The organism is Stenotrophomonas beteli (genome assembly GCF_001431665.1).
GTDB lineage: Bacteria > Pseudomonadota > Gammaproteobacteria > Xanthomonadales > Xanthomonadaceae > Stenotrophomonas > Stenotrophomonas beteli.
Window position 1 is genome coordinate 1 of sequence record NZ_LLXV01000047.1, and the last position, 50676, is coordinate 50676.

Annotated in this window: 60 protein-coding genes, 4 tRNA genes and 1 pseudogene; 24 read left to right on the forward strand and 41 right to left on the reverse strand. The window is 65.4% G+C overall.

What is annotated here, in order from left to right:
* Together ARC23_RS21095 and ARC23_RS12235 are read right to left on the reverse strand one after the other, a co-directional pair.
* On the reverse strand, positions 1 to 508 hold a 508-nt coding region (locus ARC23_RS21095), incomplete at its 3' end, for a hypothetical protein (protein WP_203226359.1).
* Between the two features lie 79 nt (positions 509 to 587).
* Positions 588 to 953 (reverse strand): hypothetical protein, encoded by a 366-nt coding sequence (locus ARC23_RS12235; protein WP_057497466.1) that lies wholly within the window; start codon positions 951 to 953, stop codon positions 588 to 590.
* Between the two features lie 365 nt (positions 954 to 1318).
* On the opposite strand from ARC23_RS12235, the gene ARC23_RS12245 reads away from it, so the two are divergent.
* Positions 1319 to 1534 carry a hypothetical protein gene (locus ARC23_RS12245; protein ID WP_057497468.1) on the forward strand — a complete coding sequence of 72 codons (216 nt, stop codon included), beginning with the start codon at positions 1319 to 1321 and terminating at the stop codon, positions 1532 to 1534.
* Between the two features lie 17 nt (positions 1535 to 1551).
* Here ARC23_RS12245 and ARC23_RS12250 read toward each other — a convergent pair whose 3' ends face one another.
* Positions 1552 to 1785 carry a transcriptional regulator gene (locus tag ARC23_RS12250; RefSeq protein WP_088611191.1) on the reverse strand — a complete coding sequence of 78 codons (234 nt, stop codon included), beginning with the start codon at positions 1783 to 1785 and terminating at the stop codon, positions 1552 to 1554.
* A gap of 85 nt (positions 1786 to 1870) precedes the next feature.
* Between ARC23_RS12250 and ARC23_RS20500 the strand changes: the two genes are divergently transcribed.
* The 20 genes from ARC23_RS20500 (at position 1871) to ARC23_RS20505 (ending at position 11650) form a co-directional block, all read left to right on the forward strand.
* Positions 1871 to 2596 (forward strand): LexA family transcriptional regulator, encoded by a 726-nt coding sequence (locus ARC23_RS20500; RefSeq protein WP_080393078.1) that lies wholly within the window; start codon positions 1871 to 1873, stop codon positions 2594 to 2596.
* Entirely contained in the window at positions 2593 to 3024 is a 432-nt protein-coding gene (locus ARC23_RS12260; protein WP_057497470.1) for a hypothetical protein, read from the forward strand. The genes ARC23_RS20500 and ARC23_RS12260 overlap by 4 nt, the downstream gene beginning before the upstream one ends.
* Before the next feature lie 2 nt (positions 3025 to 3026).
* Positions 3027 to 3377 carry a hypothetical protein gene (locus ARC23_RS12265; protein ID WP_057497471.1) on the forward strand — a complete coding sequence of 117 codons (351 nt, stop codon included), beginning with the start codon at positions 3027 to 3029 and terminating at the stop codon, positions 3375 to 3377.
* Between the two features lie 115 nt (positions 3378 to 3492).
* Positions 3493 to 3843, forward strand: coding sequence for a hypothetical protein (locus tag ARC23_RS12270; protein WP_057497472.1), 351 nt, complete (start codon positions 3493 to 3495; stop codon positions 3841 to 3843).
* Complete coding sequence (locus ARC23_RS12275; RefSeq protein WP_057497473.1) at positions 3840 to 4169, forward strand: hypothetical protein; 330 nt, start codon at positions 3840 to 3842, stop codon at positions 4167 to 4169. Before ARC23_RS12270 ends, ARC23_RS12275 begins: the two co-directional genes overlap by 4 nt.
* 109 nt (positions 4170 to 4278) lie before the next feature.
* Positions 4279 to 4569 (forward strand): hypothetical protein, encoded by a 291-nt coding sequence (locus ARC23_RS12280; protein WP_057497474.1) that lies wholly within the window; start codon positions 4279 to 4281, stop codon positions 4567 to 4569.
* Positions 4562 to 4717, forward strand: a complete 156-nt coding sequence (locus tag ARC23_RS21005; protein WP_160321661.1) for a hypothetical protein — start codon at positions 4562 to 4564, stop codon at positions 4715 to 4717. Before ARC23_RS12280 ends, ARC23_RS21005 begins: the two co-directional genes overlap by 8 nt.
* A 160-nt stretch (positions 4718 to 4877) precedes the next feature.
* Positions 4878 to 5396, forward strand: a complete 519-nt coding sequence (locus tag ARC23_RS12285) for a hypothetical protein (RefSeq protein ID WP_057497475.1) — start codon at positions 4878 to 4880, stop codon at positions 5394 to 5396.
* Between the two features lie 87 nt (positions 5397 to 5483).
* Entirely contained in the window at positions 5484 to 6377 is an 894-nt protein-coding gene (locus tag ARC23_RS12290) for an ATP-binding protein (RefSeq protein WP_057497476.1), read from the forward strand.
* Positions 6378 to 6379: 2 nt separating this feature from the next.
* Complete coding sequence (locus tag ARC23_RS12295) at positions 6380 to 6970, forward strand: hypothetical protein (RefSeq protein ID WP_057497477.1); 591 nt, start codon at positions 6380 to 6382, stop codon at positions 6968 to 6970.
* Positions 6970 to 7185 carry a hypothetical protein gene (locus ARC23_RS12300; protein WP_057497478.1) on the forward strand — a complete coding sequence of 72 codons (216 nt, stop codon included), beginning with the start codon at positions 6970 to 6972 and terminating at the stop codon, positions 7183 to 7185. Before ARC23_RS12295 ends, ARC23_RS12300 begins: the two co-directional genes overlap by 1 nt.
* Positions 7182 to 7403, forward strand: coding sequence for a hypothetical protein (locus tag ARC23_RS12305; RefSeq protein WP_032962321.1), 222 nt, complete (start codon positions 7182 to 7184; stop codon positions 7401 to 7403). Before ARC23_RS12300 ends, ARC23_RS12305 begins: the two co-directional genes overlap by 4 nt.
* Positions 7400 to 7798, forward strand: a complete 399-nt coding sequence (locus tag ARC23_RS12310; RefSeq protein ID WP_057497479.1) for a DUF551 domain-containing protein — start codon at positions 7400 to 7402, stop codon at positions 7796 to 7798. Before ARC23_RS12305 ends, ARC23_RS12310 begins: the two co-directional genes overlap by 4 nt.
* Entirely contained in the window at positions 7795 to 8085 is a 291-nt protein-coding gene (locus tag ARC23_RS12315) for a hypothetical protein (RefSeq protein WP_057497480.1), read from the forward strand. The genes ARC23_RS12310 and ARC23_RS12315 overlap by 4 nt, the downstream gene beginning before the upstream one ends.
* Positions 8082 to 8960: a hypothetical protein gene (locus tag ARC23_RS12320; protein ID WP_057497481.1), complete on the forward strand. Its 879-nt coding sequence runs from the start codon at positions 8082 to 8084 to the stop codon at positions 8958 to 8960. The genes ARC23_RS12315 and ARC23_RS12320 overlap by 4 nt, the downstream gene beginning before the upstream one ends.
* Positions 8957 to 9160, forward strand: coding sequence for a hypothetical protein (locus tag ARC23_RS12325; RefSeq protein ID WP_057497482.1), 204 nt, complete (start codon positions 8957 to 8959; stop codon positions 9158 to 9160). Before ARC23_RS12320 ends, ARC23_RS12325 begins: the two co-directional genes overlap by 4 nt.
* The gene (locus ARC23_RS21100; RefSeq protein WP_203226360.1) at positions 9153 to 9302 is read left to right on the forward strand and encodes a hypothetical protein; all 150 of its coding nucleotides are present in this window, start codon (positions 9153 to 9155) and stop codon (positions 9300 to 9302) included. The genes ARC23_RS12325 and ARC23_RS21100 overlap by 8 nt, the downstream gene beginning before the upstream one ends.
* Positions 9299 to 10294 (forward strand): DNA-methyltransferase, encoded by a 996-nt coding sequence (locus ARC23_RS12330; protein ID WP_080393079.1) that lies wholly within the window; start codon positions 9299 to 9301, stop codon positions 10292 to 10294. The genes ARC23_RS21100 and ARC23_RS12330 overlap by 4 nt, the downstream gene beginning before the upstream one ends.
* Positions 10295 to 10349: 55 nt before the next feature.
* Positions 10350 to 10550, forward strand: coding sequence for a MerR family transcriptional regulator (locus ARC23_RS12335; protein WP_049441206.1), 201 nt, complete (start codon positions 10350 to 10352; stop codon positions 10548 to 10550).
* Between the two features lie 2 nt (positions 10551 to 10552).
* Positions 10553 to 11650, forward strand: a complete 1098-nt coding sequence (locus tag ARC23_RS20505; RefSeq protein WP_080393080.1) for a tyrosine-type recombinase/integrase — start codon at positions 10553 to 10555, stop codon at positions 11648 to 11650.
* Here the strand turns inward: ARC23_RS20505 and ARC23_RS20815 are convergent.
* From ARC23_RS20815 to thrS, 10 genes are all read right to left on the reverse strand, one after another.
* Positions 11634 to 12092 carry a hypothetical protein gene (locus ARC23_RS20815; RefSeq protein ID WP_152985265.1) on the reverse strand — a complete coding sequence of 153 codons (459 nt, stop codon included), beginning with the start codon at positions 12090 to 12092 and terminating at the stop codon, positions 11634 to 11636. The genes ARC23_RS20505 and ARC23_RS20815 overlap by 17 nt on opposite strands.
* Before the next feature lie 84 nt (positions 12093 to 12176).
* Positions 12177 to 12253: transfer RNA gene (locus ARC23_RS12345), tRNA-Pro, on the reverse strand.
* 68 nt (positions 12254 to 12321) lie between these two features.
* A complete protein-coding gene (locus ARC23_RS12350; RefSeq protein ID WP_053518690.1) occupies positions 12322 to 12678 on the reverse strand; it encodes a MerR family transcriptional regulator in 357 nt (118 codons plus the stop codon).
* A complete protein-coding gene (locus ARC23_RS12355) occupies positions 12659 to 12958 on the reverse strand; it encodes an integration host factor subunit alpha (protein WP_005410432.1) in 300 nt (99 codons plus the stop codon). Before ARC23_RS12355 ends, ARC23_RS12350 begins: the two co-directional genes overlap by 20 nt.
* Positions 12959 to 12985: 27 nt before the next feature.
* Positions 12986 to 15382, reverse strand: a complete 2397-nt coding sequence (gene pheT / locus ARC23_RS12360) for a phenylalanine--tRNA ligase subunit beta (RefSeq protein WP_057497504.1) — start codon at positions 15380 to 15382, stop codon at positions 12986 to 12988.
* Positions 15383 to 15484: 102 nt separating this feature from the next.
* Entirely contained in the window at positions 15485 to 16480 is a 996-nt protein-coding gene (locus ARC23_RS12365; RefSeq protein WP_057497483.1) for a phenylalanine--tRNA ligase subunit alpha, read from the reverse strand.
* A 191-nt stretch (positions 16481 to 16671) separates the two neighbouring features.
* Positions 16672 to 17031, reverse strand: coding sequence for a 50S ribosomal protein L20 (gene rplT / locus ARC23_RS12370; RefSeq protein WP_003484828.1), 360 nt, complete (start codon positions 17029 to 17031; stop codon positions 16672 to 16674).
* An 11-nt stretch (positions 17032 to 17042) separates the two neighbouring features.
* A complete protein-coding gene (rpmI, locus tag ARC23_RS20510) occupies positions 17043 to 17240 on the reverse strand; it encodes a 50S ribosomal protein L35 (protein ID WP_005410436.1) in 198 nt (65 codons plus the stop codon).
* 265 nt (positions 17241 to 17505) lie between these two features.
* Positions 17506 to 18048 (reverse strand): translation initiation factor IF-3, encoded by a 543-nt coding sequence (infC, locus tag ARC23_RS12375; RefSeq protein WP_005410437.1) that lies wholly within the window; start codon positions 18046 to 18048, stop codon positions 17506 to 17508.
* A 48-nt stretch (positions 18049 to 18096) separates the two neighbouring features.
* Entirely contained in the window at positions 18097 to 19998 is a 1902-nt protein-coding gene (gene thrS / locus ARC23_RS12380) for a threonine--tRNA ligase (RefSeq protein WP_057497484.1), read from the reverse strand.
* Between the two features lie 428 nt (positions 19999 to 20426).
* Here thrS and ARC23_RS12385 point away from each other — a divergent pair, with 428 nt between their 5' ends.
* Genes ARC23_RS12385 through ARC23_RS12395 form a run of 3 tightly spaced genes read left to right on the forward strand, consistent with a single transcriptional unit; the run spans position 20427 to position 22556 of the window.
* Entirely contained in the window at positions 20427 to 20723 is a 297-nt protein-coding gene (locus tag ARC23_RS12385; protein WP_057497485.1) for a hypothetical protein, read from the forward strand.
* Positions 20723 to 20986, forward strand: a complete 264-nt coding sequence (locus tag ARC23_RS12390; RefSeq protein ID WP_057497486.1) for a hypothetical protein — start codon at positions 20723 to 20725, stop codon at positions 20984 to 20986. The genes ARC23_RS12385 and ARC23_RS12390 overlap by 1 nt, the downstream gene beginning before the upstream one ends.
* A gap of 10 nt (positions 20987 to 20996) precedes the next feature.
* On the forward strand, positions 20997 to 22556 hold the full coding sequence (locus tag ARC23_RS12395) for a PepSY-associated TM helix domain-containing protein (protein WP_057497487.1): 1560 nt from the start codon (positions 20997 to 20999) through the stop codon (positions 22554 to 22556).
* Positions 22557 to 22580: 24 nt separating this feature from the next.
* Here the strand turns inward: ARC23_RS12395 and ARC23_RS20820 are convergent.
* The 28 genes and pseudogenes from ARC23_RS20820 to tpiA form a co-directional block, all read right to left on the reverse strand.
* Positions 22581 to 22712, reverse strand: a pseudogene (locus tag ARC23_RS20820) (VOC family protein); the annotation flags it as partial.
* Positions 22713 to 22821: 109 nt separating this feature from the next.
* Positions 22822 to 24012, reverse strand: coding sequence for a glycoside hydrolase family 18 protein (locus tag ARC23_RS12400; protein WP_057497488.1), 1191 nt, complete (start codon positions 24010 to 24012; stop codon positions 22822 to 22824).
* Positions 24013 to 24299: 287 nt separating this feature from the next.
* Positions 24300 to 26408, reverse strand: a complete 2109-nt coding sequence (gene pnp / locus ARC23_RS12405) for a polyribonucleotide nucleotidyltransferase (RefSeq protein ID WP_049469447.1) — start codon at positions 26406 to 26408, stop codon at positions 24300 to 24302.
* 151 nt (positions 26409 to 26559) lie between these two features.
* On the reverse strand, positions 26560 to 26820 hold the full coding sequence (rpsO, locus tag ARC23_RS12410; protein ID WP_005417886.1) for a 30S ribosomal protein S15: 261 nt from the start codon (positions 26818 to 26820) through the stop codon (positions 26560 to 26562).
* A 173-nt stretch (positions 26821 to 26993) separates the two neighbouring features.
* Complete coding sequence (truB, locus tag ARC23_RS12415; RefSeq protein WP_057497489.1) at positions 26994 to 27902, reverse strand: tRNA pseudouridine(55) synthase TruB; 909 nt, start codon at positions 27900 to 27902, stop codon at positions 26994 to 26996.
* Positions 27903 to 28009: 107 nt separating this feature from the next.
* A complete protein-coding gene (rbfA, locus tag ARC23_RS12420) occupies positions 28010 to 28393 on the reverse strand; it encodes a 30S ribosome-binding factor RbfA (RefSeq protein ID WP_005410447.1) in 384 nt (127 codons plus the stop codon).
* Positions 28394 to 28517: 124 nt separating this feature from the next.
* On the reverse strand, positions 28518 to 31151 hold the full coding sequence (gene infB / locus ARC23_RS12425) for a translation initiation factor IF-2 (protein ID WP_057497490.1): 2634 nt from the start codon (positions 31149 to 31151) through the stop codon (positions 28518 to 28520).
* A 92-nt stretch (positions 31152 to 31243) separates the two neighbouring features.
* On the reverse strand, positions 31244 to 32755 hold the full coding sequence (gene nusA / locus ARC23_RS12430) for a transcription termination factor NusA (RefSeq protein ID WP_057497491.1): 1512 nt from the start codon (positions 32753 to 32755) through the stop codon (positions 31244 to 31246).
* Between the two features lie 4 nt (positions 32756 to 32759).
* Entirely contained in the window at positions 32760 to 33350 is a 591-nt protein-coding gene (gene rimP / locus ARC23_RS12435; protein WP_057497492.1) for a ribosome maturation factor RimP, read from the reverse strand.
* 368 nt (positions 33351 to 33718) lie between these two features.
* A tRNA-Met gene (locus ARC23_RS12440) sits at positions 33719 to 33795 on the reverse strand.
* An 82-nt stretch (positions 33796 to 33877) separates the two neighbouring features.
* Positions 33878 to 33954: transfer RNA gene (locus tag ARC23_RS12445), tRNA-Met, on the reverse strand.
* A 127-nt stretch (positions 33955 to 34081) separates the two neighbouring features.
* Positions 34082 to 35542, reverse strand: coding sequence for an NADH-quinone oxidoreductase subunit NuoN (gene nuoN / locus ARC23_RS12450; protein WP_057497493.1), 1461 nt, complete (start codon positions 35540 to 35542; stop codon positions 34082 to 34084).
* 15 nt (positions 35543 to 35557) lie between these two features.
* Positions 35558 to 37066 carry an NADH-quinone oxidoreductase subunit M gene (locus tag ARC23_RS12455; RefSeq protein WP_057497494.1) on the reverse strand — a complete coding sequence of 503 codons (1509 nt, stop codon included), beginning with the start codon at positions 37064 to 37066 and terminating at the stop codon, positions 35558 to 35560.
* Positions 37067 to 37089: 23 nt separating this feature from the next.
* Positions 37090 to 39252: an NADH-quinone oxidoreductase subunit L gene (gene nuoL, locus ARC23_RS12460; protein ID WP_057497495.1), complete on the reverse strand. Its 2163-nt coding sequence runs from the start codon at positions 39250 to 39252 to the stop codon at positions 37090 to 37092.
* Positions 39253 to 39259: 7 nt separating this feature from the next.
* The gene (nuoK, locus tag ARC23_RS12465; RefSeq protein WP_005417921.1) at positions 39260 to 39565 is read right to left on the reverse strand and encodes an NADH-quinone oxidoreductase subunit NuoK; all 306 of its coding nucleotides are present in this window, start codon (positions 39563 to 39565) and stop codon (positions 39260 to 39262) included.
* Positions 39562 to 40221 carry an NADH-quinone oxidoreductase subunit J gene (locus ARC23_RS12470; protein WP_057497496.1) on the reverse strand — a complete coding sequence of 220 codons (660 nt, stop codon included), beginning with the start codon at positions 40219 to 40221 and terminating at the stop codon, positions 39562 to 39564. The genes nuoK and ARC23_RS12470 overlap by 4 nt, the downstream gene beginning before the upstream one ends.
* A 9-nt stretch (positions 40222 to 40230) precedes the next feature.
* Positions 40231 to 40719: an NADH-quinone oxidoreductase subunit NuoI gene (nuoI, locus tag ARC23_RS12475; RefSeq protein ID WP_005410456.1), complete on the reverse strand. Its 489-nt coding sequence runs from the start codon at positions 40717 to 40719 to the stop codon at positions 40231 to 40233.
* Between the two features lie 3 nt (positions 40720 to 40722).
* Positions 40723 to 41817 carry an NADH-quinone oxidoreductase subunit NuoH gene (gene nuoH / locus ARC23_RS12480; protein WP_005410457.1) on the reverse strand — a complete coding sequence of 365 codons (1095 nt, stop codon included), beginning with the start codon at positions 41815 to 41817 and terminating at the stop codon, positions 40723 to 40725.
* A complete protein-coding gene (nuoG, locus tag ARC23_RS12485; RefSeq protein WP_057497497.1) occupies positions 41814 to 44048 on the reverse strand; it encodes an NADH-quinone oxidoreductase subunit NuoG in 2235 nt (744 codons plus the stop codon). Before nuoG ends, nuoH begins: the two co-directional genes overlap by 4 nt.
* On the reverse strand, positions 44045 to 45385 hold the full coding sequence (gene nuoF / locus ARC23_RS12490) for an NADH-quinone oxidoreductase subunit NuoF (RefSeq protein ID WP_057497498.1): 1341 nt from the start codon (positions 45383 to 45385) through the stop codon (positions 44045 to 44047). The genes nuoG and nuoF overlap by 4 nt, the downstream gene beginning before the upstream one ends.
* A gap of 4 nt (positions 45386 to 45389) precedes the next feature.
* The gene (gene nuoE, locus ARC23_RS12495) at positions 45390 to 45917 is read right to left on the reverse strand and encodes an NADH-quinone oxidoreductase subunit NuoE (protein WP_006381132.1); all 528 of its coding nucleotides are present in this window, start codon (positions 45915 to 45917) and stop codon (positions 45390 to 45392) included.
* Between the two features lie 97 nt (positions 45918 to 46014).
* The gene (locus ARC23_RS12500) at positions 46015 to 47322 is read right to left on the reverse strand and encodes an NADH-quinone oxidoreductase subunit D (RefSeq protein WP_049429534.1); all 1308 of its coding nucleotides are present in this window, start codon (positions 47320 to 47322) and stop codon (positions 46015 to 46017) included.
* Positions 47319 to 48068, reverse strand: a complete 750-nt coding sequence (locus tag ARC23_RS12505; RefSeq protein ID WP_057497499.1) for an NADH-quinone oxidoreductase subunit C — start codon at positions 48066 to 48068, stop codon at positions 47319 to 47321. The genes ARC23_RS12500 and ARC23_RS12505 overlap by 4 nt, the downstream gene beginning before the upstream one ends.
* Positions 48069 to 48101: 33 nt before the next feature.
* Positions 48102 to 48656: a NuoB/complex I 20 kDa subunit family protein gene (locus ARC23_RS12510; protein WP_005410463.1), complete on the reverse strand. Its 555-nt coding sequence runs from the start codon at positions 48654 to 48656 to the stop codon at positions 48102 to 48104.
* Entirely contained in the window at positions 48647 to 49003 is a 357-nt protein-coding gene (locus tag ARC23_RS12515; protein WP_005414075.1) for an NADH-quinone oxidoreductase subunit A, read from the reverse strand. Before ARC23_RS12515 ends, ARC23_RS12510 begins: the two co-directional genes overlap by 10 nt.
* A gap of 111 nt (positions 49004 to 49114) precedes the next feature.
* Positions 49115 to 49199: transfer RNA gene (locus ARC23_RS12520), tRNA-Leu, on the reverse strand.
* 51 nt (positions 49200 to 49250) lie between these two features.
* The gene (secG, locus tag ARC23_RS12525) at positions 49251 to 49688 is read right to left on the reverse strand and encodes a preprotein translocase subunit SecG (RefSeq protein ID WP_057497500.1); all 438 of its coding nucleotides are present in this window, start codon (positions 49686 to 49688) and stop codon (positions 49251 to 49253) included.
* Between the two features lie 31 nt (positions 49689 to 49719).
* Complete coding sequence (gene tpiA / locus ARC23_RS12530; RefSeq protein ID WP_057497501.1) at positions 49720 to 50475, reverse strand: triose-phosphate isomerase; 756 nt, start codon at positions 50473 to 50475, stop codon at positions 49720 to 49722.
* Between the last annotated feature and the right edge of the window lie 201 nt (positions 50476 to 50676).

Genomic DNA, 50676 nt, shown 5'->3' on the forward strand with positions numbered 1-50676 from the left:
CCTGCCCCTGCCCCTGCCCCTTGCCCTGGCCTGCGGCGTCGCCGAGCAGGTCCACGCCAGCGGCGTTGGACGAATCCGAGCGTAGCGAGGATAGATCTTCTCCCTTCCCTTCCTCTCCACTCCCCTCCACTCCATTCCCTTCCGGGGGGGGGGACTCGTCGAGCGCTCGGCGAGCATCATCCGAGAACGGTGGATGTTTGAACGTTGGACGGTCAATTTTCTGGTGCTTGCGCCAGCCAGTGACGTGCAGATATTCCTTGTCACCGCTGGTATAGAAGGCGATCAGCGAATTCGACGACAGTTCGTCGAGCATTCGCTGCACATCCGACGAGCCAATGTCGTCGCCGGGGAAGATTTCGGCCTTCACGGTCTTGGCGCTGGCCACATGGTTACCGGCGTCGTCGCAGAAATTCCACAGGCCGATGAAGAGCAGCCGAGCCATCGGCGAGCATTCCATCACCTGCTCGCTGGACCAGAACTCGGGCTTGATAGAACGGATCCTGGCCATCAGGCACCCCGCAGCAGTTGCAGGCAGCCGGCGATGAACCACAGGGACCGCACGGCCAGCATGGCCTTCTCGGTAGCGTTCATGGCCACTTCGCTCCCAGGCTCTTGGCCAGCGGCTCCATCAGCGCGGCCAGCTTCGCGAACTGGGCCAGCGCCTCGGCGTGCTGCGCTTCGGGGGAGATCAGGTAGCGCTCGATCAGGTAGTGGATCGGCGTGACATCCTTGGTCTCGGCGATGTAGCGCTCCAGGTCGTCGATCGACAGGCCGCGCGGCTTACCACCGCTGTCGCAGCCGGCCAGCTTCTCGCTCAGCTTCGACGGGGCCATGTCGAGCCGACCGGCAATCGCCGTCACACCCGCGCCGGCGTACACCTGGGCCGCGATGTGCTCACGCAACGACCTGTTGCGCGCGATGCCGTCATCGTAGGTAATTGTTAGGCTTTTCATGCAGTTATCCCGTGGGTGGGAATGCTGGGGTCAACGTGTTCCCCTGCGTTCCCCTGACTGGTTCTGAAAATGGCCGCATCCCCAAATCGGAGTGCAGCCCTGTGGCGAAAACGAATCAGCTGGCCGGAGCCAACGTCCTGACGCTCATGCGGATGGGTGGGAAGTGGTTCGTGCTGAAGCGGGTCGGCGAGCGGGTCGACGTACGGCCAGTCGGCCAGGTGGTGCGGTCGCGCCAGCGCCGGAAGGTGCCCGGGGTGGTGATCCCCTTCCCTGCCCGGCTGGTGTCCGGGGCCGACCATTGAAGCCTTCCCCAACCTGTGTACGGTCGGCCTGCAACACCCACCGAACCCACACAGGACTTACCAATGCGAGAAGCCCAATCGACCCGCGCCGTAGAGCGCGCCCAGCGGGAACGCCAAGAGCTGCAGCAGCAACTGGCCGAGATCGAACAGATGTTCACTGGCGCCCCCACGCAGCCACAGCTGCTGGAGGAACTTCGCCGGGTTGCCAAGAACGGATCGCCGGCAGAGGCGAAGCAACTGCTCGCAACAGTGCAGCGCGTGCTTGCGCCCCTGCAGTAGCGCGGCAGGCGTACATGTCAGGCGGCGGCCTCGGCTTCCGGGGTCTGCCAGAGATCGGGGCGGAGGGAGTGGCGCTTCACCTCTCCCCCCGTCGCCTTCTCGATCTCCACGACCCTTTCGGCCGGGATCGTTGCGCCCTTCTCCCATTGGGAGACGAGGCCCTGCGTAGCCGGTGATCCCGATGCCGTCAGCAGATCGGCGAACGCCGACTGCGACAGCCCCTTTTCTTTGCGGTAGGTGGCGATGTCCATGGGCGGCATTATTAGCGCCCCTGATGTGAAAGATCAATAGCGCCCCTCATGGCTTCCTGAACCCGCTCCAATTAGCGTTCCTGATATGGAAAACAGTCGTAAGTCGAAGCCCACCCCGGCGGATGTCGCCGCTGCCGCGAAGCTCAAACTGGAGTGGCAGGCGCGTGCACGGTCCCTGGGGTTGACCCAGGACCAGGTCGCTGACGAACTGGGCATCACACAGGGAGCCGTGAGCCAATACCTCAACGGCAAAATCCCGATGAACTATCGGACGCTGCTGGTGTTCTGCCGCTTGCTGGGTATCAACGACACCGATGTGCGTCGCGACCTACCAGAGCAGCAGCTCCTCGGACCCACGACGGACAGCGGCGACTGGGCGGACATTAAAGGCTATGCCCAGGCGATGGGCCTTGGTGGCGGCCCAGAAGCTCAGGAGTACGCAGAAACGCACCGACTGAAGTTCCGCGCCGAGTCGCTGGCGAGGAAGCGGCTGCGCCCGGACGCACTGGCCGTAATGTACGGCCGCGGCGACAGCATGGAACCGCGCATCCACAGCGGTGATGCCGTTCTTTTCGACACGACAGATACCCGCCCACGCGACGGTCATCTGTACGTGATCATGGTTGACGGAGGCGGCGCGGCCAAGGAATACCAGGTGAAGCGCTGCGAAGTGATCGACGACCTGGTGTTCTTCAAGGCCGACAATCCGCGAGGCGACCACAACTGGCGCAAGCCGAAGCGCATGGACAGCCCTCGACACCCGATTCATATTATCGGCCGGGTAAGGTGGATAGGGAGCTGGGAAGAATGAAGACCTGCGTTCTTGCACTGGCCTTGATGACAGTGTTCCCATTCTCCGCAAATGCACTGTCTGTCGAAAACTACCGGAAGGTGAAAGCTCAGTCTGAGTCTTCGGATGAGATGGAGTCTAAGGTTGCACGCCTTATTCTCACCGGGTACTTCCAAGGTGTTGAGGAGGTTTTGTTTGGCCAGCGCAGTTATTCTGCCGATCCAATCAAGGTGACGGGCGATCTGCATGCCTGCGTCCCCTCCTCCGTGACAATCGATGCAGCTCTTCTTCGTACCGCCCTAGATCAAGAGATCGGACGGCACGCGAAGATCTATGAGGATGTACCCGACTGGGAGCAAACCTACGCAGCGAATTTCGCAATGCTCGGAATCGCGCGCATGTTCCCATGCGACCAGGGCAAACGCCCGAGCTGGCAAAAGCAATCATGAAAATGGCATTTCCCATCGTGTTGGGAATCCTAAGCACGGGCTGTCTCTTAGCGGCTCTGCACATGGTTCTGGCCTGTCACTTCTCAGCGAGTTGGTTGCATGCTTTGAACATGCTGCCCAACGACTACAAGCGTTCAAAACGTCGTGAGTATCTGGCCTACGTTTACTTTTTTGCGGCAGCCATCGGCTTTGGCGTGATGGCCTATAGCGGTGTTAAAGCCGCGCTCTGGTGGGCACCGGATGATTACAAATCTGTCAGAGACGCAGCTGCCGCTGGGGTTGCGCTTTGGCTCTCGTTCCACCTCCCCCTGATCTTGATGGGTCACGCAGGCTACAAGGCTGAAAAGCTCTGACGCGCGAAGCTAGGCGCGCCAGCACGTACAAATATAAGCGCCCCTATTGACATGGAGAATTAGCGCCCCTAATCTCACCCCGTCGGCCCACCCGGGCCATATGACGGGGTTCACCATGGCACTGCAGCCATACAGCGACCGGGCACGTAGCGCCCAGCGCAACTGGGACAACCAGGAAGATCCGCGTTTCGACCAAGAACACCGCGCCGAGCAGGCCGCGGACCTGGTCAAGGCCTATCGCACCGACCCGGCCAAGCTCCGGGCGGCCGAGGAACAGACGGCCGGCACCTTCAGCGGTACCCACTACACCGAGGTGTCGCTGGCGCTGTACCGGCTGCACCACACGGACCCGGCCGACCTGATGGATTCGGGCGTGCTGGAGGACCTGTACCGGCTGGCCCGCGACGAGGCCGCCGCGATCGACGCGCAGCTGCTGGAAATGGCGCAGCAGCAGGTGGCGGCATGAGCGGCTACGAGATCAAGGTGTCGATCACCCCGCTTTGCCCCTGCTGCGGCAAGGAAAGCCAGTCGAGCGGCTTTGTGGCCGAGAGCCGCGCACCGCAGGGCGTGTTTGATCGCGACAACCCATACGGACGCACAGACCAGCGTGTGTTCATCTCCCCCTGCACTGACTGCTTCGCACCACGCGTTGCATTGAATGCGGCGGCTGATGCTCTGCAGCATGCACGCGATTGGATTGAAGAAGCTGGTGATCGCAAGCAAATCCCCAATGGCGGGACGCTTGCGCGCATTGATTCAGCGCTGGCCCACGCCAAAGGCGGTGCCCGATGACCGCCGCCGAACGCGAGCATCGGCACCACGTGGTCGCCACTGTCGTCACGAATGCCCTGGCGTTCTGCCTGGGCGTGCTGGCCGCTGTGCTGGCGCAGGCGGTGCTGTCGTGAGCCGGGCCATTGATGTGCAGCAGATGCTGCAGAACGAGATCGAGCTGGCCCATTGCAAAGGTCCGCGCGCCGGTGACGCCCGCGCGAGGCGCTTGCAGCAGATCGCCATCTTGTTCCGCGAACTGCGCGCCGCCGCCCACGCCTCGCTGGCCGCCCGGGACTTGGCCGACCAGCTGGCCGCCGACGACCGCCTGCGCGCCGCTCTGGCCGCGTGCGAACCCACCGACACCGATCACAACCGCGAGGCCGTGGACGGCCTGTGCGTGGAGGAAAACGACGATGAGTGACTGCCTGATCAATGTCCGCCTTTTCTCCTGGCACCTGCAGTGGAAGCGTGGCGCGTGGCATCCGGTTGTATCCAGCAATCCCTACCACCGTGCGAACGGTTGGCCGGATGGGTACTTCTCCGTCTACGAGTTCCCGGGGGTGCGCTGATGCGCCTCCTGACTTTCTTTGGCTGCAGCAACTGGCGCGACGTCGCCGCCTGCCTCGCCTGCTACGCCATCACCGCCGCGCTCGCAGCCGCCATGTGCTGGCCGCTGGCCTGGTCCTGACTTCCCGCCGGCGCGGCCGGCTCCTACGAGAGGCACCACCGATGTTCCAACTCGATCAACACGATGCGGTGTTCTCGCATCTGAACCTGCGGAAGGAAAAGCACGGCGACGAAGACGCGGCCGCTGCTGACCTGAAGTTCTCGCTGAACGCTCCGAACACGATCCTCAACACCATCGACCCGGCCATCCTGCCGGCGTTCTGGAAGAAGGCCGACAAGGGCCAGCAGCAGAACCTGCCGATGGAGGGCAGCACCGACCTGGTGGCGCTGAACCTGCCCCTGCTGGGCGAGCAGGACATCACCGGGAAGTTCGAAGGCTACGAGCTGTCGATCGGCTCCCTGATGGACCACATCGAGGCGGTGTTCTTCGCCGACGCCAAGGTGAAAAAGATCACCTGGAAGCCGCTCGAAGGCGGCAGCGTGGCCATGGGCTTCACCGTCTCGGTGCTGCTGGACGAGGACGAAGACGCCGAGCTGATCTCTGCATGGCGCCGCGGTGAGGTGCGTCTGACCCTCACGCCGCCGAGCGCCGCCCCGCAGCAGGCCGACCTGGCCGCGTAACGAATTCCCCCGCCCTCACGGGCCCCGCGCCGGCCGGGATTCCACGACGCCGGCATTCCCTTCATCACGCCAACGGGAGTTCTAACCATGGCACTGCGCATCATCCGCTCCACCGATCCGATCACGGTCACCCGCCTGAACGTCTGCATCTATGCCGCCCCCGGCCTGGGCAAGACGTCCATCTCCTTCACTGCCGACAAGCCGCTGCTGCTGGACTTCGACCGCGGCGCGCACCGGTCGGCCAACCGTAAGGACACCGTGCAGGTGGAGCGCTGGGAAGACGTGGCGCACATCACCGCCGACGACCTCGCCGACTTCAACACGGTGGTGGTCGACACCGCCGGGCGAGCGCTCGACACGCTGACGCCGGACATCATCCGCCGCAATCCGAAGATGGGCCGGGGCGGTTCGCTGACGCTGCAGGGCTTCGGCCAGTTGAAGGCCGAGTTCGTGGCATGGCTGAAGCACCTCAACAGCCTGGGCAAGGACGTGGTGCTGATCGCCCACATGGACGAGCAGCGCAACGGCGACGAGATCATTGAGCGTCTGGACGTCCAGGGCGGCAGCAAGGGCGAGATCTACAAGGCGGCGGATGCCATGGGCCGGCTGTCGATCCGCGACGGCAAGCGCATGCTCAATTTCAGCCCCACCGACGCGTCGTTCGGCAAGAACCCGGGCCAGCTGGAACCGCTGGAAGTGCCGCACCCGGAGCGTGACCCGCAGTTTCTGGCTCGCGTGATCCAGCAGATCAAGGACCGGCTCAATGCCATGACCGAGGAACAGCGCGAGGCGCAGGCGGCGCTGGAGAAGTGGCGCGAACGCACCACCGCTGCCGAGGACGTCACGGCGATCAATGCGTTGCTGCCGGAGGCGAAGGGCGGCTCGCAGGCCATGAAGGTGCTGCTGAACGACCGTGCCGCCGCGCTCGGCCTGACCTTCGACAGCAAGGCCGGCCAGTACGCCGCGCCGAAGGCAGCCTGACCGTGCTGGCCCGCGTGTCCAACATCGAGGCGTTCCGGAAGTGGCGGGACGCCGACGACCAGCCGGTGGCAGACCTGGTGCGCTACATCACCGTGGATCAGCCCACCAAGGCGATGCTGGCCGGTACCGCGTTCCACGATGCTCTGGAACACGCGGTGCCGGGCGACTACGAAGTGCTGCAGGCGATGGATCATACGTTCCACCTGCCGGACTGCGAGCTGGTGCTGCCGACGATCCGCGAGGTTCGCGCCTATGGCGAGTACGGCGCCCTGACCGTGACCGGCAAGGTGGATTGCCTGGACGGCAAGCGCGTGGACGACCACAAGACAACCAGCCGGTTCGATGCCGAGCGGTATCTGGCCGGCTACCAGTGGCGGTTCTATCTGGACCTGTTCGGCGCCGACGTCTTCCGATGGAACGTGTTCGAACTGAAGGAGGTCGGCGAACTGGAGTACCGCGTGTCGCCGCCACAGCTGCTGGAGGTCACCCGCTACCCCGGCCTGCACGACGACTGCATGCAGTTGGCGCTGGACTACTTGGCCTTCGCCGAGGAACACCTGCCTGCGGGCTACAGCACAGAGGTGGCCGCCTGATGGACGTCGCCCTGTACCCCTGCCACGCCAAGAGCCTGCGCCGTGCCGGCCAGGCCCGCGCCCAGCTGTTCGCCCATGTGATCGAGGGCAAGCGCTACACCACCGCGCAGGTGGCCGAAATTCTGGACATATCCCACAGCGCCGCTTACGAGCGGATCAAGCGGCGCCCTCACCCACTCACCTGGGAAGGCCTGCGCGGAGATCCGCCGGCATGAAGACCTGCACGAAGTGCGCGGCCCGGCTGCCGCTGCGGTTCTTCCCCCTGATCAACGGCAAGGCCACCGCCGCGTGCGCGCCCTGCCGGAACACCGAGCGCCGCCTGCACGACCCGCTGCGCCCCCTGCGCCGCGATCCGCTGCAGGTGCGCCTGAACAACCTCACCAACCTGTGGCACGGGCCAGTGCGCCGCGTGCCGCTTCGGAGCCACGCATGAGCAAGGAATCAATCGAACAGCGAGCGCGAGAACTGCTGGCAGAGTGCGCTCGAAAGATCGGCCAGCCGGAGTACGCCTATCACGTCGGGTGCGGCGGGGAATTGGATCTCGAAGATCAGGCGCTCATCGAGACCCTGATGATCGCACTGACGCCGCAGTGGCAGCCGATCGAGACGGCACCAGTTGGTAAAAATGCTGACGGTGTTACCTGGCTCTTCCTGGCTTGGGGCCCGGAAGGTGACCAGAGCGTCGGAGAGGGCTTCCGATGGCGAGACAAGTGGTTTGCAGGCGCGACGTTCTATTGCGCAGGGCAGGAAAGGAAGTACGAGATCCGGGAAACCGAGATTTCTCCCACCCACTGGATGCCGTTGCCCTCAGTGCCGGAGGCCGCATGACCCACCACCGCTACGACCGCCGGCTGCCGAAGCGCACCGAGGGCTTTGCCTGGGGCCGGACCATCGACAAGGTGCTGGGCGGCCACGTCCTCACCTACCGCCTGTTCCGCCGCGACCTGGCCGGAAAGCTGCACGTCGAGACGCGGACGTTCCAGCTGCACGACCACCGCCGCCACATCGCGCTGCAGCTGCTGAAAGCGCGCCGCGTGTTGCGCGAGCGCGTCGACGCCATCGGCTATGCCCTGATCGAGGCCGAACAGGCCTCCCCACTGCAGGAGGTTGCATGAATACCAAGAAGACCCTGGCGGACGTGCAGCCCGGTGGGAGGGTGAGGCTGGGGGATGGGCCCTGGCCGGAGATCGACGCCATCCTGGCTGATGCGTATTCCGCAGGCGCAGAAGGTCTGCCGTTCGAAGGAATCGCGCGCCGTGCAGCCGTGCGCAAGGCAGTCGCCGCCCTCTCCGCCCAGCCCTCCCCGGGTGGTCAGGGGGATGCGCTTCTGAAATTGAAGGTCGCATGGATGAAGGAGGCGAATGATCGTTTCCAGGCCAACGAATTCAGCGTGGTTGCGGAACGCCTCTACATCTGCATAAACGAGTTGGAAGCCGCCCTCGCCGCCCGCCAGCCGGTGGGGGAGCCGGTGGCGTACATGGTGCGCTGGAAGACCGAAGGCGGATTCGGGCTGGAATGGCCGAAGAACATGCAGTATTTCCGCGACCGCGCAGACGAATACGAGATCGTTCCGCTGCAGCTCGCCGCCCCTCCCGCGCAGGCAGTGGACCTGGAGCAGTTCCGGCCAGCCGTCTGTGCGATGGGCCTGTATGCCGAGGAACCGGAGGATGTTGACGAAGCCAAGCGCCTGCTGGCCCTGATCGACAGCCAGGCGGTGGGGGAGCCGGTGGTCACCGCTGAAATGCTCGCCGCAGCCGACAAGTACCACGACAGCGATGAATACCGTAGCGGCCAGTTCAGCGACAGCCACACGAACGCAGCGTGCTACCGGGCCATGGCAGCCGTAGCCCCGCCCGCGCAGGCCGTGGACCTGGAACGTTTCCGCCCCGCAGTGATGACGGCACTCGGCTTGTCGTCGCCGTACGGACTCGAAAGGGAAACGCTGAATGAACTTCTGGACCTGATCGACAGCCAGGCGGTGGGCAAATGAGCCGCGTCCGTGTCGTCTACCGCACCATGCGCTGCTCGATCCCCGAGGGTGGCGAGGTGGTGCTGCATGTGCCCGAGCATATCGGCGTCGAGTCTCTGGACATGGCAGCCGAATGCATTGCGCTGCAGATGCGCATCTTCAAACGGCACGCCGAGATGGCCATGCCAGCGCTGCCACAGGAGCCTGATGCCAATGGCTGACCAGCTGCTCACCGCTGCAATGGTCCACGTGTTCGCCCTGGCCGGGTTTGCGGCCGGCATCGCCACCCTGTGGGCGATCAGCCGCGCATGCCGCGCCGCGCGCGCCGGGCTGCGCTGGTGCTGGCGGAGGGTCGCAGCATGATCCACGTCGGAGACTGCCTGGAAGTGATGCGCGGCATGGCCGCCGGCTCAGTGCAGACCTGCGTAACCAGCCCGCCCTACTACGGGCTTAGAGACTATGGCGTGGCCGGGCAGGTCGGTCTGGAACCCACGCCGGCGGAGTACGTCGCGCGCCTGGTTGCCATCTTCCGTGAGGTGCGCCGCCTGCTGCGTGATGACGGCACGCTGTGGCTCAACTTGGGCGACACCTACACGCAGTCCGGCCGCGGGCAGGAAGGCGCTGCCGTGACGCTGGAAGGCAACACCGGCCGCAACCGTTCCGCTGCGCTGGGCGCCCTGGGCGCGATGGGAGGACGCATCAGCGTGCAGGGCTTGGCACCCAAGCAGATGATAGGCATCCCCTGGCGCGTTGCGTTCGCGCTGCAGGAGGACGGCTGGTTCCTCCGCCAGGACATTATCTGGGCCAAGCCGAATCCGATGCCGGAAAGCGTCACCGATCGGTGTACCAAGGCGCACGAATACTTGTTCCTGCTGACCAAGTCGCCGCGGTACTTCTTCGACATGGAGGCCATCAAGGAACCGGCCGCTGGTATCAACAACTACCCGCCGCAGGGCGGCCCTGTGCCCGGCGCTCCTGCGCAGTCTCGGCTGCGTCCCGCAGTGCCGCGCGGCGGCTTCGATGGCAAAACCAATGCGCTGCCGGGGCGCGAGGCTTTCCGGGCGACGTCGGAGAAGCGCCACAAGCGCAGCGTCTGGAACGTGGCCACGACACCGTTCAAGGAGGCGCACTTCGCCACCTTCCCCGAGCAGCTGATTGAGCCGTGCATCTTGGCCGGCGCGCCCGCCGGCGGCCTGGTGCTGGACCCCTTCATGGGCGCTGGCACGACCGCGGTGGTTGCCGAGCGTCTCGGCCGGCAGTGGCTGGGTTGCGAGTTGAACCCCGAATACGCGGCGATCGCGCAGACCCGCATCCAACAACAGCAGCCCGGGCTACCGCTGGGGCTGATCGCATGAACACCGCCACCGAGCAGCTGCGCGCTGCGCTGGCCACGAACTGAAGGAGACCAGCATGCAACTGATGACCCCCGAGCGGTGGCTGGCCCGCTACTTCGAAGAAGGCAGCCGACCGTCCATGCAAGTGCTGCAGCGGCTGCTCCGCGAGGGCAAGCTGCCCGGCCGCAAGGTCGGCGGCACCTGGTTCATCGACGAACACGAATGGCTCGCCGGCGGCGATGATCTTGTCGCGCGAGTATTGGGTGAGGCAGCCTGACGATGGCACCGAGGCAACGAAGCAAGAGCCGCCAGGGATGGCCGGCCAACCTGTACCCCAACCGGGACGGGTTCAAATACCGGCACCCGGTCACGAAGAAAGAGACGTGGATGGGCACCGATCAGGCCCGCGCGTTCGCCGCGGCCAAGAAGCTCAATGCGCTGCTGATCCCGACCGACGACCTGGTCGCACGGGTCATCACGCCCGGCGAGACGGTCGCTGATGCGATTGTCGTGTTCCGCCGCGATGACGTGCCCGGCAGGAAGTGGGCGCCGAAGACGGCCGAGGTCTACGAAAGCGTGATCCGCCGCATCGAGGCCGGGCTGGGTTCGAAGGCCGTGGCTGACGTGACGGTGAAGGTGTGCGCCACCTTCATCCGCGAGGTGACCGAATCCGACCGTGCGCGCCAGCAGTTCCGGCTGGTGCTGGGCTGGATCCTGGCCTGCGCCGTGGAGGAAGGCTGGATAGATACCAACCCCGCGCTGGCCACGCGCCGATTCCAGCATGAGCGGAAGCGCGTGCGCCTGACCCTCGACGTGTACCGGGCCATATGGGACGAGGCCGCACCGTGGCTGCGCAACGCCATGGACCTGTCGCTGGTGACGCTGCTGCGCCGCGAGGACGTGGTGACGGTGAAGTTCGCCGACGTGCGCGACGGCCACCTGTGGGTAGTGCCGTCGAAAACCGAGGGCTCGACGAACGTTCGACTACAGATCGCCGTGGCCGGGCCGCTGCTCGACCTGCTGGCCAGGTGCCGCGATGACGTGGTTTCGCCGTTCGTGATCCACCGCCTGCCGGAAAAGGCCAGGCCCAGCGACAAGCGCGCGAAGGATCGAGCGCACCACACGCAGGTATTGCCCGAGCAGCTGTCGCGTGCGTTCGCGAAGGCGCGCGATGCTGCCGGCGTGGGTGGCGATGCGCCGCCAACATTCCATGAGATCCGCAGCCTGGGCGGTGCGCTGCTGCGCGATGCGGGCTGGACAACGGAACAGATTCAAACCCTGATGGGGCACGGCAATGCTTCGATGACGGAGCACTACCTGGGCGGCCATGAGGCACCATGGACTGCAGTGGATCTGGCGATCAATCCAAGTCGCTGATGCGCCTACCTTGTGAATCGACTTCATACTTGCGGACGACTACTGCAGGGGGAATGTCCCCTCCATCGGGTGCAGATAGCGAAACTTCATGCTCGTCCGCCCATTCAACATCCTCGCCTTCCCAGGCCAGAATGCCGTGCTTTCCGAACAGAGCCTCATCTACGACGTACACCACACCCGGCTCACTGAAGTTCGAAGTAGCGAACCGGTGTGCTTCGGTAGCGTCCCGGGTGAAGGACACGACGCTGCCGCCGTACAGTCCGGATTCCAGCCGATGCGCACGTGCTGCGTTCTCGAACGTCTCGCCCAGCGTGATTGTGCCGTCGCACAGGAACCTTCCATCAGCAAGAACTGCGACTTTCGGCGCACTGCCATGCGGCTTTATCCGACCACCGTTACCGTCATCAATCGCCTTGGAAACGCCTCGATATAGCAATGCCATAGGGTGGCCATAGGGTGGCAATAGGGTGCAGAACGAAAAAGGGCCCACACCGCGAAGTGTAAGCCCTTGTCCTATCTCAGCTTTTGGTCGGGACGGCCGGATTCGAACCGACGACCCTCTGCCCCCCAGGCAGATGCGCTACCAGGCTGCGCTACGCCCCGACTGATGCTGCGATGTGCCCGCCAGTGCGGCGGGCCGTGAAGTATAGCGGATTACGATGGAAATGGGATCAGCGGCGCAACAACTGCAGCACTTCTTCCAGCTCCATGCGCACCTGCTTGATGATCTGGTTGCTCAGCGCCGATTCCTCGCGGGCATCGGGACCCTCCAGGCGCAGGCGGGCACCACCGATGGTGTAGCCCTGTTCGTACAGCAGGCTGCGGATCTGCCGCACCATCAGCACGTCGTGGCGCTGGTAGTAGCGGCGGTTGCCCCGGCGCTTGGCCGGCTCAAGGCTGGGAAACTCGGTTTCCCAGTAGCGCAGGACGTGCGGCTTGACGTCGCACAGCTCGCTGACCTCACCAATGGTGAAGTAGCGCTTGGCCGGGATCGGCGGTAGTTCGCGGTTACTGCCCGGATCCAGCATAAGCTTCCACCCTCTCCTTGAGCTTCTGGCCCGGACGGAAGGTGACCACCGTACGGGCGGAAATCGGAATTTCCTCGCCGGTCTTGGGGTTGCGACCCGGGCGCTGGTTCTTGCGCCGCAGATCGAAATTACCGAAGCCCGACAGCTTCACCTGACGTCCCTGTTCCAATGCTTCACGCAGCACATCGAAAAACGCGTCGACGAATTCCTTGGCTTCCCGCTTGTTCAGACCGACTTCGTCGAACAGCTTTTCCGCCATCTCCGCCTTGGTCAATGCCATTGCCTGCTACCCCCGAGTGCTGCCCGCTCAGCCGCGGATCCGGGCGTGGTGTTCACGCTCGATGGCAGTGACCGCCTCGGCCACCACCGCATCCACGTCGCGGTCCGTCAGAGTGCGCGACTTGTCCTGCAAAATCAAGCCCATAGCGAGACTCTTGAATCCCGGCTCGACGCCCTGGCCGACATAACGGTCGAACAGGTTCAGGTCACGCAGCAGCGGCCCAGCGGCCTGGCGGACGGTGGCCGCCAGATCGGCCCACGCCACCTGTTCAGGCACCAGGAACGCCAGGTCGCGGCGCACCGCCGGGAAGCGCGACAGCTCGCCGGCGCGCGGCAGGCGGCGGGCGGTCAACGGCTCCAGGTCCAGCTCGAAGGCGTACACGTCGGCTTCGATGTCCATGGCCTTGGCCAGGCGCGGGTGGACCTGGCCGATCCAGCCGATCGACACGCCATCGCGGAACACCTCGGCCGAACGCGCCGGGTGGCCGTAGGCGCGGGCCGACGGGCGGAATTCCAGCTGCGCGCCACTGGCGGCCGCCAGGGACTCCAGATCGCCCTTCAGGTCATGGAAATCGACCTTGCGGGTCGGCAGGCCCCACTGCACCGCCTGCGCATCGCCACACACCGCAGCGGCCACGCGCGGGGTTTCCAGCGGTGCCGGCCGGGTTTCGCCGGGCGACGCGTCGCCGGCCTGCTGGACGAACACCCGGCCGAGCTCGAACAGGCGCACGCGGCCCAGCTGGCGGGCGGCGTTGCGGCCCAGCGTGGCGACCAGGCCAGGCAGCAGCGACGGGCGCATCACCGCCAGTTCGGCCGACAGCGGGTTGGCCAGCGGCACCAGTCCGTCGCGCAGCTGCCACTGGCTCAGCAGCGCGTCGTCGACGAAGGCGAAATTGACGGTTTCCTGCTGGTCGCGGGCGATCAGCTGGCGGCGCACGCTCAGCGCGTCCAGCTGGGTCTCGCTCGGCATCGCCACGCGCGAGGCACCGCCCGGCAGCGTGGTCGGGATCTGCTCGTAACCGTGGATGCGGGCCAGCTCTTCAATCAGGTCTTCCTCGATGGCGATGTCGAAGCGGCGGCTCGGCGCGGCCACCTGCCAACCATCCGCCGTCGCGGTCACCGCCATGCCCAGCGCACGCAGGATGCGCTCCACTTCGGCATCTTCGATGGTGATGCCGAGCACGCGGGTGATGCGCGCGCGGCGCAGCACGAGGGTTGCCGGCTGCGGCAGGTCATCGGCGCGCACGGCCTCGGTGACCGGCGCCGGGGTACCGCCGGCCAGGTCCAGCACCAGGCGGGTGGCATATTCGATGGCGGTGCGCGGCAATGCCGGGTCGACGCCACGCTCGAAGCGATGGCCGGCATCGGTATGCAGGCCCAGCTTGCGGCCACGGCCCATGATCGCGGCCGGTGCGAAGTGCGCGGCCTCCAGGAACACGGCGGTGGTCGCGTCGGTGACACGGGTGTCGAAGCCGCCCATCAGGCCGGCCAGGCCGATCGCGCGATCGGCGTCGGTGACCACCAGGAAGCTGTCGTCCAGCATTGCATCACGACCATCGAGCAGCTTCAGGCTCTCGCCAGCGCGCGAACGGCGCACGGCGATGCTGCCCTGCAGGGTGCCCAGATCATAGGCATGCATCGGCTGGCCCAGCTCGAGCATCACGTACTGGGTGATGTCGACCAGCAGCGAGACCGGGCGCACGCCACTGCGGCGCAGGCGCTCGGCCATCCACAACGGGGTCGTGGCGGCGGCATTGACGCCCTCGATGACACGACCGAGGTAACGCGGCGCTTCGGCACCGGCATCCAGCTGGATGCTCAGCTCACGGCTGCCGACGGCCGCAATAGCGTCAACGGCGAAATCCAGCACTTCGCTGCGGGTGGCGGCGGCGACGTCGTAGGCGATGCCGCGCAGGCTGAAGCAGTCGGCGCGGTTCGGGGTCAGCTTGATCTCGATGCTGGCGTCCGGCAGCCCCAGGTACTCGACCAGAGGCTGGCCGATGGGCGCGTCGTCCGGCAGTTCCAGCAGGCCGGAGGCATCGTTGTCCAGGCCCAGCTCCTTGGCCGAGCACAGCATGCCGTTGGACTCGACGCCACGCAGCTTGGCCGGCTTGATCTTCAGCTCGCCGATCTGCGCACCGACCATCGCCAGCGGCGCGACCAGGCCCGGCCGCGCGTTCGGAGCGCCACAGACGATCTGCAGCAGTTCGCCCTGCCCGGCATCGACCTTGCACACTTGCAGGCGATCGGCTTCCGGATGGCGGATGGCCTCGACGATGCGCGCCACCACCACGTGATCGAGACCTTCGCCCAACGCGGTCACCTCTTCCACTTCCAGGCCGATGGCGGTCAGCACGGCGCTCAGTTCATCGCGCGTGGCGGAGGTCGGGACGTGGCTGCGCAGCCAGTTTTCGGAGAATTTCATGGTGTCATCCTGGTGGGCCCGGCGCATGCGCCTGGGCCTGCGAATTTGGAAGCAGTCGTTTCAGGAGCAGCCGAGCATGGCTCGGCTCTACAGGGTTGCGGCTTACGCGAACTGTTTCAGGAACCGCACATCGTTCTCGAAGAACGCGCGCAGGTCGTTGACGCCGTAGCGCAACATCGCGAAGCGCTCGACGCCCATGCCGAAGGCAAAGCCGGTGTAGCGCTCCGGATCGATGCCGACGTTGCGCAGCACGTTCGGATGCACCATGCCGCAGCCGAGCACTTCCAGCCAGCGCGTGCTGCCATCGGGCTGCTGCCAGGCGATGTCCACTTCCGCACCCGGTTCGACGAACGGGAAATAGCTGGGGCGGAAGCGCATCTCGAAATCGCGCTCGAAGAACGCGCGCACGAACTCGGCCAGCGTGCCCTTCAGGTCGGCAAAGGTCGAATGCTCGTCCACCAGCAGGCCTTCGACCTGATGGAACATCGGTGAATGGGTCTGGTCGCTGTCGCTGCGGTACACCTTGCCGGCGGCAATCATGCGCAGCGGCGGCGCGTGGTCGCCCATGTAGCGTACCTGCACACCCGAGGTGTGCGTGCGCAGCAGGCGGCCGTCGCCGAAGTAGAAGGTGTCGTGCATGGCGCGCGCCGGGTGGTGCGGCGGGAAGTTCAGCGCCTCGAAGTTGTGCCAGTCGTCCTCGATCTCCGGCCCTTCAGAGAGCTCGTAGCCCAGCCGGCCGAAGATGCCGGTGATGCGCTCCAGGGTGCGGGTGATCGGGTGCAGGCCGGCGCGGTCGCCATTGCGGCCCGGCAGGGTGATGTCGATGGCTTCGGCCGCCAGGCGCGCATCCAGTGCCGCGTCTTCCAGCACCGCCTTGCGCTCGCCCAGCGCGCGGGTCAGCGCGTCACGGGCCTGGTTGATCGCTTCACCGGCGGCCTTGCGCTCGTCGGCCGGCAGGGCGCCGAGCTGCTTGAGCTGCGAGGTGATGCTGCCACTCTTGCCAAGCAGGGCCACGCGCAGCTGTTCCAGCACGTCGGGGCTCTGTGCGGCGGCCACATCGGCCAGCGCCTGGGTGGTGAGGGATTGGATGTCACTCATGGGGGGCCGGAACTCCAGTCGATCTGCCATCGCGATGCGAAGGGCCGACCCCTGTCGCCACCGCCGTCCCCGCGCAGCCGCCATGGCCTCGCCGGGACCCAAAAAAGAATGGGGAAGGACTTGCGCCCTTCCCCATGCATTGCCTTGACCTGACACCGTTCCGAGTGAACGGTTGCGGCATCGGGAAGGACTTATGCCGCCAGCGCGCCCTTGGCCTTTTCGGCCAGCGCGGCAAAACCGGCTGCGTCGTGCACGGCGATGTCAGCCAGGACCTTGCGATCCAGGGTGATGCCGGCCTTCAGCAGGCCGTTCATGAAGCGGCTGTAGCTCAGGCCGTTGATGCGGGCAGCCGCGTTGATGCGGGTGATCCACAGCGAACGGAAGTTGCGCTTCTTCTGCTTACGGCCGATGTAGGCGTACTGCTGTGCCTTGATGACCGCCTGCTTGGCAACGCGGAAGACCTTGCGGCGAGCGTTGTAGTAACCCTTCGCCAGGGTCAGGATTTTCTTGTGGCGGCGACGCGCCTGTACGCCACGCTTAACTCGTGCCATTTTTCAGTTCCTCAGAGGTAAGGGAGCATGCGGTCCAGACGGCCTGCGTCTTCTGCACGGACATGGCCCGTCTGACGCAGATTACGCTTACGCTTGGTCGCTTTCTTCGTGAGGATGTGGCTACGGTTGGCGTGGCCGCACTTGTACTTGCCCGAGGCGGTCTTGCGGAAACGCTTGGCCGCTGCCCGGTTGGTCTTGATCTTGGGCATTGCAATGTCCTTGATGGGATTTGACCCTGGTTTCTGACTGATCTGGCGGCGGCCTGGGCCGCTCTTTCCGTCCTGCCATGATCGGCGTACGACCCGTCCTGGGTGGGTCGAGCCGGGCATGATACAGGCAAAACCGCCCTGCCACCAGCCCCTGCAACCCTTTCGCCGGCACTCCATCGGCCTGCCGGAAAAGCAAAGGGACGCCGATGGCGTCCCTTTTCCTGAACCATTCAGCCAGGCGCCCCGGAAGGCGGCCCGTCAGGCCTCAGGTCTTCTTCTTCGGCGCGATCATCATGACCATCTGACGCCCTTCCAGGCGCGGACGGGATTCAATGACGATGTCCTCGCCCAGATCGGTCTCGATCCGGTTGGCCATTTCACGGCCCAGTTCCTGGTGGCTCATTTCACGGCCACGGAAGCGGATGTTGACCTTGATCTTGTCACCATCTTCGAGGAACCCACGCATCTTGCGCAGCTTGATCTGGTAGTCGCCCTCGTCCGTGACCGGACGGAACTTCACTTCCTTGATCTCGACCTGCTTGGTCTTCTTCTTGGCCTCGCTGGCCTTCTTCTGCGCTTCGAACTTGAACTTGCCGAAGTCCATGATCTTGCAGACCGGCGGATCGGCCTGCGGCTGGATTTCGACCAGGTCCAGGCCTTCATCTTCGGCCATGGACAGCGCTTCGTCGCGCGACAACACGCCGATCATTTCTCCGTCACTGCCGATCACGCGGACGCGCGGCACACGGATTTCCTGATTCTTGCGGTTCTGTTTGTTGTCAGGGGTGCTGATATTACGTTCTCCCAAGGGTATCGAACCGGTCCGGGTGCCTGTGCCCCCGGACCGGACCTTTGCTTACGCGCCCTCGGCCTGGAGCCGCTCGATGAAGGCCTGCAGGCTCATGCTGCCCAGGTCTTCGCCAGAACGCGTACGCACCGCCACAGCCCCATTTTCCTTCTCGCGGTCACCGATGACCAGCAGGTAGGGCACGCGCTGCAACGTATGCTCGCGGATTTTATAGCCGATCTTCTCGTTACGCAAATCCGAGCTGACGCGGAAGCCTTGCTCCGCAAGGGTTTTGGTCACGCTCGAGACGTACTCGGCCTGGGCGTCGGTGATATTGGCCACCACCACCTGGGTCGGCGCCAGCCAGGCCGGGAACTGGCCGGCATGGTGCTCGATCAGGATGCCCAGGAAGCGCTCCATCGAACCGACGATGGCCCGGTGCAGCATGACCGGATGCTTCTTCTGGCTGTTCTCGTCCACGTACTCGGCGCCGAGGCGGCCGGGCATCATGAAGTCGACCTGCATCGTGCCCAGCTGCCAGGTACGGCCGATGGCATCCTTCAGGTGGTACTCGATCTTCGGGCCGTAGAAGGCGCCCTCGCCCGGCAGCTCCTGCCATTCCACGCCACAGGCGGTCAGCGCCGAGCGCAGCGCGCCCTCGGCCTTGTCCCAGGTGGCGTCGTCACCGAGGCGCGATTCCGGACGCAGCGCGATCTTGATCTGGATATCGTCGAAGCCGAAGTGCTGGTAAACCGCCAGCGCCTGCTGGTGGAAGGCGGTCACTTCCGATTCGATCTGGTTTTCGGTGCAGAACACATGGCCGTCGTCCTGGGTGAAACCGCGCACGCGCAGGATGCCGTGCAGCGCGCCGGACGGTTCGTTGCGGTGGCAGGAACCGAACTCGCCGTAGCGGATCGGCAGGTCGCGATAGCTGTGCAGGCCCTGGTTGAACACCTGGATGTGGCCCGGGCAGTTCATCGGCTTGACCGCGTAGGTGCGCTTCTCCGATTCGGTGAAGAACATGTTGTCCTGGTAGTTGTCCCAGTGGCCGGACTTCTTCCACAGGCTCACGTCCAGGATCTGCGGGCAGCGCACTTCGCCGTAGCCGCTGTTGCGGTAGACCTTGCGCATGTACTGCTCGACCACCTGCCACAGCGCCCAGCCCTTGGGGTGCCAGAACACCAGGCCCGGCGCTTCTTCCTGCAGGTGGAACAGGTCCTGCTGCTTGCCGATGCGGCGGTGGTCGCGCATCTCGGCTTCCTCGATGCGCTTGATATAGGCCTCGAGCTGCTTCTTGTCGGCCCATGCGGTGCCGTAGATGCGCTGCAGCTGTTCGTTCTGCGCGTCGCCACGCCAGTACGCGCCGGAGATGCGGGTCAGCTTGAAGGCCTTCAGGAAGCGCGTGTTCGGCACGTGCGGGCCGCGGCACATGTCCACGTATTCCTGGTGGTAGTACATGCCCATGGCCTGGATGTCGTCGGACATGTCCTCGATCAGGCGCAGCTTGTAGTCCTCACCACGGGCCTTGAAGATCTCGATCACTTCGGCGCGCGGCGTCATCTTCTTGATGACGTCGTAGTCCTGGGCGATCAGCTCGCCCATGCGCTTCTCGATCGCGGCCATGTCGTCCGGAGTGAACGGGCGCTCGGAGTAGATGTCGTAGTAGAAGCCCTCGGCGATCACCGGGCCGATCACCATCTTCACGTCCGGGTACAGCTGCTTGACGGCGTGGCCGACCAGGTGGGCGCAGGAATGGCGGATGATCTCCACACCCTCCTCGTCCTTGGCAGTGATGATGCGCAGGCTGGCATCGTGGTCGATGACGTCGCTGGCATCGACCAGCACGCCATCCACGGCACCGGCGATGGTGGCCTTGGCCAGGCCGGCGCCGATCGACTGGGCGACGTCCATGACGCTGACGGGGTTTTCGAATTCGCGGCGGCTGCCGTCGGGAAGGGTAATGTTGATCATCGCAATAGCTTCGTGCGGGGCCCGCCGGGCGGGCTGGAAAGCGGTCCCGGGCCGGAGCCCGGGCAATAAAAAAGCGCCGCGAGGGCGCCTGGAACACAGGGCCTTCGGGGGCAGGTCAACAGTGGGCGGTGGTAGTGCTCATGTCACACGCTCGGCCGGCGCTGGGCGCGGGCCACCTTGTTCCAGTCAGGGTTCTGCGCTGATCTTAAACCAGCAGGCGGCAAAGCCCAAGGGCCACCGTACGGTCCGCTGAATGAGCATCGCTGGCGGCGTGAAAACGCAATGATTACCATGTCCGCGCGGCCCGCCCTGTGCCAGCCTGCCCGCTTTCCCCAGGACCTCGTGATGCGCCACCCGCTCCGACCGGCTCCCGCCGGCCCCGCCCGTGCCCCGCGTTCGCCCGCCCGCAGCTGCGCCGGCCACCCGCGATGATCACTGTCGGCCTTTCTACGCTCGGCTTCTGCAGCCTGGGCATGCTGTCGGCGATGTTCTCGGCACTGTCCTTCTATGCCGCCTCGCCGCACTGCCGCTGGCCGCGCCTGCGCCGGGCGGGTCGCCTCGGCCGCCAGATCGGCCTGGTCGCCGCCGCGGCCGCGTTGTGGCTGTGGATGGCCGAGCTCGGCTTCGCCGCCGGGCTGGTGGCGATGCTGTGTACCTGGATGCTGTCAGCTGTGCTGTTGCCGACGCTGGCGGCCTGGCACCGTCCGGGCGCGGAGTCGCCCTGATGTGGGCGCGTGCCTTCGCCGGCCTCATCGCCGGCTTCTTCCTGGCCGCCGCAGTGACCGGGCTGGTCACCTGGCTGCCCCCCGGCCCTTGGCAGAACGCACTGGTTCCCAGCCTGATCGCCTTCGTGCCGCTGTGGATGCTGGCGGCCCTGTGGGCGTTCAGTTTCCGCAGCGCGCTGCGCGCCTGGCTGGTGCTGCCCGGCAGCGCAGCCGCCGGCTTCGCCATGCTCGGGCTGCTGCGCCTGGCCGGTGCCGTGCAATGAGACCGACCGCATGAAGTTCAGCTCGCAGACCCTGCGCACCTTCACTACCCTGCATACCTGGGTCGGCCTGGTGGCTGGCTTTGGCCTGTTCGTGGCGTTCTACGCCGGCGCACTGACCCTGTTCCATCACGACCTGCCGCTGTGGCAGACGCCCGGCGCGGCGACCGCACTGCCCGCTGGCCTGGACGACGCGCAGTACCTGCTGGAGGACGTGCTCGCCACGCACCCCGAGGCGCGCCGCCACGTCGGGATGACTTTCCCCGGCGCCGAGCACCCGCAACCGTTGGCCTACTGGCAGGCCGATGACGGCAGCTGGCGCTACGCGTGGCCGGGCCAGATCAGCGGCAGCCCGACACCCCCGCAGAGTGGGCTGGCCGAGCTGGTCAACGAACTTCACTACAGTCTCGGCCTGCCGGTGGCCGGCATCTATGTGATGGGCATTGTCAGCCTGCTGTACGGCATGGCGCTGCTCAGCGGCCTGGTGATTCATCTGCCCAGGCTGCTGGGCGATCTGTTCGCGCTGCGCCCCGGCCGCAACCTGAAGCAGATGTGGCAGGACGCGCACAACGTGATCGGCGTGCTCAGCCTGCCCTTCCACCTGATGTTCGCCGTGACCGGCGCCCTGCTCTGCCTGGTCTTCGTGCAGATGGCCCTGCTCAATCCGCTGATCTACGACGGCAAGGTGCTGGAGGCGGCGCCGGCGGCGATGGATACCGCCCCGGTGCGCGAAGCCACCGGCATTCCGGCGCCGCCGGGCAGCCTGCGCGTGCTGCATGCGCGTGCCCTGGAGGTGGCCCGAGCGCAGGGCGTGGCCAGCTTCGAACCGACCTACCTGAAACTGGCCAATGCCGGCGATGCCCACGCCACCATCGAGATCACCGGTGAATCCACCGGCACGCTCGGGCCGTTGGGGTCAGTAGCGCTGGACGTGGCCACCGGTGATGTCCTGGCCTCCCAGCTGCCGGGACAGCGCGATGCCAACCACGCCACGCTCAGCGCCGCCTATGCACTGCACTTCGGCGAGTTCGGCAACGGCGTGGTGGTCTGGCTGTACTTCCTGCTCGGCCTCGGCGGTGCCTTCCTGTTCTATTCGGGCAATCTGCTATGGATCGAATCCCGCCGCAGGCGGCGCCAGCCGCAGCAACCGCGCGCCGGGGTGAACATGGCCCGGGCCACGGTGGGAGTCTGCATCGGCCTGTGCGTGGCGATTTCGGTCGCGTTTGGCACCGCCCTGGTACTGGAACGGCTGGCGCCATCGGACGTCGACCACGGCATCCGCTGGGCCTGCTTCGGCAGTTGGGCGGCCTGTGCGCTGTGGGCCGCACTGCGCCGCCCCGCGCAGGCCGCGCGCGAGCTGCTGTGGGCCGCAGCGCTCAGCACTGCACTGGTGCCGGTCCTGCACGGTGCCCTCAATGGTGACTGGCTGTGGCGCGCCGCCGCGCGTGGCCAGTGGCCGCTGTTCTGGGTCGATGCCATCGCGCTGGCCATGGCCTTCGGCTTCGCCCGCCTGGCCGTCGCCAGCCAGCGCCGCGCCCGCAACGGCGACCCGAACAGTGTCTGGGCCGATTGAGCGTTCGCAGGGCGTGACGCGGCGCTACTGGGGCGAGTGTTCCCCGCCCGGGTAGCGGCTTGCTTCGACCAGGTTGCCATCCGGGTCGCGGAAGTACAGCGACTCGATCGGCCCCAGCGCACCGGTGCGTGCGACCGGCCCCTGCTCCACCGCAACGGACTGCGCCATGCCCAAAGCGTAGCGCTGCCGGCGGCGTCGCACCGTGCGGTGTCGGGCCGATGGCGTTGCCGCCTGGCGCCGGGCATAGCCCGGCGCCACCAGTGGCTCAATCGCCGATGCGCGCCTTCTGCCATGGGCCGAGCATGGCGTCGAGCAGGCTTGCCTGCGCGTCGTCGCCGGTCAGCTCCCACATGAACACCCCGGCCAGGCCCTGCTCGCGGGCGAACCGGGCACGCAGGCCGATCGAACGCGGGTCTTCATAGCTGATGAAGATCTTCTGCCCGGCGTTGTACAGCCACGGGCTCTGCGCCTGCGGCTGCCAGTGCCTGGTCCACCCCGGCTGGTCGAGATAACGCGCCTTGATCACCCGCCAGTCACCGGCGTCGGCCGGTGCGCTGTAGGGCTGGTACAGGCCATCCGGTGCATCGCCGGTGACCTTGAAGCCGCGCCCGTAGAACGGCACGCCCAGCACCAGCTTGTCGGCGGGCACACCGTGTTCGCGGTAGTACTGCACCGCACCGGCGACGTTGTTCCAGCGCCGCAGTTCCGCTGCCAGCGGATCGGCCGGCACTTCATGCAGGGGCGCGTTGAAGGTCGACACTGCCGAGAAGCCGGTGCCCATGTCGTAGCTCATCAGGTTGATGAAATCGAACACCTTGGACAGCGCCGGCAGGTCGTAGCTCGCCGCCGGATCATAGGGGCCATCGGTCTGCAGGCGACCGGCGGCCAGCGCGGCGGTCAGCAGCATTGGCTGCCCCAGCGTGCGACCGCGCGCATCGAGTGCCTGGCGGAAGGCCTGCGCGAGCAGGGTCAGGTTGGCGCGATCCTGCGGGCGGTGCGCCAGCTCCTTCGGCCCGCCACTGACCGGGAACTCCCAGTCGATGTCCACGCCATCGAAACTGCCCGCGTGGCGATCAAAGAACAGTGCCATGCATGAGTCCACAAGGCGCTTGCGGCTGGCCTCGGTCAACGCTGCGTCGGAGAAACCGCCCGCGCCCCAGCCACCGATCGAAATCAGCGTGCGCAGGTGCGGATGCGCCCTCTTCAGCTCGGCCAACGCAGCGAAATTCTTCGGCGCTTCCGCACCGATCGTGCAGCGCCCGTCCTCGAGGGTGGAGAACGCGTAGAACAGATGAGTCAGGCGCTCGGCAGGAATGCTCGACACCGGATAGCGCTCTGCCGAACCGCCAGGGTAATAGGCGCCGAAGATCGGCGGCTGCGCGGGCGCCGCATGTGCAGCGATGGGCAAGGCACCGGCAATCAGCACGGCAAGGACGGCCACGGTCTGGCGGAACATGGGATCTCCCGGTTCGAAGGCGCAGCCACGTTAGCAAACGGATGTGCCTGCAGTATGGATATCGCGGCATGTCGTCCCGTGGACAGGCGCGATCCGCGCAACCGTGACAGAACGATGGCCGCGTGGCGGCCCTCATGCGCTGCAGCAGGACATGCAGCGACCCGGATGAGCGTCTCTTCGCAACATCGAGGCAAAGAAAAAGCGGGCCGAAGCCCGCTTTTTCATTCCAGCGATTCCAGAAGCGTGTCAACCAAGGTTGACACCTGCCGTAATCGACCCGAGGTCGATTATTCGGCGCTGACGGCGTCGCCTTCTTCCACGGCCTTCATCGACAGGCGGATACGGCCCTGCTTGTCGACTTCCAGCACCTTGACCTTGACCACATCGCCTTCCTTCAGCACGTCGCCGACCTTCTCGACGCGATCGCTGGAGATCTGCGACACGTGGACCAGACCGTCCTTGCCCGGCAGGATCGTGACGAACGCACCGAAGTCCATGATCTTGGCGACCTTGCCTTCGTAGATGCGGCCCGGCTCGACGTCCGAGGTGATCTGCTCGATGCGGGCCTTGGCGGCCTGGGCAGCGATGGCATTGACCGAAGCGATGACGATGGTGCCGTCATCCTGGATGTCGATCTGGGTGCCGGTTTCCTTGGTGATGGCCTGGATGGTCGAGCCACCCTTGCCGATCACTTCGCGGATCTTGTCCGGGTGGATCTTGATGGTCAGCAGGCGCGGCGCGTAGTCCGACAGCTCCTCACGCGGCGCGGTCAGGCCGTGGGCCATTTCGCCCAGGATGTGCAGGCGGCCAGCCTTGGCCTGCTGCAGGGCCTGCTTCATGATCTCTTCGGTGATGCCTTCGATCTTGATGTCCATCTGCAGGGCGGAGATGCCCTCAGCGGTACCGGCCACCTTGAAGTCCATGTCGCCCAGGTGATCTTCGTCACCCAGGATGTCGGACAGGACGACGAAGCGCTCGCCTTCCTTGACCAGGCCCATGGCGATACCGGCCACCGGCGCCTTCACCGGCACGCCGGCGTCCATCAGGGCCAGCGACGAGCCGCAGACCGACGCCATCGACGAGGAACCGTTCGACTCGGTGATTTCCGAGACGACGCGAATGGTGTACGGGAAGGATTCCAGCGACGGCATGACAGCCAGCACGCCGCGCTTGGCCAGGCGACCGTGGCCGATTTCGCGGCGCTTCGGGCCCATCATGCGGCCGCACTCACCCACCGAGAACGGAGGGAAGTTGTAGTGGAACAGGAAGTTTTCCTTGTACTCACCGGCAACGGCGTCGATGACCTGGCCGTCGCGGGCGGTGCCCAGGGTGATGGTCACGATGGCCTGGGTTTCGCCACGGGTGAACAGCGAGGAACCGTGGGTACGCGGCAGCACGCCGGTCTTCACGGTGATCGGGCGGACGGTGTCCAGCGCACGGCCGTCGATGCGGACCTTGGTGTCCAGCACCGAGTCACGCATGGTGCGGTATTCCAGTTCACCGAATTCCTTCGACAGCTCGGCCGGGTTCCAGCCTTCGGCGGCCACGCGGCCGGCCAGGGCTTCGAACACGTCCTTCTTGATCGCCGAAATGGCGTCGCGGCGCTGCAGCTTGTCGCGCACCTGGAAGGCTTCGCCCAGGCGCGGGCCGATGGCTTCCTTCAGGGCGGAGATCAGCGCGTCGTTCTTGGCCGGGGCTTCCCAGGTCGACGGCTTGGTGCCGGCTTCGACGGTCAGCTCGTTGATCGCGTTGATGACCTTCTGCATTTCGCGGTGACCGAAGGTCACGGCGCCCAGCATCACTTCTTCGGACAGCAGCGCGGCTTCGGATTCAACCATCAGCACGGCGTTGGAGGTACCGGCCACGACCAGTTCCAGCTGCGAATCAGCCAGTTCGCTGACGGTCGGGTTCAGGATGTACTCACCGTTCTTGTAACCGACCTTGGCCGCGCCGATCGGACCCATGAACGGGGTGCCAGCCAGTGCCAGGGCCGCCGAAGCGCCGATCAGGGCCGGAATGTCACCGTCCACGTCCGGGTTCAGCGACATCACCGTGGCGATGATCTGCACTTCGTTCTTGTAGTCTTCCGGGAACAGCGGGCGGATCGGGCGGTCGATCAGACGCGAGATCAGGGTTTCCTTCTCGGTCGCACGGCCTTCACGCTTGAAGAAACCACCCGGGATACGGCCGCCGGCGTAGAACTTTTCCTGATAATCGACGGTCAGCGGGAAGAAGTCCTGGCCTTCGCGCGCGCTCTTGGCGGCGACGGCGGTGACCAGCAGTACGGTGTCGTCCATCTTGACGATGACGGCGCCGCTGGCCTGACGGGCGACTTCGCCGGTCTCAAGCGTGACGGTGTGCTTGCCGTACTGGAAGGTTTTGGTGATTTTTGCCACGGAGGGTGTCCTTGGGGATGCTGTCTGCGAATTTGGACCGTCGGCGACCCTTGCCGCCAGCGGGTGGCCGGATCGTTCCGGCCTGAATCGGGGATTGCGGTGCTACAAAACAAAACCGCGGCGCATCGCTGCGCCGCGGGGGATTCGTTGCTTAGCGACGCAGGCCAAGCTTTTCGATCAGGGCCTTGTAACGCTCGACGTCCTTCTTCTTCAGGTAGTCGAGCAGGCTGCGACGGCGGTTGACCATCTGCAGCAGGCCGCGGCGGCTGTGGTGGTCCTTCTTGTGGGTCTTGAAGTGGCCGGTCAGCAGCTCGATGCGGGCGGTCAGCAGGGCCACCTGGACTTCCGGGGAGCCGGTGTCAGCGGCGCTGCGCTTGTTGTCTTCAATGACCTTCTGGGTGTCGATCGACATTTCTTTTTTCTCTGTGATGCGTGGCCGGCAGGAACGCGCTTCGCGCACCGCCAGGCTCGCCGTGGACTACAAGGATGAAACCTGCGCGGAGCAGGCTGCCGGAAAACGGCCGCGAAATTGTAACGGCCAGGGACTTCCGGGACAAGGACCGGGGCTGAACCGCCCTGCCCCGTTCAGAGGTTGAAACGGCGCTGCGGGGCGAGCAGGCCACTGTCGTCGACCTGGCCCAGGCCCTGGACAGCATCGTCCGGGCCAAACACGGCCACCAGGCCATGCGGCCAGGACGGGTCGCGCTGGCGCTGGCCGACGCAGAAGCGATGGGCCTGGTCAGCGTCAAGCTCGACCCTCGGGTATTCAGCCAGGCCGGCCGCCAGCGGCAGCAACAGCGCGTCCATGCCGGCCTCGTCGCCGGCCTCGGCCATCGCCCGCAGCTGGTCCAGGGTCACCATGGCCGGCTCATGGAACGGTTCGACCCAGAGCCGGCGCAGCGCACTGATGTGGGCACCACAGCCCAGGGCCTCGCCCAGATCACGGGCCAGGCTGCGGATGTAGGTGCCCGAGCCGCAGGTCACGCGCAGGCGCAGGCGCTCCGGCTGCTGCTCCAGGACCTCGATGGCGTGCACCTGCACCTCGCGCTCGGGCGCCTGGATGACATCACCGCGGCGGGCCTTCACATACAGCGGTTCACCGCCCTGCTTGAGCGCAGAATAGATGGGCGCACGCTGCAGGATGGTGCCGGTCAGCGGCGCCAGGGCGGCCTGCAGGGCGTCGGCACTGATGGCAGGCACCGGGCGCTGCAGCAGCACCTGACCTTCCGCGTCATCGGTATCGGTGGTCTGCCCGAGCACGACCTCGGCGTCATAGGCCTTGGCCGAACCGAGCAGCAGGCCGGCGATCTTGGTGGCTTCACCGAAGCACAGCGGCAGCAGGCCGGTGGCCAGCGGGTCGAGGCTGCCGGTATGGCCGCCCTTCTCGGCGCGGAACAGGCGGCGGGCCACCTGCAGGGCGGCGTTGGAGCTCATCCCGGTCGACTTGTCGAGCAGCAGGATGCCATCCAGGCGACGGAACTGAATTCGGGTCATGACAGGAAAGTGTTGAGACGGGCCATGCTCGGCTGCCGCAGCGCGGCCTGCATCAGACATCGCGCAGCCGGAATGCAACAACGCCGGGCATGCCCGGCGTTGCGCGCTTATTCTTCGTCGCTCTCGCGGCGCTTCTCCGCGGCCAGCGTATCGGGCAGGTCGCGCAGGATGTTGTCGATGTGCTCACCACGGTCGACCGAGTCGTCGTAGTGGAAATGCAGCTCCGGCACGTGGCGCAGCTTCATCGCCCGGGCCAGGTCCATGCGCAGGCGATAGCCCAGCTCCTTCAGGCCGGCAACCGCCTCGGCCGAACGCTCGGGCATCAGCGCGGTCACGAATACCTTGGCGTGGGCCATGTCGCGGGTGATTTCCACGTCGGACACGCTCACCGAGGGCAACCCATGCTCGCGCACGGCGTTGTGCACCAGGGTGCCGAGTTCGCGGCGCAGCTGGGCGGAGACACGGTCGGTTCGATGGAAAGTCTTGGGCACGCGGTCGGGCTCTCGATTCAAATGTGACCCGACCAAGGTCGGGTCCTACCAGGAGGAGCGGCCCGACCAAGGCCGGGCCCCACCAGGGGGCGGACCGGCCCGTGAGGGCCGCTCCGTTGCAGCATTACAGGGTGCGCGGCACTTCGATACGCTCGAAGCACTCGATCTGGTCACCCGGCTTGACGTCGTTGTAGGCCTTCACGCCGATACCGCATTCGGTACCGTTGCGGACTTCGTCGACGTTTTCCTTGAAGCGGCGCAGCGATTCCAGCTCGCCTTCGAACACCACCACGCTGTCGCGCAGGACGCGGATCGGCTTGCTGCGCTTGACCACGCCTTCGATGACCATGCAGCCGGCGACGGCGCCCAGCTTGGAGCTGCGGAAGACGTCGCGGACCTCGGCGATACCGATGATCTCTTCGCGGATCTCCACGCCCAGCAGGCCGGAGGCCACCTGCTTCACCTGGTCGATCACGTCATAGATGATCGAGAAGTAACGCAGGTCCACGCCGTTGGATTCGATGATGCGGCGGGCCGAAGCGTCCGCACGCACATTGAAGCCGATGACGGTGGCCTTCGAAGCGGCCGCCGAGTTGGCGTCCGACTCGGTGATGCCGCCCACGCCGGAGTGGATCACGTTGATGCGGATGTCGTCGTTGGACAGCGCGACCAGGGCCTGGCTCAGCGCCTGCACCGAACCCTGCACGTCGGCCTTGATGACCAGGTTGAGGACCTGCTGGCCCTCGCCCTTGCCCAGGGTCGCCATGATGTCTTCCATGCGGCTGCCGGCGGTGGCGACCAGGCGCGATTCACGGCGCTTGGTCTCACGCTGCTGGGCAACGTCCTTGGCCAGGCGCTCGTCCTCGACGACCACGAAGTCGTCACCGGCTTCCGGCACGCCGGACAGGCCCAGGACCTGCACCGGGATGGACGGGCCGGCGAACTCCGGCTGCTTGCCGGTTTCGTCGAACAGCGCACGCACACGGCCGTACTGGATGCCGCACACCAGGTAGTCGCCCTTCTTCAGGCGGCCCTGCTGCACCAGCACGGTGGCGACCGGGCCACGGCCCTTGTCCAGCGCCGATTCGATCACCACGCCGGAGGCGCGGCCTTCGTCGACGGCCTTCAGTTCCAGCAGTTCGGCCTGGATGGAGATGGCATCCAGCAGGTCGTCGACGCCCAGGCCGGTCTTGGCCGAGATCTCCACCATCTGGGTGTCACCGCCGAAATCTTCGGCCACGACCTGCTCGGACAGCAGTTCGTTCTTGACCCGCATCGGGTCGGCGTCGGACTTGTCGATCTTGTTGATCGCCACGATCAGCGGCACACCCGCCGAACGGGCGTGCTGGATCGCTTCCTTGGTCTGCGGCATGACGCCGTCATCGGCCGCCACCACCAGCACCACGATGTCGGTCAGCTTGGCGCCGCGCGCGCGCATCGAGGTGAACGCTGCGTGGCCCGGGGTATCCAGGAAGCTGATCACGCCCTTCGGCGTATCCACGTGGTACGCGCCGATGTGCTGGGTGATGCCGCCGGCTTCGCCGGTAGCGACCTTGGTGCGGCGGATGTAATCCAGCAGCGAGGTCTTGCCGTGGTCGACGTGGCCCATGATGGTGACCACCGGCGGACGCTGCACGGCTTCGCCCTGGCTTTCACCGGCCGAGGCCAGCAGTGCGTCTTCGGCGTCGTTGTCGTTGGCACGGATCGCCTTGTGGCCGAGTTCCTCGGTGACCAGCGCGGCGGTGTCGTGGTCGATGGACTGGGTGATGGTGGCCATCACGCCCATCTTGAACAGCGCCTTCACCACCTCACCGCCCTTCAGCGCGAGCTTCTGCGCCAGGTCGGCCACGGTGATGGTGTCGCCGATCGCCACTTCACGCACCACCGGTGCGGTCGGGCGCTCGAACGCATGCGGACCGGCGTTGCCGCCACCACGACCATCGCGACGTCCCGGCGCCGGACGGCTGCCCGGACGACCCCGGGTGTTGCTGTTGCTGTTGCCGCGACGGGCACGATCGGCCGCCGACAGATGCATCTGGCCGGCAAAGCGATCACCCGAGCCACGCTCGTTGCGCGGCGCGCTGCGGTTGTTGCGGTCGTCGCTGCGCGGCGGTGCGCCACGCGGCGCAGCCGGAGCTGCTGCGGGAGCACGCGGCGGGCGCGGCGCGGTTTCATCGATCGGAGCGCGCACCTTGGGCTGGCTCGCCGCCAGCGCCTCGGCCGCCTTGGCGGCCGCCGCAGCTTCCTCGGCCGCCTTCTTCTCGGCTTCGGCACGTTCCTTGGCAGCAACCTCTTCCTCGCGGGCACGGACGATGGCTTCGTCGCGCAGACGATCCTTCTCGGCCAGGGCCTGCTGCTCGGCGAGGTTGCGGGCGCGCGACTCTTCCAGCTTGCGCAGGATGTCGGCGCGCTCTTCGTCCGGCGTCATCGGGCGCGCACCATCCTTGACGTAGGTGCGCTTCTGGCGCACCTCGACATTCACGGTCGTCTTGCTGCGACCGGAATTGACCGTCACTTCCTGCTGTTTCCGCCGGTTGAGCGTGATCTTCTTTGCAGACTGATCGGTCTCTTCCGGGGCCTGCTCGGGCTTGCCGTGCGAACGACGAAGGAAGCCCAGGAGCTTCACCTTCTCGGTGCTGGTCACGACCTGGTCGGGGCCGCTGAACTTCATGCCGGCACCGGCCAGCTGTTCCAGCAGTTTTTCGACCGGCGTGTTGACCAGTTCGGCAAGCTTGCGGATGGTGGTTTGCTGCGACATTCGGATCCTATGATCTTGTGGGCGCCCCCCCGCATCTGGAGGTGGCGCGGATTCTACGCCCTGAGCGGCTCAGGGCCCTGTTCATTGCCGGCTCATTCGCCGCGTTCCAGTCGGGCGATCTCCTCGGCACGCGCGGCCAGGATCAGCGCCGCAGCGCGCTCCTGGTCCAGCCCTTCAATGCCGAAGTCCATGACCTCGTCGGCGGCCAGGTCGGACAGGTCCTCGCTGGTACGCACGCCGTGGCCGGCCAGCGCATACGCGGTGGCTTCGTCCATGCCCTTCAGGGACAGCAGGTCCTGCGCCGGCTGGCCGTCTTCAAGGCCTTCCTCGACTGCCAGGGCCTCATTGAGCAGCGCATCGCGGGCACGAGCGCGCAGCTCTTCGACGATGTCTTCGTCGAAACCTTCCACGGCCAGCAGCTCGCCAACCGGGACATAAGCGATTTCCTCGACGGTGCCGAAGCCTTCGCTGACCAGGATGCCGGCGATCTCTTCGTCCACTTCCAGCTTGTCCATGAACAGCTGGCGTGCCGACGCCTGCTCGGCTTCCGACTTGGCGGTGACCTGGTCCTGGGTCATCACGTTGAGCTGCCAGCCGGTCAGGCGGCTGGCCAGGCGCACGTTCTGGCCGCCCTTGCCGATGGCCTGGGCCAGGCGGTCTTCAGCGACGGCCAGGTCCATCGAGTGCTTGTCTTCATCAACGATGATCGACTGCACTTCGGCCGGTGCCATCGCGTTGATGACGAAGTTGGCCGGGTTGTCATTCCACAGCACGATATCCACGCGCTCGCCATTGAGCTCGTTGGACACAGCCTGCACGCGCGAACCGCGCATGCCGATGCAGGCACCGATCGGATCGGTGCGCTGGTCGTGGGCCAGCACGGCGATCTTGGCGCGGTCGCCCGGGTCGCGGGCACAGGCCTTGATTTCGACCAGGCCCTGGCCGACTTCCGGCACTTCCAGCTTGAACAGCTCGATCATGAATTCCGGGGCGGCACGGCTGATGAACAGCTGCGGGCCGCGCGGCTCCGAGCGCACTTCGGCCAGGTAGCCGCGCACGCGGTCGCCGGCGCGCAGCACGTCACGCGGAATGCCCTTGTCCTTCGGAATGAAGCCTTCGGCGTTGCCACCGAGGTCGACGTAGATGTTGCCGCGCTCGGCGCGCTTGACCACACCGGTGATCAGCTCGCCGACGCGATCCTTCCACGCGTCCACGACCTGCTGGCGCTCGGCTTCGCGCACGCGCTGGACGATGACCTGCTTGGCGGCCTGGGCGGCGATGCGGCCGAAGTCCGGGTTCTCGATCTGCTCTTCGATGTAGTCGCCGACGTCCACGCCTTCGGCTTCATCGACGGCGTCCATCAGGCGGATCTGGCGGTCCGGCGATTCCATGACCACGTCATCGGCCACCACTTCCCAGCGGCGGTAGGTTTCGTAGCTGCCATCCTTGTGGTCGATGACCACGCGGGTCAGCACTTCCTCGTCGGGATAGCGCTTCTTCGCTGCCGAGGCCAGGGCGGCCTCGATGGCATCGAAGATCACTTCACGCGGCACGCCCTTCTCGTTGGCGACCGCGTCGACTACCAGCAACAGTTCCTTGCTCATTGGCTCACTCCGCGCGCGGCTTCTTTGCCGCCGGCTCGTTGGAAGAAGAATTCGGGTTCGGCTTCGGACGCTTCGGTGCCGGACCGGTCGGCTTGCTCGGGGCCAGCCCCAGCGCCACCCAGTCGGGCAGGATCCGCGCCTTGTCGATGTTGTCGGCCGACACGACCACTTCGGCCTTGTCGACGATGAAGGTGATGGTGCCCGCCGCTTCATCGATCGCTTCGATGCGGCCCTGCAGGCGACGACGGTTGTCCTGCGGCAGCTTCAGCGTGACCTTGGCCGATTCACCCTGGTGGCGGGCGAACTGCTCCAGGTTGAACAGCGGGCGGTCCACGCCCGGCGAAGACACTTCCAGCGTGTAGTTGCCGCTGATCGGGTCTTCGACGTCCAGCTGCGCCGACACTTCGCGGCTGACCCGCTCGCAGTCGTCGACATTGATGATGCGCTCGGGCTGTTCAGCCAGCGGCACGTCGATGTAAAGGCGCAGGGTCGCACCGCCGGGGGCCGGCAGATACTCAACGCCCAGCAGCTCCAGGCCCAGCGACACAACGGTCGGGGCGAGCAGATTCGCGATGTCGGTTGCCTTGTCGCTCACAGCCTGCCTTGATCTCTTGGTTGGGTGCCAGCCTTGGCCGGCGTGAAAACATGACGCCCCGGAAACGACAAAGGGCCCGCTGGGCCCCTTTTCCGGAAAGACTCCGGTGACTGGATTCCGGTTGCAGCACCGTGTGAAAGCATGCTGCGGCCCTCCTTCCGGGTCTGGCCTCCCGCCGGGAGGCCGCCTTCAGGGGTACTGCATAGGCCGCTGATGATAGCGGCTGCACCGCGCTGGTGCAAGCTGCGGGCCCGGGGTCAGATCCCTTTTCCCGCGGAAAAGGGATCTGACCCCGATCACGCAGAAACGACGCAGCCGCCCAAAGAAAAACGCCTTCGAAGCAGGACTTCGAAGGCGATCTCTTTACTTGGTAGCGGGGGCAGGATTTGAACCTGCGACCTTCGGGTTATGAGCCCGACGAGCTGCCAGACTGCTCCACCCCGCATCAGAAGCGGAATTATGAGTGATGGCTTCAAAAACTGCAAGCTTTCCCTCATTCATCAAGCCGGTTGGCGACGATTCGATGTTGGTAGCGGGGGCAGGATTTGAACCTGCGACCTTCGGGTTATGAGCCCGACGAGCTGCCAGACTGCTCCACCCCGCACCGGAAGTGTTTGAACTGCTGCCCTGCTCTTTCGAGGAGGGCTACCGCAACGATATTCTGGCTGAACCGCTGCAGTGACAACTCAGGCTGCGCATATTACACGAATCGCGCAGCTTTGTGTCAACTTTTATGCAAGATGCGCAAATGCCTGCTGGCACCAGACCATGATCGGGTTCCAGGCCAGGCCCAGGGCCAGCAGTGCCAGCGCGTTCACGCCCAGCACCAGGCCCAGCACGCGGTCGTTGCTGCGCGGCATGGCCTCGCCCACCGGCTCATCGAAGTACATGACCTTGATGACGCGCAGGTAGTAGAAGCAGCCGACCACGGCGCACAGCACGCCGAGGATGGCCAGCCACAGAAGGCCGCCGTTGACGGCCGCACCCAGTACCGCCAGCTTGGTCCAGAAGCCCAGGAACGGCGGAATGCCGGCCAGCGACGCCATGATGCACAGCACCAGGCCGGCCATCCACGGGTTGCGGGCATTCAGGCCCTTGAAGTCCTCGATGTTCTCGGCTTCAAAACCGGCACGCGACAGCGCGATGATCGCACCGAAGGCCGCAGTCGACATGATGGCGTAGGCCAGTGCGTAGAACAGCGCGGCGGCATAGCCCTGCGCGCCGCCGCCGGCGATGCCCATCAGCAGGAAGCCGATGTGCGAGACGGTGGAGAACGCCAGCATGCGCTTGAGGTTGCTCTGCGCGATGGCCATCAGGTTGCCGATCACCAGCGACACCGCGGCCAGGCCGGCGATCAGCAGCTGCAGCTCGGTCGACAGCGGTCCCACGCCCATTTCCAGCAGGCGGTAGGCCATGCCGAACGCCGCCAGCTTCGGCGCCGAACTGATGAACAGCGCGATCGGCGCCGGGGCGCCCTGGTACACGTCGGGCAGCCACATGTGGAACGGCGCGGCGCCGAGCTTGAAGGCGACGCCGGCGATCATGAAGACCGCACCGGTGATCAGCAGCACGCGCTCTTCCGAATGCGGGATCGCATCACGGATGACGTCCAGGTGCAGGCTGCCGGTGGCGCCGTAGATCAGCGACATGCCGTACAGCAGCAGGCCCGAGGCCAGCGAACCCAGCACGATGTACTTCATCGCCGCTTCCGAGGCCAGGCCGCTTTCGCGGTTGCTGGCGACCAGGGCGTAGGAGCACAGCGCCAGCAGTTCCAGGCCCAGGTAGACCATCAGCAGGCTGCCGGCCGAGACCAGGATCATCATGCCAGCGGTGCCGAACAGGATCAGCACCGGGATCTCGCCCTGGAACAGGTTGCGGTCACGCAGGTAGCGCCAGCCGTAGACCAGGGTCAGGCCGCTGAGCAGCACGATGCCGGTCTTCATCACGTCCGCGGCGGTATCGCGCACGAACATGCCGTGGAAGACCTCGCCCTGCCCGCCCACGCCGGTGGCCAGCATGAACAGCACCACGGCCAGCGCAGCGAGCGAGAACAGGTGGGTGACGATCTTGTTCCGGTTGCTGACGAACAGGTCGAGGATCATCAGGGCGAAGGCGCTGCCGATCAGCACCAGCTCGGGAGCGAGCGGTGGCAGGTCAGCGGCGGTCAATGGCAGCAGCGGCGAGGTGGTCATCATCAAATCCTGGAATTACAGCAGCTTGCTGGATGCGATCTGCATCGCCAGCTTCGCGATCGAGGGCTCCATCAGGTCGGTCAGCGGCTTGGGGTAGATGCCCAGGGCCAGCACGCCGATGGCGAACACGCCCAGCACCAGCCATTCGCGGCCGTTGATGTCCTTCAGTTCGGCCACGTGGCTGTTGGCCACTTCGCCGAAGAAGATGCGCTTGTACAGCCACAGGGTGTAGGCCGCGCCGATGATCAGCGTGGTGGCCGCGCCCAGCGCGATCCACGGATTACGCTGGAACGCCGACAGGATGACCATGAACTCACCGACGAAACCGCTGGTGCCCGGCAGGCCCGCATTGGCCATGAAGAACAGCATGGCGAAGGTGGCGAACCACGGCATCACGTTGACCACGCCGCCGTAATCGGCAATGCGGCGGCTGTGCATGCGGTCGTACAGCACGCCGACGCAGGAGAACATCGCACCGGACACGAAGCCGTGCGAGATCATCTGCACCATGGCGCCCTGCAGGCCCAGGCGGGCGGCGTCGGCGTTGCCGGCTTCACGCACCAGCCACAGGGCGATGAAGGTGCCCAGGGTGACGAAGCCCATGTGCGCGATCGACGAATAGGCGATCAGCTTCTTCATGTCGTCCTGCACCAGGGCGACCAGGCCGACGTAGATCACCGCGATCAGCGACAGCGCGATCACCAGCCAGGCCCATTCCTGCGATGCGTCCGGGACGATCGGCAGGTTGAAGCGCAGGAAGCCGTAGCCACCGATCTTCAGCGCGATGGCGGCCAGGATCACCGAACCGGCGGTTGGCGCTTCCACGTGGGCATCCGGCAGCCAGGTGTGGACCGGGAACATCGGCACCTTGACCGCGAAAGCGATCAGGAAGGCGAAGAAGATCCAGGTCTGCTCCTTGGCCGACAGCGGCAGCGCGTACAGGTCGGCCAGCTGGAAGCTGCCGCCCTTCATGTACAGGTAGATCAGCGCCACCAGCATCAGCACCGAGCCGAGGAAGGTGTACAGGAAGAACTTCAGTGCAGCGTAGATGCGGCGCGGACCGCCCCAGACACCGATGATCAGGAACATCGGGATCAGCATCGCTTCGAAGAACACGTAGAACAGCATCGCGTCCGTCGCGGCGAAGATGCCGACGGTGACGCCTTCCAGGATCAGGAAGGCGGCCACGTACTGGTTCACGCGCTTGTCGATGGCGCTCCAGGCGCCGATCAGGGCAAGCACGCTGACCAGGGTGGTCAGCAGGATCAGCGCGATGGCAATGCCGTCCACGCCCAGGTTGTAGCCGATCTTGTACGCCGGGATCCAGGCGTGGGTCTCGACGAACTGCAGACCGTCGATACCCGCGTTGTAACCGCTCAGCAGCGAGAGGCTCGCCACGAAGGTCAGCACCGCAACGCCCAGCGACGCCCAGCGGGCGGTCTGCGCATCACGGATCGCAAGGATCAGGGCGCCACCGATGATCGGCAGCCAGATGAGGACACTGAGTAGAGGCCAGTTCGACACGTCTTCTTATTCCGTACAGGTCATCAACGCAGGTAATGCATCAGCACGCCCAGCAGGGCAATCAGGCCGATGATCATCGCGAAGGCGTAGTGATAGAGGAAACCGGATTGGGTACGACGCAGCACGCCGGCTGCGACGTCCACAACACGTGCCGAGAGATTGACCACGCCGTCGACGATGTTGCTGTCGATCCAGCGCGAGACCTTGCCCAGCTTGACGCTGCCACCGGCAAAGCCATCGATCCACAGCTTGTCGAAGCCGTACTTGTTTTCCAGCACCGACACCAGCGGGGCGAAGGCCTTGCGTGCCTTGCCCGACAGGTCCGGCTTCCACAGGTAGAACAGTGCAGCCAGCAGGAAGCCCGCAACCGTCAGGAAGAACGCGGGAGCCATCATGCCGTGCAGCGCGAAGGCGACCGGGCCGTGGAACTCTTCACCCAGGAAGCCGATGGTGTTCTTGGCCGGATCGTAGAAGTCGACGATGCCGGTGAAGAACGTATGCGCCTGGCCCTTGATGGCGTCGTGCGCGTGATGGCCGGCCCAGTCGGTGCCGTACAGCATCGGACCGATGCTGAAGAAACCGATGGCGATCGACGGGATGGCCAGCAGGATCAGCGGCAGGGTCACCACCCACGGGGTTTCGTGCGGCTCATGCGGACCGTGGCCATGGCCGTGGTCATCGTGATGCGCATCGCCGTGGTGGGCATCAGCGGCGTGGTGATCGTCATGACCATGGCCGTGATCATCATGCGCGTCGCGGAAGCGCTCCTTGCCATGGAAGGTCAGGAACAGCAGGCGGAAGCTGTAGAAGCTGGTGACGATCACGCCACCCAGCACCGCCCAGTAGCCGTAGGTGGCCACCCAGCTGTTGGACAGGTGCGCGTGCAGCTCGGCGGCCTCGATGATGGTGTCCTTCGAGTAGAAGCCGGAGAAGAACGGCGTACCCACCAGCGCCAGGGTACCGATCCACATGGTGATGAAGGTGATCGGCATGTACTTGCGCAGGCCGCCCATCTTGCGCATGTCCTGCTCGTGGTGCATCGCGATGATGACCGAGCCGGCGCCCAGGAACAGCAGGGCCTTGAAGAAGGCGTGGGTCATCAGGTGGAACACGGCGGCCGAATAGGCCGACACGCCCAGGGCGACGGTCATGTAGCCCAGCTGCGACAGCGTGGAGTACGCGACCACGCGCTTGATGTCGTTCTGCACGATGCCGATCAGGCCGGTGAAGAACGCGGTGGTGGCACCGATGAACAGCACGAAGTTCAGCGCGGTCTGCGACAGCTCGAACAGCGGCGACATGCGGGTGACCATGAAGATACCGGCGGTCACCATCGTCGCAGCATGGATCAGTGCCGAGATCGGGGTCGGGCCTTCCATCGAGTCCGGCAGCCACACATGCAGCGGGACCTGGGCCGACTTGCCCATGGCACCAATGAACAGGCAGATGCAGATGACGGTGGCGATCGACCAGATCACCGGCTCGTTCAGCAGCTGCATGCCCAGGATCGTGCCGTCCCAGATCTGCAGCTGGGCGCGCGGGTCGGCCAGCATGCCGGCCTGCGAGAACACCTGCGAGTAGTCCAGGGTGCCGAACACCCACAGCACGCCGGCGATGCCCAGCAGGAAGCCGAAGTCACCGACGCGGTTGACCAGGAACGCCTTCATGTTGGCGAAGATCGCGGTCGGGCGCTTGAACCAGAAGCCGATCAGCAGGTACGACACCAGGCCCACTGCTTCCCAGCCGAAGAACAGCTGCAGGAAGTTGTTGCTCATCACCAGGGTGAGCATGGAGAAGGTGAACAGCGAGATGTAGCTGAAGAACCGCTGGTAGCCCGGATCGTCCTGCATGTAGCCGATCGTGTAGATATGGACCAGCAGCGACACGAAGGTCACCACCACCATCATCATCGCGGTCAGCTTGTCGACCATGAAGCCGACGTGGGCCGAGTACTGGCCAACCTCGAAGAACGTGTAGATGTTCTGGTTGAACGGCTGCGCGCCGCCCCACATCAGCTGGTAGAACGTGTACATCGACAGGCCGCAGGCAACCGCGACGCCGAGGATGGTGAGGGTCTGCGCGCCGAAGCGCTTGACCTGGCGACCGAACAGGCCGGCGATGATGCTGCCGAACAGCGGTGCAAGCACCACTGCGATCAACAGACTCTTGGAGAGAGTGATTTCCATCTGTGGATCAGCCCTTCAACGAATCGACTTCGCCGACATTGATCGTGCGGCGGGTGCGGAACAGGGTCACCAGGATCGCCAGGCCGATGGCGGCTTCCGCGGCGGCGACGGTCAGGATGAAGAACACGAACAGCTGGCCGGACGGGTCGCCCAGCTGGCGCGAGAAGCCGACGAAATTGATGTTCACCGACAGCAGCATCAGCTCGATCGACATCAGCAGGACGATGACGTTCTTCCGGTTGAGGAAGATGCCGGCCAGGCTGATGGCGAACAGCACCGCGCCCAGCGCGAGGATATGGCCCAGCGTGATCATGCCTTGGTCTCCTCTTCGCCTGCGGCAGGCGTGTTGTTGCTGTGGACCACCGGCCGTTCGGCATCCATCTTGACCATGCGCAGGCGCTGGCCGGCCTTGACCATGGTCTGCTCGCCCGGGTTCTGGCTCTTCACGCCGGTGCGGCGACGCAGGGTCAGCATCACCGCGGCGACCACGGCCACGGTCAGGATGACGGCGGCGAACTCGAACGGCAGCAGGTATTCGGTGAACAGCGTACGTGCCAGCCAGGTGATGTTGGAGCTGTCGGCGGCGATCGCGGCGGCGTTGTCGGCCGGGAACGGGTTGACCGCCCTGCCCTTCACGCCGATCAGGATCAGCATCTGCACCAGCATCGCGATGGCCACGATCAGGCCGACCGGCAGGTAGCGCACCCAGCCTTCACGCATCTTGGTGGGATCGATGTCCAGCATCATCACCACGAACAGGAACAGCACCATCACCGCGCCGACGTAGACCAGCACCAGCGCCACGCCCAGGAACTCGGCGCCCACCAGCAGCCACACGCAGGCAATGGAGAAGAAGGTCAGCACCAGGCACAGCACGGCGTGCACCGGGTTGCGCACGCTGATCACCGCACCGGCCGAAACCGTTGCCGCGATGGCGAACACCCAGAAAGCGATATTTACCCAATCCATCTCTCGACCTCAGCGGTAAGCGGCATCGGCGGCACGACGCTCGGCGATCTCGTTTTCGAGACGATCGCCAAGGGCCAGCAGCTGCGGCTTGGTAACGATGTTTTCGCCACGGTTCTCGAAGTGGTACTCGAGGATGTGGGTTTCGACGATCGAGTCCACCGGGCAGCTTTCCTCACAGAAGCCACAGAAGATGCACTTGAACAGGTCGATGTCGTAGCGGGTGGTACGGCGGGTGCCGTCCTCGCGCTTGGCCGAGTCGATGGTGATGGCCAGCGCCGGGCACACCGCTTCGCACAGCTTGCAGGCGATGCAGCGCTCTTCGCCGTTGGGGTAACGGCGCAGCGCATGCAGGCCACGGAAGCGCGGCGACTGCGGGAACTTCTCCATCGGGTACATCATCGTGTACTTCGGCTTGAAGCTGTACTTCAGCGTCAGCCAGAGACCGGCCAGCAGTTCGAGCAGCAGCAGGCTCTTGAAGTAATGGGTAATCCTGTTCATCACTTAGACGCCCTTTTGAATCACGCCGAAGAACACCATGACGGCGGTAACCGCGATCCACAGAATGGCCAGCGGGATGAAGACCTTCCAGCCCAGGCGCATGATCTGGTCATAGCGGAAGCGCGGGAAGCTGGCACGGAACCAGATGTAGGCACTGGCGAAGAAGAACACCTTGACGAACAGCCACGGTGCACCGCCCTTCCAGATCCAGTCGACCAGCGGCGAGACATCACCGAAGTTGACCCAGCCCTGGACCGGGCTCAGCCAGCCGCCGAGGAAGAAGATCGAGATCAGGAAGCTGATCAGGATCATGTTCGCGTATTCGGCCAGGAAGAACAGGGCGAACGCACCGCCGGAGTACTCGACCATGTGGCCGGCGACGATTTCCGATTCACCCTCCACCACGTCGAACGGCGCGCGGTTGGTTTCGGCCACGCCCGACACCCAGTAGATGACGAACAGCGGGAACAGCGGCAGCAGGAACCAGTCGAAGAAGCCGGAACTGCCGGCCTGCGCCATCACGATGTTGCTCAGGTTCAGGCTGCCGGCGGCAATCATCACGCCGACCAGGGCGAAGCCCATGGCAATTTCGTAGCTGATCATCTGCGCCGAGGCGCGCATCGCACCCAGGAACGCGTACTTCGAGTTGGACGCCCAACCGGCCAGGATGATGCCGTAGATGCCCAGCGAGGTCATCGCCAGCAGGTACAGCAGGCCGGCGTTGGCATTGGACAGCACGATCTGCGAATCGAAGGGCACCACCGACCAGGCCGCGAAGGCCGGGGCCAGGGTGATCAGCGGGGCCAGCAGGTAGATCGCCTTGTTGGCGCTGCTCGGCTGGACCACTTCCTTGAACAGCAGCTTGAAGACGTCGGCGAAGGCCTGGAAGATGCCCATGCCCACGTACATCGGGCCGTGGCGGACGTGCATCCAGCCGATCAGCTTGCGTTCCCAGACCACGTAGAAGGCCACCGAGATGATCACCGGAACGGTGATCACCAGGATCTTCAGGATGATCCAGATCAGCGCGCCGATGTCACCCAGGCCAAGCAGCCACTGGTGCAGCGGGTCGACCGCGTTCAACAGCAATTCGTTCATGCAGCCACCACCGATACGCGAGCGGCACCCAGCGGCGCGGTCGCGCCGTGGCCCGATTCAATCCAGACCGAACCCGCAGCGACGCGGGCGTCGACCACCACCGGCAGGGTGGCCTTGCCGGCATCGGTGCCGACCTTGGCCATCTGCCCTTCCTGCAGCTGCAGGCGAGCGGCATCTTCAGCGTTCAGCACGATGCGCGGGGCGTTGTTGAGCGGATGCGACTGCAGCGCCGGGGCGCGACGGACCACCGCATCGGTGCGGTAGATCGCGGCAGTCGACGCCACTTCCAGGCCTTCGCCGGCAACGGCCGGCTGGGCCGAAGCGGCCACGGCGACCGGGACCGGTGCCAGGCTGGCGCGCAGGCCGGCCAGATCGATGAAGTCGAAACCGGCCACGGCCAGTTCGCCGCCCAGTGCGCGCAGCACGCGCCAGCCTTCACGAGCCTCGCCCGGCAGCTTGCCGCCGGCACGGGCCGACTGCTCGCGACCATCGAGGTTGGTCAGGGTGGCGTCGATTTCCGGCAGCGCACCGATCGGCAGGATCACGTCGGCGACGTCGCGGGTCGAGGCACACGCGAACTGGCTGAACGCCACCACCTGGGCACCGGCCAGCGCCTTGCGCGCGGCAGGTGCGTCGGCGAAGTCCAGGCCCGGCTCCAGGCCGTACACCACATAGGCCTGGCGCGGCTGCGCCAGCATCGCGGCGACGTCCTTGCCGGCCGGCAGCACGCCGGCGCGGGTCAGGCCCACGGCGTTGGCGCCCTGCGGGATGCGGCACAGCTTGGCACCGGTGGCGGCAGCGAAGTCACGCGCGGCGGCGCGGATCGCGGCAGCCTGCGGGTGGTTCTCGGCGATGCCACCGACGATCAGCACGGTGTTGTTGCCGCCCTGCACCGCCGAACGCAGCTCGGCGTTGGCCAGCGCGTCGACGAACTTCGACGGCGCGACGATCTGCTTGCCGGCAATGCTGAAGGCGAAGTCGAAGTCCACCGGGTTGACGACGTGGATCTTCGCGCCGTGGGTGGTCTGTGCCTTGCGCAGGCGGGCGTGCAGCAGCGGCAGTTCGTGGCGGATGTTGCTGCCCAGAACAACGATGCGGTCGGCGCCTTCGATCTCGGCCAGCGGCAGGCCGAATACTTCGGCGGTTGCGGCGTCGGAGAAATCGCGGTTGTTGATGCGATGGTCGATGTTGCTTGAGCCCAGGCCCTTGGCCAGGCGGGCCAGCAGCGCGCCCTCCTCGTTCGAGGTGGACGGATGCACCAGCACGCCCAGGTTGTCGCCCTGGTTGGCCTTGAGGATCTCGGCGGCCGCGGCCAGGCCTTCGGCCCAGCTCACTTCCTTCCACTCGCCATTGACCTTGCGCAGTGGCTTGACCGCACGGTCTTCGCTGTACAGGCCCTGGTGCGAGTAGCGGTCACGGTCGGACAGCCAGCACTCGTTCACCGCTTCATTGTCACGCGGAACGGTGCGCAGCACTTCGCCGCGACGCACGTGCAGGAACAGGTTCGAACCCATCGCGTCGTGGTAGCCCAGCGACTCGCGCGCGGTCAGTTCCCACGGGCGGGCGCGGAACTGGAACACCTTGTTGGTCAGCGCGCCGACCGGGCAGACGTCGACGACGTTGCCGGACAGTTCGGTGGTCAGCGGCTTGCCATCGTAGGTACCGATCTGCAGGTTCTCGCCGCGGTACATGCCACCCAGTTCATAGGTGCCAGCCACGTCGGCGGTGAAGCGCACGCAGCGGGTGCACTGGATGCAGCGGGTCATCTCGGTGGCGACCAGCGGGCCCATGTCCTCGTCCGGCACCACGCGCTTGCGCTCGTTGAAGCGGCTGACCGAACGGCCATAGCCCAGCGACACGTCCTGCAGCTCGCACTCGCCGCCCTGATCGCAGATCGGGCAGTCCAGCGGGTGGTTGATGAGCAGGAACTCCATCACCGAGCGCTGGAACTTCAGTGCCTTCTCGCTGCGGGTGGCGACCTTCATGCCATCCATCACCGGCGTGGCGCAGGCCGGCGCCGGCTTCGGCGACTTCTCCACGTCCACCAGGCACATGCGGCAGTTGGCGGCGATCGGCAGCTTCTCGTGGTAGCAGAAGCGCGGAATCGAGATGCCGGCCTTGTCGGCGGCCTGGATGATCATCGAACCCTTGGGCACGACCAGCGACTTGCCATCGATCTCGATGGTCACGTGATCCGGTGGCACGTTCGGGTTTACGGGTTGCGCGCTCATGCGGCGGCTGCCTCCACCTTCTTGCCGTCAACCATCGAATGACCGTTGACGATGTAGTACTCGAATTCGTCCCAGAACTGGCGCAGGAAGCCCTGGATGGGCCATGCAGCCGCTTCACCGAACGCACAGATGGTGTGGCCTTCGATCTGGCCGGCCACCGCCTTCAGCTGGTGCAGGTCTTCCATCGTGGCCTTGCCGGCGACGATGCGCTCCAGCACGCGGTGCATCCAGCCGGTACCTTCACGGCACGGGGTGCACTGGCCGCAGGATTCCTTGTGGAAGAACTGGCTGATGCGGCAGGCGAACTTGACGCAGCACACGCTGTCATCGAGCACCACGACGGCGCCCGAACCCAGGCCGGAGCCCAGTGCGCGGATGGTGTCGTAGTCCATCGGCAGGCCCTTCAGCTCGGCTGCGGTCAGCACCGGCATCGACACGCCGCCCGGGATCGCGCCCTTGAGCTTGCGGCCCGGGCGCAGGCCACCGGCCATTTCCAGCAGGTCGTCGAAGGTGGTGCCCAGCGGCACTTCGAAGTTGCCGCCGTTCTGCACGCAGCCGGACACCGAGAAGCACTTCGGGCCGCCGTTGGCGGTCAGGCTCAGGCCCTTGAACCACTCCGGACCGTTGCGGATGATCGCCGGCACCGAACCATAGGTTTCGGTGTTGTTGATCGTCGACGGCTTGCCGTACAGGCCGAAGTTGGCCGGGAACGGCGGCTTGTAGCGGGGCTGGCCCTTCTTGCCTTCCAGCGATTCCATCAGTGCGGTTTCTTCGCCGCAGATGTAGGCGCCGGCGCCCAGCGCACCGTAGATGTCGATGTCCACGCCGGAGCCCATCACGTTCTTGCCCAGCCAGCCGTTCGCATAGGCGTCGGCCAGGGCCTGCTCGAAGTGTTCGAACGGCTCGTGGTGGAACTCACCGCGCAGGTAGTTGTAGCCCACGGTCGAACCGGTGGCATAGCAGGCGATCGCCATGCCTTCCACCACCGAATGCGGGTTGTAGCGCAGGATGTCGCGGTCCTTGCAGGTACCCGGCTCGGATTCGTCCGAGTTGCAGAGGATGTACTTCTGCATGTTGCCCTTGGGCATGAAGGACCACTTCAGGCCGGTCGGGAAGCCTGCGCCACCGCGGCCGCGCAGGCCCGAGGCCTTGACCATCTCGATGACCTGCTCCGGCGGGATCTTCTCTTCGAGGATCTTGCGCAGGGCGGCGTAGCCACCGGTCTTGAGGTAGCTCTCGTACGACCACGGGATGTCGTAATGCAGGGTGGTGTAGACCACCTGGTGCGGCAGCGGCGCGGGGCCGACCGGACCCTTGGATTCGTGGTGATGTGCCATGCCCTTACTCCAGCCCGTCCAGCAGCTCGTCGACCTTTTCCAGGGTCAGACGCTCATGGTAGTGACCGTTGATGACCATCATCGGCGCGCCACCGCAGCCAGCCAGGCACTCTTCCTCGCGCTTGAGGTAGACGCGGCCGTCCGGGGTCGATTCACCGTGCTTGATGCCCAGCTTCTTCTCGCAATGCCGCACGATGTCTTCGGCGCCATTGAGCCAGCAGCTGATGTTGGTGCAGATGGCCACGTTGTTGCGGCCCACCTTCTCGGTCTCGAACATCGAGTAGAAGCTGGCAACCTCGTAGGCCCACACCGGCGGCAGGTCAAGGTACTTGGCCACGCCGGCGATCAGCTCGTCGGTCAGCCAACCCTCGTTCTGCTCCTGGGCCGCATGCAGGCCCTGCAGCACGGCAGAGCGCTTGCGGTCCGGCGGGAACTTGGACAGCCAGTGATCGATGTGAGCGCGGGTCTTGTCGCTCAGCACCACCATCGGGTCGACGTCGCGCGCCGCCTCGAAATTACCTGTCGCCTTCATCGGCCGACCTCAGCGAAATGCATAACGTGAAATTGCAGAAACTGCGGCGCCGGCTTGCGCCGGCTGCCTGCAGCGGGCGTTGGCGTGGCGGACGGCATTACCGGTCAACCTCGCCAAACACCAGATCGTAGGTACCGATCATGGCCACCACGTCGGCCAGCATGTGGCCGCGCACGATCGAATCGATCGAGGACAGGTGGGCGAAGCCCGGTGCACGCAGGTGCACGCGGAACGGCTTGTTGGCGCCATCGGAGACCAGGTAGCAGCCGAACTCACCCTTCGGTGCTTCCACCGCCGAATAGGTTTCACCGGCCGGCACGCAGTAGCCTTCGCTGAACAGCTTGAAGTGGTGGATCAGCGCTTCCATGTCGTCCTTCATGTCCTCGCGCTTGGGCGGAGCGACCTTGAAGTTCTTCACCATCACCGGGCCGGGGTTGGCCTTCAGCCACGCCACGCACTGCTTGATGATGCGGTTGGATTCGCGCATTTCGGCAACGCGGACCAGGTAACGGTCGTAGCAGTCGCCTTCCTTGCCCAGCGGGATGTCGAAATCGACGGCATCGTATTTGGCGTACGGGCGCTTCTTGCGCAGGTCCCAGGCAACGCCCGAGCCGCGCAGCATCACGCCGGTCATGCCCCACTGGTGGGCCAGTTCCGGGCTGACCACGCCGATGCCGACGGTACGCTGCTTCCAGATGCGGTTGTCGGTCAGCAGGGTTTCGTATTCGTCGATGCGCTTGGGGAACTCGACGGTGAAGTTCTCCAGGAAGTCCAGCAGCGAGCCCTCGCGCGAAGCATTCAGCTGCTTCAGCGCCTTGCCCTTGTGCCAGCGCGATTCCTTGTACTTCGGCATGTGGTCCGGCAGGTCGCGGTAGACACCGCCCGGACGGTAGTACGCCGCGTGCATGCGCGCGCCGGAGACCGCTTCATAGCAGTCCATCAGCTCTTCGCGCTCGCGGAAGGCGTACAGCATCACCGCCATCGCACCCAGGTCGAGCGCGTTGGAGCCCAGCCACATCAAGTGGTTGAGGATACGGGTGATTTCGTCGTACATGGTGCGGATGTACTGCGCACGCTCCGGCGCCTCGATGCCCATCAGGGTCTCGATCGCGCGCACGTAGGCGTGCTCGTTGCACATCATCGACACGTAATCCAGGCGATCCATGTAGCCGATCGACTGATTGAACGGCTTGGACTCGGCCAGCTTCTCGGTACCACGGTGCAGCAGACCCACGTGCGGGTCGGCGCGCATGATGGTCTCGCCGTCCATTTCCAGGATCAGGCGCAGCACACCGTGCGCGGCCGGATGCTGCGGGCCGAAGTTCATGGTGTAGTTGCGGATTTCCTGCCGTGCTTCGGCCGGATTGCTCGCGAACGCTTCGCGGGCCTGGTGGAACTCGCTCACTTCACTGCCTCCTGCGCGCGCTCACCTTCTGCGGTCTGCAGACGGGCGTCGTCACGGATCACGCGCGGCACGCCGACGCGCGGCTCCACCGAGGTAACCGGTTCGTAGATCACGCGCTTCTTTTCTTCGTCGTAGCGGACTTCGACATTGCCGATCAGCGGGAAGTCCTTGCGGAACGGATGGCCGACGAAACCGTAGTCGGTCAGGATCCGGCGCAGGTCCGGGTGGCCTTCGAAGATCACGCCGTACAGGTCGAACGCTTCGCGCTCGAACCAGTTCAGGCCCGGCCAGATGCCGGTCAGCGAGGACACCACCGGCAGTGCTTCGTCAGGGGCGAAGCAGCGCAGGTGCATCATCAGGTTGTGCTGGTAAGAACGCAGCTGCGCGACCACGGCAAAACGCTGGGTCGGCATGTGCTGCGGGCGGGCACCGTCGGCACCGTTTTCCTCGGTGGGGAACTCGCCCCATGCGAAGCGGCCCTGGGCCTTGCCTTCGACGCCACGGCTGAAGCCCTGCGAGGACACGTCAGCGGTGTCCCATTCGTCGGAGCCGTAACCGAGGTAGTCGACGCCGCAGAGATCCACGGCCTGTTCGAAACCAAATTCGTCACGCAACGCCAGGGCGGTGGCGTGCCACTCGGCGGCAGGCACTTCCAGCGTCACTTCGCCGCGGGGTTCGACCACGATGACCTTCGCACCTGCGAAACGTACGGAGAGTCGGTCGATGAAGGATGCTTGCTCTGCCATGGGGGCTTGGCGCGCTCTTGTCAGGTGAAGGGGTCAGCGGGCGATGGTCTGTGTACGCCAGATCTTCTTCTGCAGCTGCAGGATCCCGTACACCAGCGCCTCGGCGGTCGGCGGGCAGCCCGGGACGTAGACGTCCACCGGCACCACGCGATCACAGCCGCGCACGACAGAATAGGAGTAGTGGTAATAGCCACCGCCGTTGGCGCAGCTACCCATGGAGATGACCCACTTCGGGTCCGGCATCTGGTCGTAGACCTTGCGCAGCGCCGGGGCCATCTTGTTGACCAGGGTACCGGCCACGATCATCACGTCGGACTGACGCGGCGACGGGCGGAACACCACGCCGTAGCGGTCGAGGTCCAGGCGCGCGGCGCCGGCGTGCATCATCTCGACCGCGCAGCAGGCCAGGCCGAAGGTCATCGGCCACATCGAGCCGGTGCGCGCCCAGTTCAGCAGTGCGTCGACGCTGGTGGTGACAAAGCCCTTTTCCAGCAGCGGGTTGTCGCCTTCCGGCCGCAGGATGTCATCAACCCGGCCTTCCGGCGTGGGGTTGTTCATGAGGCCATCGAGAGTCTGAATCACTCCCATTCCAGCGCTCCCTTCTTCCAGACGTAAATGAAACCGAGGAACAGCATGCCGACGAACAGGCCCATGGTGACCAGCGAACGGGCACCCAGCTCCATGAAGACCTGGGTCCACGGCACGATGAAGATGATTTCCAGGTCGAAGACGATGAACTGGATCGCGATCAGGTAGTAGCGCACGTCGAACTTCATGCGCGCGTCTTCGAAGGCTTCGAAGCCGCACTCGTACGGCGACAGCTTTTCCAGATCAGGGCGGCGGGGACCGAGGAATCGGCCTACCAGCATCAGCGTAATGCCGATACCGGTGGCAACGATCAGAAACAGCAGAGAAGGCAAATATTCGGCCAGCACAGCGATTCTCTCTTGCCTCTGCCGCCGCGCCTGCAGGCGCTTTGGCATGGGGGAGTGGACGGGAATGCGCCTGGCGCCTTGCGCGCCAGACCAACCCGCTTTACTTACAAATGGTGCCCAAGAGGGGACTCGAACCCCTACGACTTGCGTCGCTACCACCTCAAGGTAGTGCGTCTACCAATTCCGCCACCTGGGCAAACGATCACATCAGACTATCTTCCCGATGCGCCGCGTATTGTAACCGGCTTCAGTGTTTCTGGGAGCCTTCCGAAGGCTTTTCTTCACCAGAAACCGAAGATTCCGCCTGAGCCGGCACATTCGCGGCCGGAACCGGGGCGGCCGGGACCGCATCGGCCTTCGGAACGGCCGGCAGTTCGCCGGCCGGAGCCGCCGGAGCGGTCGCCGCCGGGGCGGACATCAGACCCAGGTCCTGGTCGGCCGCCGGACGGCTGCCGTGACCGGCGTACCAGGCCATGAAGAGGCTGATGCCGAAGAACACAACAGCCAGCCACTTGGTCGACTTGGACAGGAAGTTCGAGGCGCCGCGCGCACCGAACACCGTCCCCGAGGCGCCGGCACCAAAGCCCGAACCCGCCGCCGCACCCGAGCCACGCTGCATCAGGATCAGCGCGATCATGGCCACAGCGACCAGCACGTAGACGACATTGAGGATCAACATCAGCATTGGAAACCGCCCTCGGACAATACTTCTAGGATTAGTTCGCGGCCGCCGCCCGTGCGATGGCCAGGAAGTCCGCGGCCACCAGGGAGGCGCCGCCGACCAGCCCACCATCGACATCCGGCTGCGCGAACAGTTCCCCGGCATTGTCGGGCTTCACGCTACCGCCGTAAACAATGGGCAGTGAATCAGCAATTCTAGCATCGAAGCGCGCGACTTCGCCACGGATGAACGCGTGCACCTGCTGCGCCTGCTCCTTGCTGGCGGTACGGCCGGTACCGATGGCCCAGACCGGCTCATAGGCGACCACGGCGCGGGCGAAACCAGCCGCGCCGGTCAGCGCCAGCACCGGGGCCAGCTGGCTGGCGATGACCGCTTCGGTCTGCCCGGCCTCGCGCTGTTCCAGGGTTTCGCCCACGCACAGCACCGGCACCAGCCCGGCGTGCAGGGCCGCGCCGAACTTGCGCGCGACCAGCTCACTGCTTTCGTGGTGGTACTGGCGGCGCTCGGAATGGCCGACCAGGCCATAGCGGGCACCGACCTCGACCAGCATGGCGGCGCAGACCTCACCGGTGTAGGCGCCCTTCTCATTGCTGCTGACGTCCTGGGCACCGAACACCAGGCCGGTCTCGCCGAAGTCCTCGACCAGTTCGCCCAGGTACGGCAGCGGCGGCAGGATCACCACGTCCACCCCCTCCAGCGGCAGCCCGGCGGCCACCTGCCCCAGCAGTTCATTGGCGAATTGACGGCTGCCATGCAGCTTCCAGTTTCCGGCGACGATCTTGCGGCGCATGAGCGGGTGGCTCCTGTGTGAAGTCAGCCGATCATGATACCTGTTACGGCAAAAATCCGTTTCTTTGTAAGCGGTTACATGGATTTTCAGCCAGCGGCGCAGCCCCTCGTGTCGGGGGTTTGTTTGGGTTGGTCGCGGAAAGCCCGGTTGGATTGGTGGGCTTGGCCGGTCGGGTGGGGATGGCGGGGGACGCCGTAAACC

Bases quoted from the DNA above. Each gene is read 5' to 3' on its own strand.
- nusA (WP_057497491.1), bottom strand. From the start codon at position 32,755: ATGAGCAAGGAACTGTTGCTGGTAGTCGACGCGGTCGCCAACGAGAAG.
- ARC23_RS12385 (WP_057497485.1), top strand. From the start codon at position 20,427: ATGATCACTGTCGGCCTTTCTACGCTCGGCTTCTGCAGCCTGGGCATG.
- nuoE (WP_006381132.1), bottom strand. From the start codon at position 45,917: ATGAAGGCGACAGGTAATTTCGAGGCGGCGCGCGACGTCGACCCGATG.
- ARC23_RS12320 (WP_057497481.1), top strand. From the start codon at position 8,082: ATGAATACCAAGAAGACCCTGGCGGACGTGCAGCCCGGTGGGAGGGTG.
- ARC23_RS12245 (WP_057497468.1), top strand. From the start codon at position 1,319: ATGCGAGAAGCCCAATCGACCCGCGCCGTAGAGCGCGCCCAGCGGGAA.
- ARC23_RS12400 (WP_057497488.1), bottom strand. From the start codon at position 24,012: ATGTTCCGCCAGACCGTGGCCGTCCTTGCCGTGCTGATTGCCGGTGCC.
- ARC23_RS12510 (WP_005410463.1), bottom strand. From the start codon at position 48,656: ATGGGAGTGATTCAGACTCTCGATGGCCTCATGAACAACCCCACGCCG.
- ARC23_RS20815 (WP_152985265.1), bottom strand. From the start codon at position 12,092: ATGGCATTGCTATATCGAGGCGTTTCCAAGGCGATTGATGACGGTAAC.
- ARC23_RS12235 (WP_057497466.1), bottom strand. From the start codon at position 953: ATGAAAAGCCTAACAATTACCTACGATGACGGCATCGCGCGCAACAGG.
- nuoN (WP_057497493.1), bottom strand. From the start codon at position 35,542: ATGACCACCTCGCCGCTGCTGCCATTGACCGCCGCTGACCTGCCACCG.
- rpmI (WP_005410436.1), bottom strand. From the start codon at position 17,240: ATGCCCAAGATCAAGACCAACCGGGCAGCGGCCAAGCGTTTCCGCAAG.
- rplT (WP_003484828.1), bottom strand. From the start codon at position 17,031: ATGGCACGAGTTAAGCGTGGCGTACAGGCGCGTCGCCGCCACAAGAAA.
- nuoI (WP_005410456.1), bottom strand. From the start codon at position 40,719: ATGAACAGGATTACCCATTACTTCAAGAGCCTGCTGCTGCTCGAACTG.
- nuoF (WP_057497498.1), bottom strand. From the start codon at position 45,385: ATGGCACATCACCACGAATCCAAGGGTCCGGTCGGCCCCGCGCCGCTG.
- ARC23_RS12470 (WP_057497496.1), bottom strand. From the start codon at position 40,221: ATGGATTGGGTAAATATCGCTTTCTGGGTGTTCGCCATCGCGGCAACG.
- ARC23_RS12305 (WP_032962321.1), top strand. From the start codon at position 7,182: ATGAAGACCTGCACGAAGTGCGCGGCCCGGCTGCCGCTGCGGTTCTTC.
- ARC23_RS12285 (WP_057497475.1), top strand. From the start codon at position 4,878: ATGTTCCAACTCGATCAACACGATGCGGTGTTCTCGCATCTGAACCTG.
- ARC23_RS21005 (WP_160321661.1), top strand. From the start codon at position 4,562: ATGAGTGACTGCCTGATCAATGTCCGCCTTTTCTCCTGGCACCTGCAG.
- ARC23_RS12300 (WP_057497478.1), top strand. From the start codon at position 6,970: ATGGACGTCGCCCTGTACCCCTGCCACGCCAAGAGCCTGCGCCGTGCC.
- ARC23_RS12265 (WP_057497471.1), top strand. From the start codon at position 3,027: ATGGCATTTCCCATCGTGTTGGGAATCCTAAGCACGGGCTGTCTCTTA.
- ARC23_RS12390 (WP_057497486.1), top strand. From the start codon at position 20,723: ATGTGGGCGCGTGCCTTCGCCGGCCTCATCGCCGGCTTCTTCCTGGCC.
- ARC23_RS12315 (WP_057497480.1), top strand. From the start codon at position 7,795: ATGACCCACCACCGCTACGACCGCCGGCTGCCGAAGCGCACCGAGGGC.
- ARC23_RS12395 (WP_057497487.1), top strand. From the start codon at position 20,997: ATGAAGTTCAGCTCGCAGACCCTGCGCACCTTCACTACCCTGCATACC.
- rpsO (WP_005417886.1), bottom strand. From the start codon at position 26,820: ATGTCGATCGACACCCAGAAGGTCATTGAAGACAACAAGCGCAGCGCC.
- infB (WP_057497490.1), bottom strand. From the start codon at position 31,151: ATGTCGCAGCAAACCACCATCCGCAAGCTTGCCGAACTGGTCAACACG.
- nuoL (WP_057497495.1), bottom strand. From the start codon at position 39,252: ATGGAAATCACTCTCTCCAAGAGTCTGTTGATCGCAGTGGTGCTTGCA.
- ARC23_RS12260 (WP_057497470.1), top strand. From the start codon at position 2,593: ATGAAGACCTGCGTTCTTGCACTGGCCTTGATGACAGTGTTCCCATTC.
- ARC23_RS12505 (WP_057497499.1), bottom strand. From the start codon at position 48,068: ATGGCAGAGCAAGCATCCTTCATCGACCGACTCTCCGTACGTTTCGCA.
- ARC23_RS20500 (WP_080393078.1), top strand. From the start codon at position 1,871: ATGGAAAACAGTCGTAAGTCGAAGCCCACCCCGGCGGATGTCGCCGCT.
- ARC23_RS12330 (WP_080393079.1), top strand. From the start codon at position 9,299: ATGATCCACGTCGGAGACTGCCTGGAAGTGATGCGCGGCATGGCCGCC.
- ARC23_RS12270 (WP_057497472.1), top strand. From the start codon at position 3,493: ATGGCACTGCAGCCATACAGCGACCGGGCACGTAGCGCCCAGCGCAAC.
- ARC23_RS12275 (WP_057497473.1), top strand. From the start codon at position 3,840: ATGAGCGGCTACGAGATCAAGGTGTCGATCACCCCGCTTTGCCCCTGC.
- nuoK (WP_005417921.1), bottom strand. From the start codon at position 39,565: ATGATCACGCTGGGCCATATCCTCGCGCTGGGCGCGGTGCTGTTCGCC.
- thrS (WP_057497484.1), bottom strand. From the start codon at position 19,998: ATGATCAACATTACCCTTCCCGACGGCAGCCGCCGCGAATTCGAAAAC.
- truB (WP_057497489.1), bottom strand. From the start codon at position 27,902: ATGACCCGAATTCAGTTCCGTCGCCTGGATGGCATCCTGCTGCTCGAC.
- ARC23_RS21100 (WP_203226360.1), top strand. From the start codon at position 9,153: ATGGCTGACCAGCTGCTCACCGCTGCAATGGTCCACGTGTTCGCCCTG.
- ARC23_RS12365 (WP_057497483.1), bottom strand. From the start codon at position 16,480: ATGAGTGACATCCAATCCCTCACCACCCAGGCGCTGGCCGATGTGGCC.
- pheT (WP_057497504.1), bottom strand. From the start codon at position 15,382: ATGAAATTCTCCGAAAACTGGCTGCGCAGCCACGTCCCGACCTCCGCC.
- ARC23_RS12355 (WP_005410432.1), bottom strand. From the start codon at position 12,958: ATGGCATTGACCAAGGCGGAGATGGCGGAAAAGCTGTTCGACGAAGTC.
- nuoH (WP_005410457.1), bottom strand. From the start codon at position 41,817: ATGAACGAATTGCTGTTGAACGCGGTCGACCCGCTGCACCAGTGGCTG.
- nuoG (WP_057497497.1), bottom strand. From the start codon at position 44,048: ATGAGCGCGCAACCCGTAAACCCGAACGTGCCACCGGATCACGTGACC.
- tpiA (WP_057497501.1), bottom strand. From the start codon at position 50,475: ATGCGCCGCAAGATCGTCGCCGGAAACTGGAAGCTGCATGGCAGCCGT.
- ARC23_RS12310 (WP_057497479.1), top strand. From the start codon at position 7,400: ATGAGCAAGGAATCAATCGAACAGCGAGCGCGAGAACTGCTGGCAGAG.
- ARC23_RS12250 (WP_088611191.1), bottom strand. From the start codon at position 1,785: ATGGACATCGCCACCTACCGCAAAGAAAAGGGGCTGTCGCAGTCGGCG.
- ARC23_RS20505 (WP_080393080.1), top strand. From the start codon at position 10,553: ATGGCACCGAGGCAACGAAGCAAGAGCCGCCAGGGATGGCCGGCCAAC.
- secG (WP_057497500.1), bottom strand. From the start codon at position 49,688: ATGCTGATGTTGATCCTCAATGTCGTCTACGTGCTGGTCGCTGTGGCC.
- ARC23_RS12325 (WP_057497482.1), top strand. From the start codon at position 8,957: ATGAGCCGCGTCCGTGTCGTCTACCGCACCATGCGCTGCTCGATCCCC.
- ARC23_RS12290 (WP_057497476.1), top strand. From the start codon at position 5,484: ATGGCACTGCGCATCATCCGCTCCACCGATCCGATCACGGTCACCCGC.
- ARC23_RS12350 (WP_053518690.1), bottom strand. From the start codon at position 12,678: ATGCTGGATCCGGGCAGTAACCGCGAACTACCGCCGATCCCGGCCAAG.
- ARC23_RS12335 (WP_049441206.1), top strand. From the start codon at position 10,350: ATGCAACTGATGACCCCCGAGCGGTGGCTGGCCCGCTACTTCGAAGAA.